Source organism: Streptomyces atratus, assembly GCF_900119365.1.
Classification (GTDB): Bacteria; Actinomycetota; Actinomycetes; order Streptomycetales; family Streptomycetaceae; genus Streptomyces; species Streptomyces atratus_B.
Map to the genome: position 1 here is coordinate 1 of NZ_FPJO01000009.1, position 56,833 is coordinate 56,833.

A 56,833-nucleotide genomic window follows, 5' to 3' on the forward strand; every position below is an offset into this window, starting at 1 on the left:
GTCCTGCTGCTGAACGGCGAACTGGCCACTGCCGAACCGAAAAAGCTCCGCTACCGACTGCTGCACGTCGCCGCCCGCCTCACCCGAGGCGGGCGGCGCCTCCGCCTGCGGATATCGGCGACCTGGCCATGGAGAAACGAACTCGCCGACGCCTTCCATCGCCTTGCCGCGCTGCCCCGACCAGCCGGCTGACCGACAACCCCCTGCCCGCCCACGACCCGAAGGACCCTGGAGAACCCGACCACCGCGCCGGGCCTCCGCCATGCCCAAACAGCCAAATCACCTCGCCCACCCGGCGGCTGACGATCAGCGACGACTCATCACCCCAACCGAAACGGCGAGGCTAGTGCGCGTAGAACACAGCGGCGATGTGGTGGTCGCCGTGAGCCCGGTACCCGAGCGGGACTTCCGAGAAGCCGCGCTGCGAGCGCATCTTGAGGACTTGGACTGGCTGGAGTCGGTCGCCCGCGCCCATCACCGGGTGATCGAGGCATTGGCCGCCCTCACCGCCGTCCTGCCACTGCGTCTGGCGACGGTATACCTCGACGACGAGCGGGTGCGACTCATGCTCCGGGCCCGCCACGAGGCGTTTGCCGGCAGACTGACCGACCTGGCAGCGCAGGTGGAGTGGGGCGTCAAGATCTATGTCGAAGCGCCTGCGGCGATCGAGAGTCCGGAAGGCCCACCTACAAATGCGGGCCTGAGCCCCGGGCGGGCCTACCTCAGTCGGCGCAGAGCACAGCAACACGCCCGCGAAGACGCCTATCGGGACGCCGAACAGGCAGCCGAGCGGGTCGAGGCCGCCGCCCGCGCTTATGCGGTTGATCGCGTCCAGCACCGGCCACAACAAGGCGAACTCGCCCGCGGTCCGGGAGAGAACGTCATCAACGACGCCTACCTGGTGCCGCTGCAACATGCCGAAGACTTCCGCGCCGCTGTCATGCAGGCCGCAGAAGGACGCCCCGGGGTACGCGTCGAAGTCACCGGGCCGTGGGCCCCGTACTCCTTCGCCACCCTCACTGAAGCCGAACCGCTGAAGAGGGCCACGCCGTGAGGCCGGCGGGCAGGCCGGTGGCCACACCGAAGGAGCCCCTGCCGGACCGGCAGATCGCACTGATCGACCTGCTGGACCGGTTGCTCAGCGGAGGCGTGGTCCTCACCGGTGATGTCGTGCTCTCCATCGCCGACATCGACCTCGTACGCATATCGCTGCGCGCGCTGATCGTCTCCATCAGCGAACAGAATCCTTCCCCGTGGCATGCCATCTCAGCACCCATAGGAGACGACCATGGCAGGTGAGGACCGTCCGCCCGGAAGCCGCCGCGACGAAATCGCCGATGCCGCCGCCCGCGCCTTCCGCATGCTGCCCGCAGTGCCGCAGGACATCCTGCCCCGGGGCGGCGCGGAGGTGCGAAGGCCGGCCCACCGGGTCACCACCGCCCCGGACACAGTGGAACGGGACCTGATCAAACTCGTACTCACACTCGTCGAGCTGCTACGACAGCTCATGGAACGCCAGGCCCTTCAGCGGGTCGACGCAGGAGACCTCACTGAGGAACAGGAGGAGCGACTCGGAGCAACTTTGATGATTCTGCACAGTCGTATGATTGAACTCTGCTCTCGATACGACCTTTCCATGCAAGATCTCAACTTGGATCTCGGACCTCTCGGAACTCTGCTACCACCATCCGAATGACCCCAGGGAGAACGACATGGGCATCGGAAAGAAGTCCAAGAACATCGGCGAAATCGCGGAGGGGAAAACCAAGGAAACGGTCGGGAGGGCCGTGGGTAACGAAAGGCTGGAGGGAAAGGGGAGGGCCCAAAAGATGAAGGGCAAAGTGAAGCAGGCAGTGGAGAAGGGCAAGGACACCTTCAGGCACTGAAAGAAAGACATGCAGCACTGGCCCGCTGCCGCACTCCGAACAAGGGCGGTTTGGCGTCCAGCGGAGCAAGTATCGGCCCGCTGCAGTCGACGCAGCTGGCGGCGGGACAGTGCGCGCTCGGTGTACGAGGCGCTGAGCATGGCGTTTGCCTGCGCTCACTTCATGTATGTCCGGGTGGACCGGATACGCAACGGGCCGTTGAAACGAATGTGCCTGGTGAACGTCTCCGTAAGCCCCCCGCCCGTTTCCCTGAATGCCGACGGGTACGGGAAATCACACGACCGTCAGAGTCCTGCAGCCTGCCCGACACACACCTGGTAGCGGGTGCCGACCCGTACGGCGACGACCTCCAACTCGCCGAGTATGACGGGCCTGACGGTCGCACTTCCGATGCGGCTCCAGCGGCATCGAGGCTGCGTAGCCACTCGTCACGGGCGAGCACTAGAGTGCGATGCGAAGTATGTGCGCGTCTGTCCCACGTCTGAGCAACAGGCTCAGGATTCACGCCGCGCACTGGAAGGGAACAGAGCCGTGCATGGCGAGTACAAGGTGCCCGGCGGCAAGCTTGTCGTCGTAGATCTGGACGTCGAGGAAGGCGCACTGCGCAACGTGCGCGTCGCCGGGGACTTCTTCCTGGAGCCCGACGAGGCGATCCTCTCGATCAACAGGGCTCTGGAGGGTGCCCCGTCCTCAACGGACACCGCAGGCCTGGCGGCCCGGATCACGGCGGGTCTGCCGGAGTCGACCGTCATGCTCGGACTGACCGCGGAGGGCGTCGGCATCGCTGTTCGGCGAGCGCTGGCCCATGCGACCGAGTGGAGCGACTACGACTGGCAGTTGGTGCACACGGAAGCACAGGCCCCGGCCCTGCACATGGCGCTGGACGAGGTCCTCACCGCCGAGGTGGCCGCCGGGCGGCGGGCACCCACGTTGCGGGTGTGGGAATGGGCCTCGCCTGCCGTGGTCATCGGCAGCTTTCAGTCGCTGCGCAACGAGGTGGACCCCGGAGGGGCGACAAAGCACGGAATGACCGTGGTACGCCGCATTTCTGGCGGTGGGGCCATGTTCGTAGAGCCCATGAGTACCATCACGTACTCCCTGTCCGTGCCGGAGTCGCTGGTCTCCGGCCTCTCCTTCGCCGACAGCTACGCCTACCTCGACGACTGGGTGCTGGGCGCCCTCGGCGACATGGGCATCAAGGCCTGGTACCAGCCGCTCAACGACATCGCCACGGACGCCGGCAAGATCGCCGGTGCCGCCCAGAAGCGGATGGTCGGCCCTGACGGTGGTCCTGGAGCCGTGCTGCACCACGTGACCATGTCGTACGACATCGACGCCGACAAGATGCTTGAGGTGTTGCGGATCGGCAAGGAGAAGCTCTCCGACAAGGGCACCAAGAGCGCCAAGAAGCGCGTCGACCCGCTGCGCCGTCAGACGGGGCTGACGCGCGAGGCCGTCATCGAGCGGATGATCGACTCCTTCCGCACCCGGCACGGTCTCACCCGGGGCAGGGTGACGGACGAGGAGACGGCGCGGGCCGAGGAGCTCGTACGGACGAAGTTCGGCACCGAGGAGTGGACCGCTCGGGTGCCGTGAGCCGAGCCGTAGGGGCTGGGCCTCCCCCGGAGGCCTCCCCGGAAGTGTCAGGTTTCCTCCGCCGCCGGGAGTTCCTGCTCGGTCCAGATGATCTTGCCTTCGGCCGTGTAGCGGGTGCCCCAGCGGCGGGTGAGCTGGGCGACGAGGAAGAGGCCGCGGCCGCCCTCGTCCGTGGTGCGGGCGTGCCTGAGCCGGGGCGAGGTGCTGCTGGTGTCGGAGACCTCGCAGATCAGGACGGACTGGCGCAGCAGCCGCAGCCGGATCGGCCCGGTGGCGTAACGCACCGCGTTGGTGACCAGCTCGCTGACGATCAGCTCGGTCGTCATCTCCAGTTCCTCCAGGCCCCAGGTCCTCAGCAGGCGGGCGGTCCGGGCCCGGACCCCGGCGACGGCGGCCGGGTCGGCGGGGACCTCCCAGGAGGCGACGTGGTCGGCGCTCAGCTCGTGCGTGCGGGCGAGCAGCAGGGCGACGTCGTCGGGCTGGGGCACCGGGACCAGCTGATCCACGACCGCCGCGCACAGGGCGTCGAGCGGAAGACCGCGCTGGGCCAGGGCGCCTCCGAGGCGGGACATGCCGAGTTCGGCGTCGCGGTCCCGGCCCTCGATGAGTCCGTCGGTGTAGAGACCGATCAGGCTTCCCTCCGGGAGGGTGATCTCCGCCGTCTCGAACGGCATCCCGCCCAGGCCCAGCGGGGGTCCGGCGGGCAGTTCGGGGAAGCTGACGCGCCCGTCCGGGGCGACGACGACGGGCGGCGGATGGCCGGCGCGCGCCATGGTGCACTGCTGGGTGACCGGGTCGTAGACGGCGTACAGGCAGGTGGCGCCGAGCACGGAGGTGCCGTGCTCCTCGCCCTCGGGTTCCTCGTCGCTCAGGCGGATCACGAGGTCGTCGAGGTGGGCGAGGAGCTCGTCGGGCGGCAGGTCCATGTCGGCGAGGGTGTGGACCGCGGTGCGGAGCCGGCCCATGGTGGCGGCGGCGCTGATGCCGTGGCCGACGACGTCGCCGACGACGAGGGCGACCCGGGCGCCGGACAGCGGGATCACGTCGAACCAGTCGCCCCCGACCCCGTCCTTGGCGTCCGCCGGGAGGTAGGAGGAGGCCACGTCCAGGGCCATTCCGCCGGGCAGGGTGTGCGGGAGCAGACTGCGCTGGAGGGTCAGCGCCGCGGTGTGCTCGTGGGTGTAGCGGCGGGCGTTGTCCACGCACACGGCGGCCCGTGCCACCATCTCGCGGGCCGGGAGCACGTCGTCCGGTTCGAAGGGGGCGGGATTCACCGACCGGATGAAGGTGGTCAGCCCGAGCACGGTGTCCCGGGCCCGCATGGGTACGGAGATGAGGGAGTGGAGCCCGTACTCGCGGATGTTCGCGGCCCTGACGGGCTGTTCCACCGCCCACATGTGGTTGTCGGGGTCGAGGACCGGGATGAGGACGGGTTCGCCGTCGATCAGGAACCGGATGTCGTGCGGCGGGGGCACGAAGTCCACCGGATCGCCGACGCGGCGGACCGCCTCCGGGCAGCCCTCGCGCACCGAGCTCATCCCGGCACGGCGCATTCTCGGCCGGGCGGAGCCGGTGACGGCACCGGACCGGGCGAGATCCTGGCCGGACAGCCCCGCGCCCAGGGGCCACGGAGCGGGCTCATCGGGGTTGGCGACCGGCTCCAGCAGGTCGACGACGACGAAGTCGGCGAACCGCGGCACCGCGAAGTCGGCCAGTTCCTGAGCCGTACGCATCACGTCCAGGGTGGAGCCGATGCTGGCTCCGGCGTCGTTGACCAGGGCCAGGCGTTGCTGGGCGTTCCACCGGTCGGTGACGTCCAGCACCATGTAGCACAGGCCGGTGACACTGCCGTCGCTGTCGGTCAGCGGGAGGTACGAGGTGGAGTAGGCGCGCTTGCGGCGCGGATCGGCCCAGGTCCAGCCCAGGTACTCGTAGTCGATGACGGGGACCCCGGTGTCCAGCACACCGCGCATCAGCGTCTCGATGGCCTCGGTCTCCAGCCCCGGGAGCACCTCGCTCAGCCGGCGGCCCACGCGGTGCTCGCGCGGCACGCCGCTGAAGCGTTCCAGGGTGTCGTTCATCCACGTGTAGCGCAGGTTCGGGCTCAGCACCGCCATACCGATCGGCGAACCGGTCAGGAAGGCGTCCAGCACGGACTGCCCGACCGTCCACTCCGGCTTCCGTTCGCGCCCGGAGACCAGGAAGCACTCCCGGCTGTCCATGTGGAACGAGGCCGAGACACGGAGGTCCAGCTCGATCCGGCCGCCGTCGCGCCGCCGCACATCGGCGACGCCCCGCCACCCCACGCCCGCGCGGCACCGCTCGGCGATCCCGGCCACCCGGACCGGGTCCTCGGACATGGCGAGCAGGAACCCGGCGGACCGCCCGACCACGTCAGCGGCGCGGTACCCCAGCAGTTCCTGCGCGCTGTGCGTCCAGCCGACGACCGTTCCGGTGCCGGAGACCACCACGGTCGCATCGTTCACGGTGTCGTAGAAGTGCCGGGGCGTGCTGGGCGGCGAGGGCTCGGCGTCGGGCGCCGGCTGGGGACGTGCACACGCCATTCTGGCCACCACCCATCGACTCGTTGTCCATGATCCCGCCTCCCGCGCCGGGGTGCGAGCGACCGGGGGCGGGCGTGGACGTGCGCGGGCGGTCAGCGCCCGTCGGCCGGAGGGGACGGGACGGGCGGGGCCGGGGGCCGGTGCTCGTACCAGCGCCGGTCGGCCTCCAGCTGGGCGGCGAGGGAGATCAGCAGTTCCTCGCTGCGGGACGGGCCGAGCAGCTGCGCCCCGACGGGCAGCCCGCCGGCGGTGAACCCGGCCGGTACGTTGATGCCGGGCCAGCCCAGTACGTTCCAGGGCCAGGCGTACGGGCAGGCCTCGGTCATCGCCAGATCGGTGCGCCAGGCGCTCAGCCCGTCGAACCGGCCGATCGGGGGCGGTGGCAGGGCGGTCGTCGGGGTGAGCAGTACGTCGTATCCGGCGCCGCCCCGGGACGTGTGGAAGAACGCGCCGATCCTGCGGTGCTGGCGCACCTCGCGCTCCCTGGCCGCCCGTACCACCCGGCCGCCGAGCCGGGTGCCGGTGCGCAGAGCGCTGCGGGTGCGCGGGTCGAGGAGGGCGGGGTCGGGGTGGCGGGCGGCGAGTTCGGCGATCCCGGCGGTGGCGCGGGGCACGAAGCCGAGGCCGATCAGCCCGTACCGGGGTCTGGCCTCCTCGACGTCGTGGCCCAGGCGGGCGAGGGCCTCGGCCAGGGCGAGGACGGCCCGGCGCACGTCGGGGTGGGGTGCGGAGCCGGTGAGGGTGAGCGGGGGACGCCAGGCGAGGGCGATGCGGAGCCGGCCGGGGTCGCGGCGGGCGGCGGCCGCGGCGGCGGCGACGGGGGGCGGCCGGTGCGGGTCTTCGGGGTGGGACCCGGCGACCGCGTCGAGCAGCAGCGCGGCGTCGGCGACGGTCCTGGCGAGGGGCCCATTGACGGTCAGGCCCTGGAAGGCGTCGATGTGCGGGTGGCCGGAGATCCGGCCGCGCTGGGGCTTGATGCCGACGAGATGGGTCCAGGCCGCCGGGATGCGGACGGACCCGGCGCCGTCCGAGCCGAGCGCGGCGGGCACGAGTCCGGCCGCGACGGCCGCCGCGGAGCCGCCGGACGAGCCGCCGGGGGTGTGGCCTGTGTGCCACGGGTTGCGGGTGGCGCCGAAGGCGGGGCCCTCGGTGAACGGCCACTGGCCGAGTTCGCAGGAGTTGGTCTTCCCGACGATCACGGCCCCGGCCGCCCGCAGTCGGCGTACGGCCTCGCTGTCCGCGGTCGCGGCGGGCAGTTCGCCGTCGCAGCCGAAGTAGGTCGGCATCCCGAGGACGTCCGTGTCGTCCTTGACGGCGACCGGCACCCCGAGCAGCGGCAGCCGCTCCCCCGCCGCGAGCCGGCGATCGGCCTCGGCGGCCTCGGCGAGCGCGGCCTCCGCGCGCAGGTGCCGGAAAGCGTTGAGGGTGCCCTGGCTCGCTTCGATGCGGCCCAGCGCGGCGGACACCTGCTCGACCGAGGTGGTGCGGCCCTCGGTCAGCTCCCGTGCGCTGTCGGCCAGTCCCGCGGGCCCGGCCGGTCCGGTGGTTTCCACGGCTTCCGTTGAGGACATGGGCCGACCGCCTTCCTCGTATCGGCACAGGCGCGCAACGCGTCTGTGTGCCCGCAGCATCTGTGTGCCTGAAGCATCTGTCTGCCCGAACGAACTTACCGGAGGGTAACGAGTAGTGAGCGGTCCGCTCAACCGTTCGGTGGAATGTGGCCGGGCATCGCTCCGGGGAGTGTCAGTGCCGCTTGCTACGTTCCCCGGTGGAAACGGGCGGCGAATGCACTGCTGGAGGGGTACGTGGAAGCGGAGTTCGAGGGCGATTTCGAGACGCACCTGACGGTGCGGTTCGATCCCCGCGCCGACGAGGCGGAGGAGGGCGCCCGGCTGGCGCGCTGGGCGGAGCGGCACGGCCTGAAGCTCACCCGTATCGTCCTGGACCGCGGTGCCGTGCCGGACCAGCCCATGCTGACCGAGCAGGGCCGCGGTTCGCTCTCCCGGCAGCGGGCCGCCGCGGAGCTCCGGGCGGACGCGCTGCGCGCGGCGGGCTTCCCCGTCGTACGCGTGAAGATCGAGGCCGCCCCGTGGAACGAGGACATACCCCGGACGGCCGACGAGGCCGCCGCGCTGTCCCCCGACTGCCACTTCGAGCACCACGTGAAACTACTGCTCTCCGGCGAACGGGACCTCGCCGCCGCGCGGGCCGCGGCCGAGCGGCACAGCGCGCACCTGTCGCACAACGCCCGCCGCACCGACGGGCGGGGCCGCCACGAGCGGTTCGTCACCCAGCGCTGCCGTGCGATCGGCCGGTCCGGGGCGCGGACCCGGCTCGACGCGCTGCTGCGCGCGCTGGACGATGCCGGGCTCGAAGTGCTGGAGACCGAGGAGGAGTTCGTGGTGCACGACGACCATCCGGCGGTGGACGCGGGCTGGATCGTCGAGCAGGCCGGGGCGGCGCTGTGAGCACGGGCGACCGCCCCGTTCCCGGGGAACCGACGTTCGACGACCCGGCGCTCGCTCCGCGCTGGCGGGCCGCCCGGCGCAGCGTCCAGGACCATCTGCTGTCCGTGATAGCCGGGTCGCCGTGGGGTGACCAGCTGGTTCTGCGCGGCAGCCTCCCGCTCCAGGCGTGGGTGGGCGCGGCGGCACGGGAGCCGGGCGATCTGGACTGGATCGTGTACGGCCCGACGACGGATGAATTCGTCGACCGCCTCGATCCCTACCCGTATGTCGACGGGATCGAGGCGGTCCCGCACTGGCCGGAGGCCGCGCACGGCGCGGCCGCTCCCGAGCTGTGGACGGACGAGGAGAGCCACGAGACCGCCGGTGCCCGGCCCGTGCTCGCACCCGAGGGGCTGCGCTGGGTCGAGATCGAGGACCCCGACGACATCGATCCGCCCGCCTCCCCCACCGAGGAGGTCGTCGCCGCCCTGACGGCCGGGCCGCGGCCGCCCGAGGGGATACGCATCGATCCGGGCCGGGTGACGTCGGACGGCGTGTGGATGTACCGGGAGTACGAGACGCCCGGCGTGCGGGTCGTCGTGCCCTGGCAGGCCGACGGGCTGCCGCCGGGCGAGCTGCGGATGGACTTCGCCCAGGACGAGCGGCTGCCGCGGGCACCGGTGTGGACGGCCTGCCCCCGCGGGGACGGCGGACCGCCGACGCCGGTCCGCACCGCGGACCCGGGGCTCTCGCTCGCCTGGAAGCTGCTGTGGCTCGCCGAGGACCAGGAGGCGGAGGGCCGGTCGGGGGCGAAGGACCTGTACGACGCGGTGCTGCTCGCGGAGTACGACCGGACGCGGCTCCCGCCGCGTCTGCTGCACACCGTGCTCGGCCCGCACGCGGAGGGCTTCACACCGCGGGCGGTGCTGGACTGGCTGGTGGACTGGTCCGCGTTCCACGCCGCGCACCCGTGGGTGGACGGCGGTCCGGACCGGTTGCGGGAGAGGCTGGCCACCGCGCTGCCACGGCTGCTGGAGCGGAGCGCCCCGTAGCCAGGGCAGCCGGACCGGACGACCGGGCCGGCCACCGGGTCACGGCGGCCGGTCCGGCAGGGCGTGGGCGCGCCCTACGGCTGGACGCTGATCTCGCCGATCCCGGTGCCGAGGGCGGAGCAGTGCGCGGTGGACTGACCGGACTGCCCGGGGGCGAGCGTGACGTGCTCGCCGTCCACGTCCGGGGACCAGCCGCAGACCAGATGCACCCAGAAGGTCTGCGTCGTGCTGCCGTTGTTGCGGCACAGCGCGAAGCCCGTGTAGTCGTCGATCTCGTGCTTTCCGGTGTCGCAGGACAGGCCGGGCGGCGTCGCCACGGCCGTCGCGGCGGTGGCGAGGATCGCGGGAACGGCGAGCGCGGCGGCCGTCCCCGCCACTACGGCGCCCCGGAGCACGGCCCTGGAAACACTCCCCATCGACAGTTTCATGTCTCCCTGTTCCTCCTCGCTGGTGATGAACTCGGTGCGCCGACAACCGTCCCCCACCGCCCGTAACCCAAAACGAGGCAAAACATCACAGTGTGTATGTGCTGTGGTGGTGTTCTCCGCCGCGCGACCGGTGCGCCCCCGGCGTACGCTCGGAGGAATCCGATGGTGTGTGAACGGCAAGAATCGGATGGCACCTGAACAGGCCCGACGGGTTTCGCGCCCGGCGGGTTCTACGAGGGAGGCGACGTGACCGGTCGACACAGCGGCACCCGCCGGGTCGCCTGGACGGCGGTCGTCGTGCTGGGACTCACCGGCGGCAGCGTCCTGGGCGGCGGTGCGGCCCGGGCGGACGACGGCAACGGCATCGAGAAACTCACCGCACAGCAGATCGCGGACCGTTCACGTGACGCCCTTATGAGCGCCCGTTCCCTGCATCTCAGCATGCGCGGAGACCTCGGCGTCGACCGGCCGTCGATGACTCTGGAGCTCACCCTGGACCGGGACGGGAACTGCAACGGATCGGTGGATCTCGGCCACAGCCAGGGCTCGGTCCGGATCGTGAAGCGTGGCGACGAGGTCTGGGTCAAGCCGGACGCGAACTTCTGGAAGAACCAGGTCCCGAGCGGTGGTTCGGCCTTCGCCGCGATCCTCAATGGTCGATACATGAAGGGATCGGCCTCCGACCCGCGACTGCTCGGCATAGCGAACGGCTGCGATCTGGACACCTTCCAGAAGCTCGTCAGCGACAACGCGAACAACGACCGGGGGACGCTGAACAAGGGCAGGAAGACCACCCTCGACGGGGCTCCGGTGGTGCCACTGACCAGGATGCGCGACGGGCAGACGCTGATGATGTATGTCGCCGCCACGGGCAAGCCGTACCCCGTGAGGATCACGGCTCAGGGCGACGGGGCGGACGCGGTCGTGGGCTTCTCGGCCTTCGACAAGCCGGTGCCCACGACCACGCCGCCGCCGGATCAGACGTACGACATCAGTGCTCTGCTGGGCCGTACGTCCGCGCCGGTGTGACACCGGACCGTCCGCTGAGCACCACGTACAGCAGCAGCGACGAGGCCAGCCCGACCGCCCAGCCGTAGTCCGCGAGCGGTTTGAGGAACGGGATCAGACCGCCGGCCGGGAACGGGCCCTCCCCGGGGGCGGAGTGGGAGCCCCCGATCGCGAGGACCCCGCCGGCGGCGAACGCGACGACGGCTCGCCGGTTCCAGCCGTTCGTGTACCAGTAGCGGCCGCCGGGGCGGTAGAGGTCGGCCAGGTCGAGCACGGTGCGGCGGACGATCCAGTAGTCGGCGATCAGGATGCCCGCGACCGTGCCGAGCAGTCCGCCGACCAGCCCGAGCCAGGTGAAGATGTACAGCTCGGGGGTCTCGGTGAGCTTCCACGGCATGATCAGGACGCCGACGACGCCCGTGATCAGGGCGCCCGTACGGAAGTTGATGAACCGGGGCGCGAGGTTCGCCAGGTCGTACGCGGGTGACACGACGTTCGCCGCGATGTTCACGGAGATGGTCGCGACCAGCACCGTCACCAGGGCGAAGAGCAGCCCGAAGACGCTGTCGGTCCTCGCCACGAGCTGGACCGGGTCCCAGATCGCCTCGCCGTACACGGCCTGCGAGCCGGAGGTGACCAGGACCGACAGCAGGGCGAAGAGGGTCATGGTGGTGGGCAGGCCGAGTATCTGACCCCGGATCTGGGCGCGTTGGCCGGCCCCGAAGCGGGTGAAGTCGGGGATGTTCAGCGAGAGCGTGGCCCAGAACGCGATCATGCCCATCAGCGAGGGGAAGAAGACCGGCCAGAACTCCTTGCCCCAGCCGAGCTCAGAGGGCTGGTCGAGCAGCGGGCCGAAGCCGCCCGCCTTGACGGCGATCCAGACCAGCAGCACGACGGCGCCGACGATGACGAACGGCGCCGCCCAGTTCTCGAACCGTCGCAGCGCGTCCATCCCCCGGTAGATGATGGCGAGTTCGAGCGCCCAGAAGAGGATGAAGCAGAGCCAGAGCGTCCACGGCTGCCCGCCGATCTCGGACGCCTTCGCCCAGCCGCCGAAGATCTTCCCCAGCAGGGTGAAGATGCCGACGCCGCCGATCCACGTCTGGATGCCGAACCAGGCGCAGGCCACCGCGGCCCGGATCAGCGCGGGCAGGTTGGCGCCGCGCAGCCCGAAGGAGGCGCGGGCCAGCACCGGGAAGGGAATGCCGTACTTGGGTCCGGCGTGACCGGTGAGCAGCATGGGCCCGAGCACGATGAGGTTGGCCAGCGCGATGGTGAACACGGCCTGTTTCCAGTCCATGCCGAGGGCCACCAGGCCGGAGGCGAGCAGCCAGGACGGGATGTTGTGGGCCATGCCCACCCAGAGCGCGGCGAAGTTGTATGTCGTCCAGCGGCGCCGTTCCAGCGGGACGGGCAACAGGTCCTCGTTGACGAACCGGTTGTCGGTGGGAACGGCGCCGGGGGCGAGTTCGATGCGCCCCGAGGGGTCGGATATCGGGTCCTGCGGTGGGATCGGTGGGACGGTCGAGGTCATGGCGGCTGGACCCTTCGCTCGGGAACGGTGCCGTGCGGGGCGGGGCGCGGGGGTACGGCGGTGCGGGGACGGGGGTGCGGGGACGGGGGTGCGGGGACGGGGGTGCGGACAACCCTGCGGGGAGGGGACGGGTCAGTCCGACAGAGCGGGGATGATCTGCGCGCCGTAGGCGTCGATCGTCGCCTCCCGCGCGTCGTGCATGTTGTATACGGCGAACTGGTCGACGCCCAGGTCGCGCAGGGCCCGCAGCTTCTCGATGTGCGCCTCGGCGGGGCCCAGCAGGCAGAACCGGTCGACGATCTCGTCCGGCACGAAGTTCGTGTCGGGGTTCCCGGCCCGGCCGTGGTGGCTGTAGTCGTAGCCCTGCCGGTCCTTGATGTAGGCGGTCAGGGCCTCGGGGACGAGCCCGGAGTGCGCGCCGTACCGGGAGACGAGGTCCGCGACGTGGTTGCCGACCATGCCGCCGAACCAACGGCACTGCTCGCGGGCGTGGTCGAGGTCGTCGCCCACATAGGCGGGGGCGGCGACGCAGATCGTCACGGAGTCCGGGTCGCGGCCCGCCTCCGTCGCCGCGTCCCGTACCGCCTTGATCATCCACTCGGTGAGGAACGGGTCGGCGAGCTGGAGGATGAAGCCGTCGGCCTTCTGCCCGGCGAGGGCGAGCGCCTTCGGGCCGTACGCGCCCATCCAGACGGGCAGTCTGCCGTCCTTCACCCAGGGGATCTGGACCGGCTGCCCGTCGACGGTCGTCTCGCGTCCCTCGGCGAGGTCGCGGATGACGTCGATGGCCTCGCCGAGCCGGGCCAGGGTGTTGGGTTTGCGTCCTGCGACGCGCATCGCCGAGTCGCCCCGTCCGATGCCGCAGACGGTGCGGTTGCCGTACATGTCGTTGAGGGTGGCGAAGGTGGAGGCGGTCACCTCCCAGGTGCGGGTGCCCGGGTTGGTGACCATGGGGCCGACAATGAGGTGTTCGGTGTGTTCGAGGATCTGGCTGTAGATGACGAACGGTTCCTGCCAGAGCACCGTCGAGTCGAAGGTCCAGCCGTAGCGGAAGCCGTTGCGTTCGGCGCGGCGCATCAGGCCGACGACGGCCGAGGCGGGCGGGTCGGTCTGGAGGACGAGTCCGAAGTCCATGACGGGTGCTCCTAGTCGAGGTACTGACAGGTGGCGCGCGGGGTGTAGCTGCCGTGTCCGGCCCGGCCGGTGAACTTCCTCTCGTCGATGACGACCTCGCCGCGCGAGAGGACCGTTTCGACCTGGCCGGTGATCCGTTTTCCCTCGTACGCCGAGTAGTCGACGTTCATGTGATGGGTCTCGGCGGAGATGGTCTGTTCGGCCGCCGGGTCGTAGATGACGACATCGGCGTCGGCGCCCGGGGCGATGGTGCCCTTCTTCGGGTACAGGCCGAACATCCGGGCCGGGGATGCGCAGGCGATCTCGATCCAGCGGCGGCGCGAGATGTGGCCGTCCACGACCGCTTGGTGGAGGAGGTCCATCCGGTTCTCCACACCCGGCATTCCGTTGGGGATCTTGGAGAAGTCGCCCCGGCCCATCTCCTTCTGGCCGAAGAAGCAGAAGGGGCAGTGGTCGGTGGAGACGACCTGGAGTTCGTTGTTCCTGAGCCCCCGCCAGAGCGCTTCCTGGTGTTCCCTGGGCCGCAGCGGGGTGGAGCAGACGTACTTGGCGCCTTCGAAGTCCGGCTCGGCGAGGTTGTCGGTGGAGAGGAAGAGGTACTGCGGGCAGGTCTCGCCGAAGACCGGAAGTCCCTTGTGGCGGGCGGCGGCGACCTCGGCGACGGCCTCGTCCGCGGAGACGTGCACGACATACAGCGGGGAGCCGGCGACGCGGGCGAGCTGGATGGCACGGTGGGTGGCCTCGGCCTCCAGCGCCACCTTGCGCACGTCTCCGTGGTAGCGGGGGTCGGTGCGGCCCTCGGCGAGGGCCTGTTCGACGAGTACGTCGATGGCGATGCCGTTCTCCGCGTGCATCATGATCAGGCCGCCGTTGTGGGAGGCCCGTTGCATGGCGCGCAGGATCTGGCCGTCGTCGCTGTAGAAGACACCGGGATAGGCCATGAACAATTTGAAGGAGGTCACGCCCTCCGACACCAGCAGGTCCATCTCCTTGAGCGTGGACTCGTTCACATCGGAGAGGATCATGTGGAAGGCGTAGTCGATGGCGCATTTGCCGTCGGCCTTCGCGTACCAGGCGTCGAGCCCCTCGCGGACCGCGTGGCCGACGGACTGGATGGCGAAGTCGACGATCGTGGTCGTGCCGCCCCAGGCGGCCGCCCGGGTGCCGGTCTCGAAGGTGTCGGCGGCGTAGGTGCCGCCGAACGGCATCTCCATGTGGGTATGCGCGTCGACGCCGCCCGGGATGACGTATTTGCCGGTGGCGTCGATCCTCCGGTCTGCGCTCCAGCTCTCGGCCGCGTCGGTGCCGTGCGCCGCGAGGGCCACGATGCGGCCGCCCTCGATGAGTACGTCGGCATGGATTTCGTCGGACGCGGTGATGACGAGACCACCGTGGATGACGGTGCGGCTCATGTACCCCTCCTCACTGTGGCGGAATGGGTCTACGCACGTAGACAAGGTGCGTGATGAAGAACGTAGAAGTGGGTTACCCACTGTGGCAATACCGCTGCCGCTAACCGCTGAAGACGTTTCTGTTTCATCCGCCCGGCACTCCACCGGCCCACAGCCGCGACGACGACCGGCGCGGCGACCGCCATTCAGTAACGAAACGATTACGGGTCTGGTCCAAATGTTCGCTGCGCCCCGCGCTGCACACCCCCGTCGACGAGACCGGGCTCCCGGCCGACGCCGAGGGGTGGACGAGCACCGCACCCGAGGGCTGGTCCATCGACAACTCGAAGATGCCGGCCGGCGGCGTCACCGAGTGGCGCGGCTGGTCCTTCGCCACCGGCGAGTTCTGGACCGACGCCGAGCGCGGCCAGGGCCGCGAGACCGACGTCCGCGCCCGCAATGTGTTCGCGGTCGCCGACTCCGACGAGTGGGACGACAAGGCGCACGGCGCCGGGCAGCTCGACTCCACCCTGGTCAGCCCCGCCTACCGGCTGAACGGCGCGGCCGGGGCGACCGTCTCGTACGCGACGAACTACCGGGTGGACGGCCCGCAGACCGGCGATGTGTACGTCTCGTACGACGGCTGCACCCCGCAGGTCGCTACGGCGAGCTCGACCCGGTTCACGGCCTGGAGCTGACCCGCCCCACCGGCCACCGGGGCTGACCGGTGGGCCGGGCCCCGTACCCACCGGCCGGAGCCCGGCCCACCGCTCGACCCACCGGCCTCGGCCGGCCTGCCTCAGCCGACCGACCGGAGAGCCTCGGCCAGGATCTCCGCGCCCTCCTCCGCCTCCGGGATGGTCAGCGAGAGCGGTGGTGCGATCCGCAGCACGCTGGTGTTGTGGCCGCCGCCCTTGCCGATGAGCAGACCGCCCTCGCGGGCCGCTTCGAGCACGGTCGCGGCCGCCTCCGGGTTCGCCTCGTCGGTGCCGGGCTTCACCAGCTCGATGCCGATCATCAGGCCCCGGCCGCGCACTTCGCGTACGCACTCGGAACCCGCGCCGATCGCCCGCAGCCGCTCGATCAGCAGACCGCCGACGCGCCGGGCGTTGCCCTGCAGATCGTGTTCGAGGAGGTAGGAGAGGTTGGCGAGACCGGCCGCCATGGTGACCGGGGAACCGCCGAAGGTCGAAATGGAGTTGGCGTCCAGGCAGTTCATGACCTCGGCACGGGCCACGACACCGCCGATCGACATGCCGTTGCCGATGCCCTTGGCGAAGGTGAGGATGTCCGGCGGGCCGTTCCGCCCGTGCGCCTGCCAGCCCCAGAAGTGTTCGCCGGTGCGGCCCCAGCCGGTCTGCACCTCGTCGGAGATCCACAGGACGCCGTGCCGGTCCAGGACCCGGCGGAACGCCGCGTAGAGGCCGTCGGGCGGTGAGGTGAACCCCCCGACGCCCTGGATGGGTTCGGCGATCAGGGCGGCCGGTGTCCGGGTGTGCCCGAGCAGGTCCTCCAGGTCGGCGACACACGCCTCGATGAACTCCGCGTCGCCGAGGTGCGCGTAGGGCCCCCGGGTGCGCACCCCGCCGTGCACGTACAGCGTCTGCAGCGGCGACAGATTGGTCGGCGACCAGGCGTTGTTGCCGGTGATGGAGACCGCGGAGAACGATCTTCCGTGGTAGCTGTTGCGCATCGCGAGGATCTGGTTCGACCCGCGGTACGCGGTGGCGAGCAGCAGCGCCGTGTCGTTGGCCTCGGTGCCGGAGGTGGTGAAGAAGACCCGGGCGTCCGGGATGCCGGAGAGCGTGGCGACGCGTTCGGCCAGCTCGACCATCGGCCGGTTGAGATAGAGCGTGGAGCTGTGGATGATCCGGCCGGCCTGCTCGCTGACCGCCTTGGTCACCTCGGGCAGGGCGTGGGCGGTCATGGTGGTGAGGATGCCGCCGAAGAAGTCGAGGTAGCGCCTGCCGTCGGCGTCCCAGACGTGCCGGCCCTCGCCGTGGGTGAGCTCCAGCGGGCGCTTGTAGTAGAGCGCCAGCCAGTCGGGGCTGACGGCGAGGTGGCGATCGTGCAGGCTGCTCACGGCTCCACCAGTCCTTCGTACGCGTCGGGGCGGCGGTCCCGGTAGAACGCCCATTGCTGCCTGACCTCGTCGATGAGCCCGAAGTCGAGGTCGCGGACGAGGAGTTCCTCCTCCTTGTCGCTGGCGACCTCACCGACGAACTGACCGCGCGGGTCGACGAAGTAGCTGGTTCCGTAGAAGTCGTTGTCGCCGTACTCCTCCTGGCCGACGCGGTTGATCGCGGCGACGAAGTACTCGTTGGCGACGGCGGACGCGGGCTGCTCCAGCTGCCAGAGGTAGCCGGAGAGGCCGCGCGAGGTGGCGGACGGGTTGTACACCAACTGGGCGCCATTGAGGCCGAGTTGACGCCACCCCTCGGGGAAGTGCCGGTCGTAGCAGATATAGACACCGACCTTGCCGACGGCGGTGTCGAAGACCGGCCAGCCGACGTTTCCGGGCTTGAAGTAGTACTTCTCCCAGAACCCCTTGACCTGCGGGATGTGGTGCTTGCGGTACTTGCCGAGATAGGAGCCGTCGGCGTCGATCACGGCGGCGGTGTTGTAGTAGAAGCCGGACTGCTCGACCTCGAAGACCGGCACGACGATCACCATGCCGGTCTCGCGGGCGAGTTCCTGCATCCGGCGGACGGTCGGCCCGTCCGGGACGGCCTCGGCCCAGCGGTAGTGCTCGGGTTCCTGCACCTGGCAGAAGTAGGGGGCGTTGAACACCTCCTGGAAACCGATGATCTTCGCGCCCTGACGGGCGGCCTCGCGCGCATGCTCCTCATGCTTGGCGATCATGGATTCGGTGTCGCCGGTCCAGGTCGCCTGGACGAGTGCGGCGCGAACGACTGGGGACATGAGCTGCTCCTTCGACGCGGCGTCAGAGAGCCTCAACGCGTTTCTACGCCCGTAGACACGTGCGTAGAGGAGAACGTAAGCCCCGTCACACAGCGGGGCAAGACCATCGCCGTGAACCGGCGGAGTCGATCATGTTTCACACCCGTGCGGTCCACACGCCCGGCCGGCGGGCAGGCGGTGGCCGAGGTGGGCCCCCTCGCTTCCCGCCCTGGGGGATCCACCGGCGGTGCCACCGGGGCTCCCCCTCCTCGCCGGGACCGCCGTCCGCCGCCAGGTCCTCGTCGATGCCCATGCACCGGCTCCCGGCTCCCGGGCCGTCGCTCGCCCGCACCGGTTTGTATTCTCGGCAGGAGCCCCCTTCCGAGCGGCATCTGCGAGAGGAAACACCACCATGACCACCGAGCTGAGCCCCGACGCACTGTCCGGGCTCCTCGACCGGGCCCGTCGGGACTACCAGGACCTGGCGGGACTGGGCCTCTCGCTCGACCTCACCCGGGGCAAGCCCGCCCCCGAGCAGCTCGACCTCTCCGAGGACCTGCTGAGCCTGCCCGGCGGGCGGCACACCTCCGCCGACGGCACCGACGTACGCAACTACGGCGGGCTGCAGGGGTTGCCCGAGCTCCGGGAGATCTTCGCCGGGGTGCTCCAGGTGCCGGCCGGCCAGCTGATCGCGGCCGGGAACTCCAGCCTCGAGCTGATGCACGACTGCCTGGTGCACGCCCTGCTGAGCGTGGTGCCGGGCGCCGAGTCGCGCTGGGTGGACCAGGAGCGGATCGCGTTCCTGTGTCCGGTGCCCGGCTACGACCGGCACTTCGCGCTCTGCGAGCGCTTCGGGATCGACATGATCCCGGTGCCGATGACTGCGGACGGCCCGGACATGGAGGCCGTGGAGCGGCTCGTCGCCGAGGACCCGACGGTCAAGGGCATCTGGTGCGTGCCGAAGTACAGCAACCCGGACGGCGCCTGCTACAGCGACGCGACCGTGGCCCGGCTCGCTTCGATGAGCACCGCCGCTCCCGACTTCCGGATCTTCTGGGACAACGCCTACGCCGCCCACCACCTCACCGACGATCCCGTCGAGATCGCCGATCTGCTCGCCGCCTGCGCCGGGGCCGGCAACCCGGACCGGGCATTCGTGTTCGGCTCCACCTCGAAGATCACCGCGGCGGGCGCGGGCGTCGCGTTCTTCGGCTCGTCGCCCGCAAACCTCCAGTGGCTGCTCGGCAACAACGCCAAGCGTTCGATCGGCCCGGACAAGGTCAACCAGCTGCGGCACGTCCTGTTCCTGCGCGACGCCGACGGGGTGCGGGGCCACATGGAGCGCCAGCGCGCCCTGCTGCAGCCCAAGTTCGAGGCAGTGGCCCGGATCCTGGACGCCGAGCTCGGCAGCACCGGGCTCGCGGCCTGGACCTCGCCCAAGGGCGGGTACTTCGTCACCCTGGAGGTGCCGGACGGCTGCGCCAAGGAGGTGGTACGCCGTGCCGCCGAGGCGGGCATCGTACTGACCCCGGCCGGCGCCACGCACCCGTACGGCGAAGACCCGCGCGACGCGGTCATCCGGATCGCGCCCAGTTACCCCGGGCTCGCGGAGCTGGAGCAGGCGATCGCGGGGCTCGCCGTCTGCGTCAGGCTCGTGGGGTACGAGCAGCGGGCACGCTGAACATCCCGTCAACTCCCGCCGCCTTTCTCCCCGTCCGGGTGATCTGCGGTGTTTCGGGAGGATTCCGGATCGGTCTGGGCAGGCTCCAGGCGACCGAATCCGGAAGGGGATGTGGTGGGACAGTCACGCGAGTACGGGCGCGCCATCAGCGAGGGGCCGACACCGGCCGATGCTGCGGGCGCGCCCGCCTTGCCCTATCCGAGCGGCTGGGCCGCGCTGGCGTTCTCCGAGGAGCTGCGGCCGGGCACCGTGCTCACCCGCCCACTGGCGGGTCAGGACGTGGTGCTGTACCGGCTGGGCACGGGGGCGGTCCGCGCCATCCGCCCGTACTGCCCGCATCTGGGCGCCCACCTCGGTCTGGCGAGGGTCGACGGGGACGATCTCGTATGCCCCTTCCACTTCTTCGCGTTCGGCCCGGACGGCACCTGTGTGCGTACGGGATATGACACGACGCCGCCCAGGTCACCGTTGTCGCAGCTGCCGGTGCACGAGGTCAACGGCGCCGTGTTCGTCTGGCGGCACCACGACGGCCGGGCTCCGGACTGGTTCATCCCCGACTGGCACAGGATCGGTCACCGGCCCGCGCGGTGCGCGGCCTGGGAACTGGCCGGCAATGTCCAGGAAGTCATCGAGAACTCGGTGGACCTCGGGCATTTCGCCACCCTGCACGGCTGGGACAGGGCCGAGATCGGCGGGCCCGTGGTCTACGACGACGCCGCGTTCCATGTGTCCATGCGGGCCCACGAGTCGGCGCCGCTGCTGGGCAGTTTCGTCGTCGATGTGGACGTGGACGGCTACGGGCTCGGCTGTCTGCACGCCGATGTGCACACGCCCCGGCTGGGACTGCGGATGTGCACGATGGTGATGCCGACGGCGATCGCGCCCAACCGGATGCAGTTCCGCCAGCTCAACCGCATCTCCTTCGCCGAGCCGGCCCGGCTGCCGGCCCCGCTGGCCCGCATGGTGAGCCGTACCGCGGCCAGGCTGCTGGACCGCGCCGTCTTCAAGTCCAGTTGCGAGTTCACCGCCGCGGACTTCCCGATCTGGAACCACAAGCAGTACCAGCAACCGCCCCGGCTCGCTCCCGGCGACGGCCCGATCGGCCCGTTCCGGCGCTGGGCCCGGCGGTTCTACCCACCGCAGCCCGGGAAGGACCGCGTGACGCGGCTCGATCACATCGTGCAGGCCGACGGGGCCGAGGTGCCCTGAGACCGACAGGGCCGGGGCGCCGGCGCTCCGGGGAGGGAATTCCGGGCCGGATCGGCGTGCGCGCCCCGGCCCGGACCTGTGCCGAGCAGGGCGGGGTGCCTGAGTCATACCGAGGCGCCGGAGCACAGGGGGAGGCATACGGAGCATGAGGTACGGGGCGGACTGCGCGGGCCTGCCGGAGCGTATCGGCGGGTACGCCGTGGAGCGCGAGCTGGGGGCCGGCGGGATGGGCACCGTCTACTTGGCGCGTTCGCGCGGCGGACGCGCGGTGGCCGTGAAGGTGGCTCGCCCCGAGATCGCGGCCGACCCGCATTTCCGGGAGCGGTTCCGCGCGGAGGTCGCGGCAGCGCGGAGCGTGGGCGGCTTCCACACGGCTCCGGTGGTGGACGCCGACCCGGCCGCCGAGGCGCCCTGGCTGGCCACGGCGTACGTGCCAGGACGGGGGCGGTCACGCCCGGGCAGTCGTCGGCGTCATCCATATCGAGCCCCGCGAACCGGGCACCGCGCGGCTTCCCGCGCCCGGGGGCGGCCTCACCGGCCCCGTCCGGCTCCTCCGTACGGAACCAGCCCTTCGGCACCGACACCGCGGCCAGCCGTGCGCGCAGTTCCGAGCAGCGGGCCGTGGCGCGTTCGTGGTCGTCCCTGGCCCAGGCGACCGCCTGCATGTCCGAGGTGGTCGTGCCGCCCGCACCGGCGGCCCGGAGGTGTTGGGCCGCGTACGTCTGCTCCCGCAGCATCAGCTCCAGCCGCTCGACGAGCATCTGCCGCCCGCCCGGGCGCCGGTCGTGGGCGGCCACCGAAGCGGAGTACAGCTCGGCGCCGCGCACTGACTCGTGTTGCGCGAACGCCGTGCCACGCACGGCCGCCAGGTCCTGGAGGAGCGACTCCATCACATCCCAGGGCGGAATCTCGGCGCCGTCGAGGCAGGCCCGCATCCCGGCAGGATCACGCCGACAGAAGAGGCCGTACCAGCCGCTCCCGGGGTCCAGCAGCGCCACGACATCCCGCAGGTATCGGGTGAACTCCCGTACTTCTTCCGCATATTGATGCTCTGTCATCTTCGCCCTCGCCGACGTCGGCCGGAGCCTTCCAGTCCGCGAGCATTCGACATCAGCCGTGTTACGTCACGACTACGCGGGGTTTTCGAGCGCGATGCGGCCCCGATCGGGCCGCCGGGACCTCACCCCGCCAGTGGCACCGCTTCCGGCTCCGGGGCGCAGCGGGTGAGGATCTCGTCCATCGAGAGCCCGAGCGCCCCGGCCAGCGCCGCGACCGTGAAGAAGGCGGGGGTGGGGGCGCGGCCCGTCTCGATCTTGCGCAGCGTCTCGGCGGAGATGCCGGCGCTCGCCGCGATCTCGATCATGCTGCGGCCGCCGCGCGCCTCACGCAGCAGCGCTCCGAGCCGCTCGCCGCGGCGGCGCTCTTCCGGGGTCAGGGGCGTTCGTACCATGCCGTCATTCTAATACCGCTGCGACCGGTATAGTAATTGGCATGGTGCAGCTCAAGACAGACACATCCATCGAAGCCATGCGTGAGACCGGCCGGGTCGTCGCACAGGTCCTGACCGCAGCACGGCAAGCCGCGACGGTCGGCGTCTCCCTGCGCGAACTGGACGAGGTGGCCCGCGAGGTCCTGCGCGAGGCCGGCGCCGGATCGCCGTTCCTGAACTACCGGCCGCATTTCGCGCCCACTCCCTTCCCCGCCGTGATCTGCGCGTCGGTCAACGACGCGATCGTGCACGGCATCCCGACCGACCAGCGGCTGCGCGACGGCGATCTGGTGAGCGTCGACGCGGGCGCGACACTGGGCGGCTGGGCCGGCGACTCGGCGATCAGTTTCACCGTCGGGCGCGCCCGGCCCGCCGACACCCGGCTCATCGAGACGGCCTACGAGGCGCTGGACGCGGGCATCGCGGCGGCGGTCGTCGGCAATCGGATCGGTGACATCGCGCATGCGATCGGCACGGTCTGCCGCAGTGCGGGATACGGCATCCCGGAGGGCTTCGGCGGCCACGGCGTGGGCCGGTCGATGCACGAGGACCCGGCCGTCCCCAACGAGGGACGACCGGGTCGCGGCATGCCGTTGCGGCACGGGATGGTGCTGGCGATCGAGCCGATGCTGATCAGCGGCGGAACGGACGCCTTCCACCCGGACCGGGACGGCTGGACACTGCGCACGACCGACGGCAGCCGCGCCGCGCACGCCGAGCACACGGTGGCGATCACCGACGACGGCCCGCGCATCCTGACCGCGCTGTGACGCCCCGGGACCTGCCCCGCTCTAGTTGTTCTGGATGAACTGCTTGGCGAGGGCGTCACCGGCGGTGACGGCGGCACTGTGGCTCTCGATCGGCGACACCTTGGAGTTCTTGAACAGGATGTAGGTGACGCCGGACTCCGCTCCGCCGGTCTCCGGGTCCGGGTCGATGCCGAGGGCCTTGGCGGTGGCGTACGAGGCCTCACCGATGATCTTGTTGGGGCCGGTGTCGCCGACGACCGCGTACTCGACCTTGTTGTTGTAGATGACGGCGGCGACGCCACCGCCCTTGATCCCGGCATCGCTGTAGTTCCAGATGCTGCTGGTGCTCGGGACGACGACGTACGGCAGTTTCTCGGCGTTCAGGGGCTTTCCGTCGGAGGTCTCGAACGCCGTCCCGTTCTGGAACCACGGGTCGGTGTCCTCGTTGCAGGCGGCGGTGATCTCGCCGTCGCAGTCGATGTCCATGTCTGCCTTCCAGAACACGGCGCCGTTCTTGCCGCAGACCGGAATGGTCGCCGAAGTCTCCTCGTCCGTACGGTACTTGCCGTTGGAGATCTGCGAACACGAGGTGACCTCGGCCAGCAGATCGGCCGCGCTGACGGAACCCTCCTTGAGCTCCGCCCCGGCGGGGTCCGCGCCCCGGACCGGACCGGCGTGGGCGGCAGGGGCCAGAGTGACGGCCGCGAGCAGGGCGGCGCCGGAGGCAGCGAGGGCGAGCGTTCGGGTACGCACAGTGGGGGTGCCCTTCCATCAGGAAACTTTCCTTACCGACGCGCACAACATGGCCCCGGCCGGATGCCACCGTCAAGACCACGGGGCTGGTTCCCCGTGAACGATCACAAGGAACCGGCCCCGTACAAAGCATCATTGACGGACCATCACCTCCGGTAGCCGCACACCGTCACGGGCGCCCGCTCGGGTTGACGACCATCGCCGAGCCCCCGCCCCGCCGTACCTTCTCCGCAGCCGCCAGCCACCGTCCGTCCGGCAGTCGCTGCACACCTGTCGCCGCCCCGATCTCCGGGTTGAGCTTGAAGGCATGCCCCAGCGACTCCAGTTGCGCCCGGAGCGGACTGTTCCACAGCCCCGGTTCGAGCTCCGTGGTCGCCGAGTTGCGCTGGCTGGCGCGCGGCGCCGCGATGGCGTCGACCAGCGGGAGCCCCCGGTCGACCGTGCCGATGAGCGACTGGAGCACCGTCGTGATGATCGTGGCGCCTCCCGGCGACCCCAGCGCCAGCACCGGCTCGCCGTGCTTCAGCACGATCGTCGGCGAGATGGACGAGCGCGGGCGCTTGCCCGGACCGGGCAGGTTCGGGTCGTGGACGGCGGGGTTGGCGGGCGCGAACGAGAAGTCCGTCAGCTCGTTGTTGAGCAGGAAGCCACGCCCCGGCACGGTGATGCCGCTGCCGCCGGTCTGCTCGATCGTCAGGGTGTACGCGACGACGTTGCCCCACTTGTCGGCAGCGGTCAGATGGGTGGTGTTCTCCCCCTCGTACGTCGTCGGAGCGGCCGTTCCGCCGGTCTCGCAGTCGGCCGGATGCCTCGGGTCGCCCGGCGCGAGCGGGCTGCTCAGCACCGCGTCGTCCTTGATCAGGCACTCCCGCGCGTCGGCGAACCGCTGGCTGAGCAGCTCCCGTGTCGGCACGTCCTCGAACGCCGGGTCACCCACCCAGCGCCCGCGGTCCGCGAAGGCGATCCGGCTCGCCTCGATGTAGCGGTGCAGATACCGTGCCTCGCTCGCCTTCGAAAGGTCCGTGGACTCAAGGATGTTGAGCGCCTCACCGACGCTCGTACCACCGGACGAGGAGGGTGCCATGCCGTACACGTCGAGGCCGCGGTAGCCGGTCTTCGTCGGAGCCTGCCGCAGCGCCCGGTAGGACCGCAGGTCCTTCGTGGTGAGGTCCCCGGGCCGCACCACCCGGGTGGCGTTCGGGTCGACGGGCGGATTGCGGACGGTCCGTACGACGTCGTCGGCCAGCTTGCCCCGGTACAGCTCGTCGACCCCCTTGCGGCCCACCTCTTCGTAGGTGCGCGCCAGGTCGGGGTTCTTGAACACAGAGCCGACCACGGGCAGTCGGCCGCCGGGCAGGAAGAGCTTTTGGGTCGCCGGGAAGTCGGCGAACCTGGCCTGGTTGCCCTCGGTCTGCGAGCGGAACGTGCTGTCGACGACGAAGCCGTCCCTGGCCAGCCGCTCGGCCGGCTTCAGCACCTGTCGCAGCGACTTGCTTCCCCAGGCGTCGAGCGCGGTGTCCCAGGTGGCCGGGGTGCCCGGGGTGCCCACGGCCAGCCCGCTGGTCACCGCCTCGTCGAAGGCGAGCGGTTTGCCGTTCTCCAGGAACAGCGAGGAGTCCGCGCTGCGGGGCGCGGTCTCCCGGCCGTCGATCGTCTCCACGGTGTGTTTCTCGGCGTTGTAGTAGACGAAGTAGCCGCCTCCGCCGAGGCCCGCCGAATAGGGCTCGGTCACGCCGAGCGCCGCCGCGGTCGCCACGGCCGCATCCACCGCGTTGCCGCCCTTGCGGAGCACCTCGATACCGGCGGCCGAGGCGTCCGCGTCGACACTGGCCACCGCCCCTCCGTAGCCCACCGCCACAGGTGACTTGGGCGGCGGAGCCGATGGTGGCGCGGACGAGGACGGGGCAGCCGCCCCGACCGTGACGACAGCGGCGAGAACAGCCGACAACGACACATTCCGCGCAACGGAACGTCGCATGCGCACCTCCAGTGCAGGATCGTCCGCGCAGGGTAGCGCCGTGCCGCCCGCTCCGTCAGGACCGCCGTGAAGCCGAGCCCGCGAGCGCTCGGAACGGTCCTGTCCGCGAAGCGATCCGCGAGCCAGAAGAGGCCCTCGGCGCGGCGCTGGTGCCCTCGGTTGCCATGGCCTGCGGGCATGCGAGCCGCATGTCACTTGCGGGCGACGAACCCCCACTGATCGACGGGCTCGGCACCGTCTTCGCTCGAGCTCGCACGCCACAGGGAGATGGACCCGAATCCCGGGTCGACCAGCTCCATCCCGTCGGCGCTCGCGAGGATCTCCTCGGGCCGGCGCACCAGGTAGGGCGGAGTGTCTCCGGCCGCGTAGGCCTCCTGGGCCGCCAGTGTCTGGGGGGTGGCGACCGTGTCGCAGAGGACCAGGTAGCTGCCTGTCACTGTGCCTGCCATGTAGCGGCGCATGAGGTCGATACCGGCCCGGGGTTCGACGTGTCCCAGCGTGGACAGCACCATGACGGCCACGGGCTGTGTCATATCCAGGGTTCGGGACGCTTCCTGGAGTACCTGCTCGGCTTCCAGCATGTCCGCGTGCACGTATTCCGTGACCCCGTCCGGCGCGCTTGTCAGCAGGGCGCGGGCATGCGCCAGGACCAGCGGGTCGTTGTCGACGTAGACGATGCGTGCCTTCGGCTGGACGCTCTGGGCGACCTCGTGGGTGCTGTTCTGGACGGGGAGCCCGGTTCCGATGTCGAGGAACTGGGTGATTCCCGCTTCGTCGGCCAGATACCGCACCGCACGCGCTTGGAAGGCCCGTGACGCACGGGCGAGATCCCGGGTCTGGGGGTAGCTCGCTATGACCTGGTCTCCCAGTTCCTGGTCGACCGGGTAGTGGTCCTTGCCTCCGATCCAGTAGTTCCACACGCGGGCCGAGTGCGGTACGCCGCTGCGGATCCGGGCCTCGAGTTCTGTCTGCTCAGTCATTTCGGTTCTCGTCTCGTAGTGTCTGAAGGCCAGCCGCGGCGGCCGGCGCCCCGCATACTCGCCCCCGTGCATCCCAGGCCGACGGAGCGCCGGGTGCAGCTGATCGACAAGGTACCCGAACCCTTGCCTGCACGTTCCGGCACGTCTCTTTCCGGTTGTGGAAGCCCGAGTTGACCTCGCACGTGGCACCGGCAGCAGCGGTCACGGCATGACGGTGGTCGGGGTGGCCGGTAGGCTCCCTGGGCGGACGGAGGAGGCAGGCATGTCGGACCGTCCGCCACGGCCCGCAGTGGCCCGGCCCGCACCGGCGTCTGTCCGAAGGGCACGCTGCCGTCCGGCTTCGAGGCGTGGAGCGTGCGGCTGCCGGACGCGGTCGTCGCCGCACCGGTCGTCTGCGCGGCACGCACACCGGTACCGTGTTCGCGGTGGGCGCCGAGACCGGTCGCAAGCCTCCCCGGGCGCGGCGCAAGATGCGGGTCTGAACCCACTCCTGCTGTTCCGCGGACAGCAGGCGATCCCCGATTCGCACCGGGCGACGGGCCGAGTCCGCCGCCGGGGCAGACACAACACGGCGCAGGCGCGGGTCACACCGAGCAGCGGGCCGGTCCGATGACGCCGTCGGTGCCGACCACCTTCACCGCCTCGCCCCGGTCCGCGGTGCGGGCCTGTGCGGCGGTGCAGATCAGCTGCTGGCGGGCGACCTCGGAGAGTGTGGTGACAGCCGTGTTCAACCGGACCAGGACCCCGTCCGGGCCCAGATCGATGTTCAGATCGACGCGGGCGTAGGGGAGTTCGGTGCGCAGACCGGACGCGACCTCGCTCTTGTTCGGCCCCTCGAAGAGCTGGGAGACAGCCCGGCCGGGCCCGCGAAACCACTCCACACCCGAACCGCCCGCCGAGGCTCCTTCCGACGGCATCTCGATGGGCCGTACGACGGGCATCAGCCGGTTCGCGGACGAGGAGGACACGAAGTAGAGCAGTGTGCTCTGCTCGCGTCCCGGCGCCACCTCGACGATCGCCGGGCCGCCGACCTCGACGACATCCGTGGCCCGTATCCCGCATCCGGTCGCCAGCAGGGCGAGGGGCAGCAGGGCGCCGAGGGCGCGTACGCCTCTCACGGCCCCTCCAGCGGCAGCTCCACGGTGAGGACCGCGCCGCCCCCGGGCCCGCCCGCGGCGCGCACGGTGCCGCCGTGCAGCCGTACGTTCTCCTGGGTGATCGCCAGCCCGAGTCCGCTGCCGGCCGACCGGGTACGGGCCGCGTCTGCCTTGTAGAACCGGTCGAAGATGTGGGGCAGCACGGCGGGGTCGATGCCGGGGCCGCTGTCCGCGACCTCGACCACCAGCCGGTCCGCCGCGCCCCTTTGTTCGGTGCGCAGCCATACGGTGACGGGCTCCGCACCGTGCCGCAGGGCGTTTCCGACGAGGTTGGCGACGACGACGTCGAAGCGACGTGGATCGATCATCGCCCTTATTCCGTCGGGGAGTTCGGTGCCGACCCGGTCCTCCCAGTGCCTGTTCTGCAAGGTCTTGCGGATCGCTTCGGCGACATCGACCTCGTCCAGGTGGAGATCCGCGGCCCTGGCGTCGAAGCGGGAGATCTCCATCAGGTCCTCGACGAGGGTGGCGAGCTTGCCCGTCTCGGCGCTGATCAGCCGGACGGCCGCCGCGGTGTCGGGGTTCAGCTGGGCCGCGTCCTCGTCGAGCACCTCGGTGACGGCGAGCATCCCGGCGAGCGGGGTGCGCAGCTCGTGCGAGACGTCGGAGGCGAAGCGCCGGGCCCGCGCCTCCGCCTGCCGGAGCTCCGCCACCGACTCCTGGAGCTTCGTCGAGGAGTCGTTGAACGTCCGGGCGAGTCCGGCGAGTTCGTCGGAGCCCCGGACCTCGATCCGGGTGTCGAGCTCGCCCCGGCCGATGCCCGCGGCGGCCCGCCGCAGATCGCGTACCGGGCGCAGCACGCTGCGGGCCGCGAGCAGTGCCGGCACCAGTGCGATCAGGAGGGCGGGCAAGGCGCCGTCGCGGGCCGCGGCCACCATGGCTTCGACATTGGCCTCCTCGGTGGAGAGCCGCATCACGGCGTAGAGGACGAGCCCGGTGGGCTGGCCCCCGTCGCCGCGGTCGATGAGGGCGGGCATCCCGACGGTCAGCCAGGGCACACCGTCCTTGACGACCCGCTGGAAGGAGCCGTGCGCGTTGCCGCGGGCGGCGGCCTGCAGTTCGGGGGTGATCACGTCGGAGGTGGGCCGGTCCGCGGAGGAGGCCCGGATCGTCCCGTACTCGGCGAAGACGATCCAGGGGTGCGGCTTGCCCTCCCTGGCGAGGCTCCGGCAGGCCCGCCGCAGCTGTTCCTCGTCCACCGGCAGGGTCACGGCCTGGGAGCCGATCCGGTCGCGGAACTGGTCGACGGCCGTGTCCTGGGCCTGTTGGAGGATGGCGGAGCGGGCCTCGCGGTAGGTGAGGGTGGCGGTGGTGGCGGCGCTGATCGCCGCGACCAGGAGGAAGGCTCCGACGAGACGGGTACGCAGTCCGAACCGAGCGGCGAAGAGCTTCACCCGAGCGGTCCGAAGCGGTATCCGAAGCCGCGTACGGTCTGGATGTACCGCGGGCTGCCCGCCACGTCCTCGATCTTCTGCCGCAGCCGCCGTACACAGGCGTCGACCAGACGGGCGTCCCCGTGGTAGCTGTGCTCCCAGACGTATTCGAGGAGCTGCTGCCTGCTGAAGACCTGCTCGGGCGAGGCAGACAGGTGGAGCAGCAGTTTCAGTTCGGAGGGAGCGAGCAGGACGGGCTGCCCGGCCTTGGTCACCGAGAGTCCGGCCCGGTCGACGGCCAGTTCGCCGTGGATCTCGGTGCCGCCGCGCCCGGCCGGTTCGGCGAGCCTGCGCAGTACGGCACGGATCCTGGCCTCGATCACCTCGGTACGGGCCGGCTTGACGATGTAGTCGTCGGCGCCGGCCTCCAGCCCGACGACCACGTCGAAGTCGTCGCCCCGGGCCGTGAGCATGATGATCGGCAGCTGGCTGGTCTCACGTATCCGGCGGCAGACCTGGACGCCGTTCATGGCGGGGAGCATCAGGTCCAGGAGGACCAGATCGGGCCGGAACTCCCCCAGCGCGGCCAGCCCCGCCTCACCGCTCTCCACGGCGCGCAGTTCGTGGCCGCGCCGGCGCAGCCCCAGCTCGACCCCTTCCCGTACGGAGGGGTCGTCTTCGATCAGCAGCACGCGAGGCATGGCAGCAGTATCCCAGCGATCAAGAAACGGATTCGAATGGGTGAGCAGACAGGTCTGCCCGGCGGGTTCATGCCCGCCGCAGCCGTCCCCGGCCCGCCGCGATCACGGCGCTGACCTCCCGCAGCCGCAGCGGCCGAGCCAGCAGCGCCACCGTGAGCAGGAGCACGAAGGAGCCCGCGCCCACCGCCGCGAAGTCCCCGAGCCCCGCGCAGCTCCGGGCGGCCAGGTACCCCAGCAGCCCGGCGGGCACGGACGCCGCCACCAGCCGGAGCTGCGCCCACAGCGCGGACGAACGCAGCGGCGAGGTCCCGGCGGCGTCGCCCCGGCCGAGCCTTCGGTGCAGCACGTACGCGGTAGCCGCGAAGCCGGCGAACAGCGCGACGGAGTAGGCACCGGCCATCCCCGTCACGGCCCAGCGGACCGGCAGCAGGAAATACGCGGCGGCCGAGAGCCCGGCGTTGAGCGCCGCGATCACCAGATTGAGGAAGAACGGCGTGCGGGTGTCGCTCATGGCGTAGAAGGCCCGGGAGAGCACGTACTGCCCCGAGTAGGCGATGAGTCCGGGCGCGAACGCCATCGTCATGCCCGCCATCACGGCGATGTCCGCGTCGCCCGTGGCCCCGTACCCGTACACCGCTCCCATCACCCACGGTGCCAGCGCGAACAGCAGCGCCACCGCGGGCACCACGACGGCGGCCGAGGTGCGCAGTGCGTACGAGACGTCGCGCCGCAGGCCCGGCAGGTCGTTGTCGGCCGCGGCCCGGCTCATCCGGGGCATCAGCGCGGTGACGAGCGAGACGGTCACGATGCCGTGCGGCACCACCCACAGTTGATAGGCGTAGCTGTACGCGGTGTAGCCGGCGCCGCCCGCCAGTTCCATGTCGGCGGCGCGCTGGCCGATGGTGGTGGAGAGCCGGGTCACCACCCAGTAGGCGATCTGGTTGGTCAGCACGAGTGTGACCAGCCAGCCGGCCGCGCGCAGTGGCCGGGTGAGGCCGCTGCCCCGCCAGTCGAACCGGGGCCGCCAGCGGAACTCGGCGGCGCGCAGCGCGGGCACCAGGGCGAGCGTCTGGACGACGATCCCTGCCGTCGTGCCCCAGCCGAGCCACCGGGTCTGTGCCGGGGTGAGCGTGCCGTGGGAGCCCGCCGCGACGACGAGGTAGATCCCGAACACGGCGATGATGACGATGTTGTTGAGGACCGGGGTCCACATCATCGCGCCGAACCGGCCCCGGGCGTTGAGTACTTGCCCGAGGAGGGTGAACAGCCCGTAGAAGAGGATCTGCGGCAGGCAGTAGCGGGCCAGGGCGACGGTCGTGTCCGCCTGTGCGCCGTGGTAGCCGGGGGCGTAGACCGCGACGATCCACGGGGCGGCGAGGACGGTGATGCCGGTGAGGGCGAGAAGGCCGACGGTGCAGAGGGTCAGCAGCCGGTCGGTGTACGCGGCTCCGCCGTCGGCGTGGTTCTTGGCCGCCCGCACCAGCTCCGGGACGAACACCGCGTTGAGCGCGCCGCCGATGAGCAGGACGTAGAGGATGTTGGGCACGGTGTTGGCGACGTTGTACCCGTCGGCCTTGAGTCCGGTGCCGAGCGCGGCGACGACGACCGCCGAGCGTATGAAGCCGGTCGCCCGGGAGACGACGGAGCCGGCCGCCATGACGGCGCCGTTGCGCAGCACCGAGCGGGGCTTGTCTTCCGCGACCGCCGTGGCGGTCGCTCCGGTGGCCGTCATCGGCGGGCCAGGTACGCCTGGAACGCCCGGTACAGGGTGTTGTTCGTGGCTCCGCCCACCGATGTCTCCCACTCTCCGAGCGTCTCGACGACCTGACCGCCGGTGCCGAGCTTCCAGCGGAGCAGCCCGAAGGGGCGGTCGTCGGGGTCAAGGGTGGAGGGTACCCCGCGCATGTCGTGCACATCGGCACCGAGCCCGTGGGCATCGAGCATCATCCGCCACTGCAACGCGTTGCTGGGGCGGACCTCGCGACGATGGTCGGCGGACGCCCCGGTCTGGTACCAGACCCGCCGGCCGGTGCTGATCATGGTGTGGGCGGCCAGGATCTCGCCCTGGTGGACGGCGAGGTAGAGCCGCATCCGGCCGGGCTGTTCGGCGTTGAGCACGGCGTACTGCCGCTGGTAGTAAGCGAGGGACCGGCCGAGCCGGAAGCCGTCGCGTTCCTCGGTGATCCGCAGCAGCCGGTGGAACTCGGGGAGTTCGGACTCGCCGCCGATGACGATCCGCACCCCGGACTTCTCGGCCCTGCGGACGTTGCGGCGCCATTCCTGATTGAGCCCGGACCAGAGCTGGCCGGGGGTCCGTCCGGCGAGCGGCACATGGAAGACATGGCGCGGCTGTGCGTCGGCGTCCTCGCCGCCGTCGCCGCCGCAGCGGTGCCAGCCGCGCGCCCTCAGTCGTTCGGCGACGGCCGCGCCGAGCGGGTCCACCTCGCTCGCCAGCACGTCGGAGACCTTCCGGCCCGGCCCGGTGGCCGCCTTGAGACGGCCGGTGTCCCAGCGGCGGTACGCCGGTGAGGGACCGATCCGTACGGCGAAGGCGCCGGCCCTGCGCAGATGCGCCATGAGCGGACCGAGCCAGCCGTCGAGGTCCGGGTCGGCCCAGTCGGCGACCGGGCCCTCGGGCAGATACGCGAAGTACTTGCGGGTTCCCGGGAATTGCCGGTAGAGCACCAGGGCGGCGCCGGTCAGTTCACCGGCTCCGGTGTGCCAGCCGACCATTTCGGAGGTCCAGCGGTCCTTCACCCCGGCCCAGGACGGGTACTGCAGAAAGCTCGCCCCGGGACGGGTGGCCAGGAACGCCCGGTGCTCGGCGGCGGTCAGTCCGCGTATCCGCAGCTCCTGGTCATGGCGGCGGTCTCCGGTCGCGAGCAGCGCTGACATGTTCGTAGCCCTCCCTGGTCCGCCCCGCTGTCGGCTCTGCGGGGCCGCACAGGATGCTCACAGCGGTCCATGACGGAGCCGAGCGGCGTATGTGACCGGACGATGACCGTTGTGCTGCGGTACATGTCACACAGGGCATTTCCCGGCTTTCGGCCGATTTGCGGAACCTATCGTCGGATGAACACCTCTCCATCGACGAGAAGCAATGCCTTGGAGGTTTTTCCGTTGATCGCTGCACCCCGGTCCGTACGCCGTACCGCTCCGCTCGGCCGCCCGGTCCGGCTCGCCCTGATCGCCGGTACCGCGGTGCTCGGTACCGCGCTCACCGCCTGTTCCGGTGCCGCCGCGCCGGACTCGGGCAAGGGGAGCGCGGCCGCACAGGCATCCGAGGCCAGGATCTCGGTGAACCTCCGGGGCAGCCAGGCCGCCCCCGGGACGCCGGTGAGGGTGACGCTCGACAGCGGGAAGCTGAAGACCGTCACGGTGAGCGCGAAGGGGGGCGAGGCCCTGACCGGCCGGATATCCGCCGACGGCAGGACGTGGACCTCCGACCGGCCGGCCGCGCCCGGCACCGCGTACGGCGTCGAGGCGAAGAACACCGCGGGTGGCAGCGCCGAGGCCGGCTTCACCACCGCCGCCGCGGACAAGGTCAACAAGCTGACGCTGGCCCCCGGTAAGAACACCACGGTCGGCATCGCCCAGCCGCTCTCGATCGTCTTCGACAACCCGGTCAAGGACAAGGCCGCGGTCGAGAAGGCCCTGAAGGTCTCCACCTCGAACAACACCGAGGGCTCCTGGGGCTGGCTGCAGGACTACTCCGGCAAGGACCGCGTCGACTGGCGGCCCAAGGAATACTGGAAGTCCGGTACGAAGGTCACGCTCGACGCCGACCTCAACGGCATCGACTCGGGCCCGTCCGGCGGCTGGTTCGTGCGCGACTACCGGACCACCTTCACGATCGGCGCCGACCAGGTGGTCAAGGTCGACCTCGACCGCCACCGGCTGGCGCTGAAGCGGGACGGGAAGACCGTCATGGACGTGCCCATGTCGGCCGGCACCCCCGGCGGCGAGAAGGCGTCCTGGCGCGGCACCGCCGTGCTGATGGCCAAGGAGGGCACGATCAACATGCGCTCCGAGACGGTCGGCCTCGGCGACGCCTACGACAAGATGGTCGACTCGTCGATGCGGCTGACCTGGTCGGGGATGTACGCTCACGCGGCGCCGTGGAACGCGGCCTACTTCGGGGTGGCCAACCACAGTTCGGGCTGTGTCGGGATGAGCGACGCCAACGCCGCCGCGCTCTACCAGCAGGTGCGGGTCGGCGACCCGTTCGAGATCACCGGCGCGGACGCCAAGGGCACGGTCGCGGAGGGCAACGGATACGGAGCGTGGAACGTGTCGTGGTCCGACTGGCAGGCAAAGAGCGCGCTGTAACGGCCGGAACCGCGACGGGCCCCCGACGGCGGGACCAACGATTGTTACCCTCACGTAGCTCAGCGGTTCCAAGCGCCTGGAGTGCTCCACACCACGGTGACCGCGAACGAGGAAAGCGGCACCTTCGTCGCGTATCTCCACGACGAAGGGCCGCTCGGCCTCGGCAAGCTGGTCAGCAACGCCCCCTATACCTTCCACGGGCAGACGCCGGGCCGGCCGTTCCCCATAGACCTGGAGCTGTTCTCCACCGCCTACGACGTTCCGGCCGGTCACCGTCTCACCCTGGTGATCGACACCGTCGACCCGCTGTCCATCGAGCACAACCCGACCGGATCACAGCTGACCTTCTCCTCGTCCCCGGCGGACCCGTCGTACGTGTCCGTACCGTTGCGCGAGAAGTGATCACCGGCTGCTGCCGGGCGGGCAACGCCCTGCTGGGACCACCTCGCGGCGGACCCCGGCTACTGCACTCCCGGCAGCAGCGTTCCTGGTTCAGCCGGTGCGATCTCCACGGCCTTCATCTTCGGATTGCGCCGTTCCCGCTCGGCCACCCAGGTCGCGAACCAGGAGAGCAGCATGCACATCCCGATGTAGATCGGCGAGATCACCATCACCACGGGGATGAAGGGAAGATCGTAGTCGAGGTTGGACGCGATGAGCTTGCCCGCGTGCAGGAATTCCTCGTAGGTGATCAGATAGCCGAGCGAGGTGTCCTTCAGCGCCACGACCAGCTGGCTGATGATCGTGGGCAGCATGGCCCGCACCGCCTGCGGGGCCAGTACGAACGTGGTGACCTGTGTCTTGCGCAGGCCCAGGGCGTACGCAGCCTCGGACTGGCCGCGCTCCACCGAGACGATCCCGGTGCGGAACACCTCGGCGAGCACCGAGCCGTTGTACAGGGTCAGACCGGTGACCAGGGCGGGCAGCGGCTGCACCTTCAGCGCCACGAAGATGAAGAAGATCATCACCAGTACGGGCATGGCCCGGAAGAACTCCACGAGCAGCGTCGCGATCCAGCGCACCGGCCGGTGATCGGAGAGCCGGCCCACGGCGAGGATCGCGCCGAGCAGGAGGGAGAGCACCGCGGCGTACGCGAACGCCTTGAGGGTGTTGCCCAGTCCGCGCAGCAGCAGTTCCTGGATTCCCTTGTACGTGAAGGGGGTCCACTTGGCGCTGGTGAACTGTTCGGTGTCGAAGAGCAGATAGACGACCCAGCCGAGCAGGGCGAGGATCAGGGCCGTCGAGACGATCCCGTACAGGAGATGGCGCTTGCGGGTCGCCGGGCCCGGGATGTCGTAGAGCGCCGTGGCGGACGGCGCGGTGCGGGTGGTCATCGGGCGACTCCCCAGCGCTTCTCCATCACGTTGAAGAGCGCACTGATGGACAGGGTGATGATCAGGTAGCCGACGGCGATCCAGACGAAGGTCCAGATGATGCTGTAGCCCAGCTCGTTGAGGGTCTTGTAGGTGCCGAGCAGTTCGGTGACGCTGAACGCCCCGGCGATCGCCGAGTTCTTGGCGAGGGCGATGAGGGTGGAGCCGACCGGCGGGATCACCGACCGGAACGCCTGGGGCAGCACCACGGTGCTCAGTGTCTGGCCGAACGTCATGCCGAGGCTGCGGGCCGCCTCGCCCTGTCCCGTCGGCACGGTGTTGATGCCCGAGCGCAGCACCTCGCAGATGAACGCGGAGGTGTAGCAGCCGAGCGCCAGGACCGCGAAGACCTTGAAAGGGAGGACCAGGCCGAAGCGGGGCAGTCCGAGCAGGACCGCGAAGAAGAGCAGCGTCAGCGGGGTGTTGCGAAGCACCATCACCCAGACCGTGCCGAGTACCCGCAGCGAGCCGACGGGGGCCACCCGGAAGGAGGCCATGATGAAGCCGAGGAGCAGGGCGAGGATCGAGGAGTAGACGGTCAGTTCGACCGTGCCCAGGAAACCCTTGCCGTAGAGCGAGAAATTCTCGGTGAGTACGTCCATGGTCGATGCCCGCCCTCTCAGGTGGCCGGGTAGCGGTCGATGGGCGGCGGCTTCGGCGCGGGCACCCCGGAAAGACCGAGCGTCGCCTCGAACGCCTTCTTCCAGTTGCCGTTCTTCTCGTTCGCCTCCAGGGCGTCGTTGAGGGCGAACCGCAGCGCGTTGTCGCTGCGCGGGACTCCGATGCCGTACGGCTCCTGGGAGAACGGCTTGCCCACGACCTTCATCTCCTTGGGCGCCTTGGCCGCGAAGCCCAGCAGGATGGCGTCGTCGGTGGTGACGGCGTCGACCTGGTAGGTCAGCAGGTTGTCGACGCAGATCGAGTACGTGTCGTAGGCGACCAGGATCGCCTTCGGATAGTCGGCGGCGATGCGCTGGTACGGGGTCGACCCGGCGGCCGAGCAGACCGTCTTGCCGGCCAGGTCCTGCGGGCCGTTGATGTCGTGCTCGTCGGTGCGGACGAGGAGGCCCTGTCCGGCCATGTAGTAGGGACCGGCGAAGCCGACGAGCTTCTTGCGCATCTCGTTGATGGTGTAGGTGCCGACGTAGTAGTCGATCTGGCCGTTCTGCAGCGCCGTCTCGCGGTTGGCGGAGGCGATCGTCTTGAAGCGGATCGTCTTCGGGTCGAAGCCGAGCGAGGCCGACATCATCTTGGCGATCTCGATGTCGAAGCCGGAGTAGATGCCGGTGGCCGGGTCCTTCTCGCCCAGGTAGGGCTGGTCCTCCTTGGCCCCGACCCGGAGGTAGCCGCGCTTCTTCGCCTTCGTCCAGGTCGGCGAGGCGGGCAGCCGGAAGGCGGTGTCGACCTTGTACACCGGCAGTTGTTCGGGCTTGGGGCCCTTCACCGGCGGGCTGCCCTCCTTGCCGCACGCGGCGGCGAGCACGGCCAGCAGCAGTCCGGCGCAGGCGGCCAGAACTCTTCTCGTACGCAACACGGAGCCCCCGTCAGTGCTTGAGGATCTTGGACAGGAAGTCCTTGGCGCGGTCGCTCTCCGGCGCGGTGAAGAACGCCTCGGGAGTGCGGTCCTCGACGATGCGTCCGTCGGCCATGAAGACCACGCGGTTGGCGGCGGAGCGGGCGAAGCCCATCTCGTGCGTGACGACGACCATGGTCATGCCGTCCCGGGCGAGTTGCTGCATGACCTCCAGCACCTCGTTGATCATCTCCGGGTCGAGCGCCGAGGTGGGCTCGTCGAAGAGCAGCGCCTTGGGGTCCATGGCGAGGGCGCGGGCGATGGCGACGCGTTGCTGCTGGCCGCCGGAGAGCTGCGCGGGGAGCTTGTCGGCCTGCGAGGCGAGTCCGACCCGCTCCAGCAGTTCGCGGGAGCGCCGGTCCGCCTCGTCCTTCTTGCGCTTGCGGACCTTGAGCTGAGCGAGCGAGACATTGGCCAGCACGGTCCGGTGCGCGAACAGGTTGAACGACTGGAAGACCATGCCCACTTCGGCCCGGAGCTGGGCGAGGCCCTTCCCCTCCTCGGGGAGAGGTCTGCCGTCGATCGCGATACGGCCGGACTCGATCGTCTCCAGCCGGTTGATGGTCCGGCAGAGCGTCGATTTGCCGGAGCCGGAGGGGCCGATGACCACCACCACCTCCCCGCGTCCGACGGTGAGATTGATGTCCCGCAGTACGTGCAACTGTCCGTAGTACTTGTTGACGTCCCGCAGCTCGATCAACGGATCGACGGCCATACGCTGCCCTACCCACTTTTCGCTGTGTCGAGGTCAGCGCAAACTATCCAGCCCGAAAAGGGACTTCGTCACCGACACGCATAAATGGGGCATAAGGCTTCTTATTCAATTGTAGTGAAACTCCTACCTCTCGGCCGACTCCGAGTACACCTGCGAGAGCTCGGGGCTGCCCGCCATCGCCCAGTCCAGTCCGGCCTCGACCACATCGATCTCCCGCCCGGAGGCGAGCCGCACCACGGGCTGCCCGCCGGGCCGGATGCTCCAGACCGCGCCGGGTACATTGCGCACCAGGACCGTCCCGAGGTACAGCCCTGCGTCGTTGCCCAGCCAAGGCAGCTCCTCCGGGTCGTCGCGCCAGCGCGGCGGCAACTGATCGAGAGCCACCAACGAGGCCGGACTGTCGTCGAGTTCGAGCCCGCGCTGCCCCGCCCGGACGCGCAGCAGCTCGCACTCGGCGAGAAGCTCGGCCACGCCATCGGGATCGGCTGCGACTGCGGCGGCGAGCCCGGCCCCCCGCACACCGTCGTGACGCTTACGCCAGTTGCCCAGGAAAGGGATGTTCATGATCAGATCCCCACGGGGCCGCTGCCGCCCAATTCAGCCCACACCCGGGGAGCGCTCAGCACGATCGACCACCGACAGTCAGTTCCAGTCAGCGTCAGTTGGCTCACGTTCACCATGATCATCTCCCACTCGACTCCCACCGGACCCCACCAGGCCGGCACAGCGAAGTGCGACCATCAGCTCACCATGACACAAAACCGGCCCCAGGTCGCTGCACCTCGGGGGCGTGGACCGCGACCCGGGACCGGCAATGCGGCCAACGACGGAGACGACTCACTCCGCGGCGATCACCCGTTTTCGATGATCGTGTCCCGAAAAGGGCACCGGGGAGATGGTCGCCGCGACCATCCGCACCATCTTCGCCCAGCCCACCGCTGAGGCAGTCCGGGCCCAGGTGGATACCGTCGCCGACATGCTCGGCAGACAGTTCCCCAAGGTCAAACCCATGCTGCTGGAGGCGAAGGAGGACCTCACCGGCTTCGCCGACTTCCCCCAGCCGCACTGGGAAAAATTCCGTTCCACCAACCCGCTGGAACGGATCAACCGCGAGATCAAACGCCGCACCGACGTCGTCCAGGTCTTCCCCAGCCCCGAGGCCGTCCTACGACTGGCCACCGCAGTGCTGGCCGAAATGCACGACGAATGGATCGCCTTCCCCCGCCGCTACCTCTCGGAAGAGAGCATGGCCACCCTCTACGCCACCGCCGACACCGAGGCCCTCCCCGGCACTACCGAGGGCTGATCCCCTCCATCACGGCAGGACACGATCGACGAGAACCGCGCTTTTGCGATGCCGGACCTTGTGCAGGTCACCCGGCCGCGCGACAGCCGGGTCAGCTCGCCGGGCTGGTCAGGACGCAGTTCGGATAATCGTTGTCCGGATCGCCGACGGCGACCCAGAGCTTCAGGACCTTGCCTTGCCTCAAGGCGGCGTAGGAGGCCGGCTCCCGCTCAAACGTTTTGGGGTGAGCGGCGTCGAAGCCCACGGGGTGAGCGGCATCGAAGGAAACAGCGACGAAGCTTTGCTTCTTGTTGGAGCCTTGCTCCCAGGAGCCTGTTCCGGACCAGGCCAAACCGTCGTACCAGCTGACGGCGACGCAGACTTTATCGGCGATGAACGTCCCGTCCTGCTTCAGCGTGAGGGTGCCGCCGTCGGCATCGGTCCACGTGGTCGCAAGTTCGGCCGGCTTCAGAACGACCGGTTCGCCGTCGGGCGGCGGCATGACGGTGAACCTTCCGCAGGCCGTCAGGGCGAGGGCCATGGCGAGCAAGATCAGCGCAGTACGACAGGAACGCAACACACTCCACCCCTAGCGGGTTCCGCAGGCCGCGTGCGCGACCGATGGGCTCAAGAACTCATGCCGTACCCTGGCACGGAGTTTGAACGCGTTCAAGTCGTAGTTGTCGACGGCCACTCTTCGCGAGGCGTGAGGCGGTACGGCAGCGAAGTACCGCAACCACAGCGGCCGATCGCGGTCGGGCCGCAAACAGCCCATGGATCGCCTTCTTCGCGAACCGCTTCCCGGCCCGGCGCACACGACGGCCATGCCATCACCACTTGACGCGACGGGCACCGCGACAGGTTGCTGACCACCCAGGGCAGAGAACAGCTGCCCGCCGCTACACCACACCAGGGGACATGACCCGTTCGATTGAGCGCATGCTCGAGCAGCGGCTGTGCGTCCAGCCCTGCGGCATGCGCCATGACGGTGCAGGGCTGCCACGCCACCCTCTCGTCCTCGACGCGGTTGGCACCATTGTCAGTCCCTCGCCGTAGCCTGTTCCTATGTCGATCAAGTTTTCGCCTGCCACCCCTGTGCGCTCCCCCGCCGCGGTGAACTCGGACATCCGAGCGTTGTGGGCGGCCGGCCCGTTGTCGCCGGAGGGTGAGGCGGAGTATCAGCGGCTGCTGGTGGAGTGGGAAGGTGCGGTCCGGGCGGATGTCGTCACAGCAGCCTGACCTGCACGGCGCAACAGCTGATTCACGTCCACCCCGTCCGGGCGGGGCGGTCTCGTAGCCGCACCCAGCCATGGGCGCGAATGCGATGAGCCCACGGCGCGGCCGCGCGGAGTGCCTCCAGGAGTTTTCCGGACTCTCGCCGGCGCCGCCGCGGTGGGCGGAGTACAAGACGGGGGGAAGATCGTCGAAGGTGGTCACGTCTGCCTTCCGTGGATCATGCGGACTTGTACGGCGATACTTCCGGTGCCCGTACGCCGCCGAGCCCGGCCATCAAGGGTGAACTGCTCGCCGGTGGACGGGATCGGTCAGGTCCGGGTATCCGCGGGTCACCGGCCGAAAAAGGGGTGGAGGCGAGGCGTCCCGGGCTGGTAGCTTCACGATCATGTCCAGCCCCGAGTCCGACAGAGGCTAGCCACCGGTCCGCCGGTGGCTGATCCGCCGCAGAATCGCTCCCCTCGCGCCGAGTATCGGCCCGGAGCCGATTCCCGTCGGCTGCCGCCACAGGACCACCGCTGTGTGGGCTGCGCTCTTCCCGTCCGCGCTCATGAACCGCTCTCGATGCGGCCATGCACGGACTCTCCGGCTCCGGCGTCTGCCGCCGTCGCCGGGTCACGTCCATGAACTCCCAGGACGTTCTTCCGCGTTGCCGCCCGTCGCGACGGGCGGGCGTGGGCCCACACCCCCTGCCTGGTCCATCCAACTGCCGTCCATGGGGTTCCTTCATGCCATTCGCCGTCTACGCGCTCGGGCTCGCCGTCTTCGCCCAGGGCACCTCCGAATTCATGCTCTCCGGTCTGCTCTCGGACATCGCCGCCGACCTGAGCGTGTCCATCCCCGCCGCGGGGCTGCTGACCTCGGCCTTCGCGATCGGAATGATCGTCGGGGCGCCGTTGACGGCGCTCTTCAGCCGGAACTGGCCGCGCCGCCGCGCCCTCCTGTTCTTCCTCTGTGTCTTCGCCGCCGTCCATGTCGTCGGCGCGCTCACTCCCGGCTACGGACTGCTCCTCGCGACACGGGTCGTCGGGGCGCTGGCCAATGCGGGCTTCTGGGCGGTGGCCCTGGTGACCGCGGTCTCCATGGTCGGGCCCGAGGCACGGGCACGCGCCACCTCGGTGGTGGTCGGGGGCGTCACCGTCGCCTGTGTGGCCGGGGTGCCCGCCGGTGCGGCGCTGGGCGGGCACTGGGGGTGGCGGTCGGCGTTCTGGGCCGTGGCCCTGGTCTCCGTACCGGCTGTCTTCGTGATCGCCAGGACCGTTCCGGCGGGGCGGCCGAAGTCCACCCCCGCCCCCGCGAGCGTGGAGCTGCGGACCCTGGCCGGCCCGCGGCTGCTGCTGACCCTGCTGACGAGCGCCCTCGTGCAGGGGGCGACGTTCTGCGCGTTCTCCTACGTGGAACCGCTCGCCACCCATGTCACCGGGCTCGCCTCGGGCTGGGTCCCCGGGCTGCTGGCGCTCTTCGGACTGGGATCGTTCATCGGCGTCACGGTCGCCGGCCGGCTCGTCGACACCAGGCCGGTCGCCTTCACCGCGACCGGTCTGGTGGCGCTGGTGACCGGCTGGACCGGGCTGGCACTGACCGCGGGCAGCCCGTCGGCGACGGTGGCGCTCGTACTCGTCCAGGGAATGCTCGCGTTCGGCACCGGCACGGCACTGATCTCCTGGGTGTTCCGGCTGGCGGCCGACGCACCGACCCTGTCCGGCTCGTTCGCCACGGCCGCGTTCAATGTGGGTGCCGCGCTCGGACCCTGGCTGGGCGGCCTGGCGATCGGCGCGGGCTTCGGCTTCCGGTCGCCACTGTGGGTGAGCGCCCTGCTGATGGTCCTGGCCCTGGGCACCGCCGGGGCGGCACTGGGGATGGGCCGTGCCGCCGATCGCGGCCGGGACGGCATCGCCGCGGTCTGACCGGCAGCCGTGAATGGAGCCCCGCCCGGCGCTGAACGGGCGGGGCCGTCCTGGTCACAGCAAGCAGCCAGCAAGCGGAACAGGGACGGGAACCACGCTATCGGCCGCCACTGACAACGGGCCTCAGATGCCGAGGTCCACGACCACCGGGGCGTGGTCGGACGCGCCCTTGCCCTTGCGCTCCTCGCGGTCCACATAGCTGTCCTCGACCGCCGCGACGAAGGGCGCGTTGCCGTAGACCAGATCGATCCGCATGCCCTTGTTCTTCGGGAAGCGCAGCTCCCGGTAGTCCCAGAAGGTGTACGGGCGGTCGTACTTGAGCGGGCGCGGCATCACGTCCGACAGCCCTTCCTCGCGCAGTGCGGCGAGGGCGGCGCGTTCGGCGGGGGTGACATGCGTGGCGCCCTCGAACAGCGCCGGGTCCCAGACGTCCTCGTCGGTCGGGGCCACGTTGAAGTCGCCCAGGACCGCGAACGGCTGCGAGCCGGCTGCGTCCGCGGCGACGGCCTTCTGCAGGGCCTCGAACCAGCGCAGCTTGTACGCGTAGTGCGGGTGCTCGACCTCGCGGCCGTTGGGCACGTAGACCGACCAGACCCGGACCGGGCCGCAGGTCGCGGAGATCGCCCGCGGCTCCTGCACCCCGTCGTAGTCCGGGCCGCCCGGCAGTCCCTCGACCACGTCGGACAGGCCGGTCCGGGAGACCAGTGCCACGCCGTTCCACCGGCCGGTGGCGTTGACCGCGGACTCGTAGCCGAGCTCGCGGAGCGCGTCCGCCGGGAACTGTTCGGCGGTGCACTTGGTCTCCTGGATGCACAGCACATCCGTGCCGCTGCTCTCCAGCCAGGCCAGCAGTCTCGGGAGCCGGGCGGTGATCGAATTGACGTTCCAGGTGGCGATGCGCATGTACGTAAACCTAGCGGCTGGCACTGACAGCCGCCGGACGGGCACCGGTCACAGGCCGGTCGACTCCCCCGGGACCAGCCGGCCGTGGTCGGCGCCGCCGAGGCTGCCGATCTGGTTGTCGTAGATCGGGCGGGCGAGATCGGTGAGCAGCGCGTCGTGGATGTCGATGGCGCGCCGCGGCTTGACCTCGCGTACGTAGTCGATGACCTCGGAGATCTTGTTCCAGGGGGCCATCACCGGGAGCAGCAGGGTGTCGACCGGCCGGTCGGGGACGGTGAGCGCGTCGCCCGGGTGGAAGAGCGAGCCGTCCACCAGGAAGCCGATGTTGGTGATCCTCGGGATGTCCGGGTGGATGACGGCGTGCAGCTCGCCGTGCACCTGTACGTCGAAGCCCGCCGCGGTGAAGGTGTCGCCGTGGCCGACGGTGTGGACCCGGCCGGGGAAGGCCGCCGTGAGCCGGTCGGCGACGCTGCGCAGGGTCCAGATCTCGGCGGCCAGGTTGGCCTCCATGCCCGCGCGCAGCCGTCCCTCGTCGAAGTGGTCGGGGTGCTCGTGCGTCACCAGCATCGCGTCGGCGCCGACGGCGGCGTCCTGCTCGGAGAAGCCGCCCGGGTCGATGACGAGCGTCCGCCCGCCCTTCTCCAGACGGACGCAGGAGTGCGTCTTCTTGGTCAGTGTCAGGTGCATGGGGTTCACGGCGTCCATGGCTCCCATCCTGCTACGGGCGGGGCCGCGTTTCTTCCTGAATCACGGTCTGGGCGACGGAGAAGGCGGCACCGGCGGCGGGCACGCCGCAGTACACGGCGGTCTGCATCAGCACCTCCTTGATCTCGGTCGGGGTGAGGCCGTTGCGCAGGGCGGCCCTGACATGCGCGGCCAGGCTCTCCAGACGGCCGGAGGCGACCAGCGCGGTGAGCGTGACGCAGCTGCGGGTGCGGCGGTCCAGGCCCTCCCGGGTCCACACCTCGCCCCATGCGTAGCGGGTGACCAGCTCCTGGAAGTCTTCGGTGAAGTCGTCGGCGGCGTCCAGGGCCCCGTCCACATGGGCGTCGCCCAGCACCTCGCGGCGCACCTTCAGGCCGGGCTCGTACGGGTCGGGGCGCCCATCGGTCCCGGGCTGGGGCTGCGGGGCGGCGGCGGTGATCTCCGCGACGGGCAGCACGGGCGCGGAGAGCTGCGGGGTGGACGGCGGGACGGGGATGGCGGCGAGGGTGTCCTGCCAGGCCGCCGAGAAGTGGGTGAGCAGCAGATCGGTGACGGCTCCGGGCTGCTCGACCGGGGCGAGGTGGGAGGCGCCGGGGACGAGGGCGAGCCGGGCGTCCGGTATGCCCGCGACCAGGACGCGGGCGTCGCCCGGTCCGGTGACCCGGTCCTCGGCACCGACCAGGACGAGGGTCGGGGCGGTGATGCGGCCGAGTTCGCCACGGATGTCGAAGGCGGCGAGGGCCTCGCAGGCGGCGATGTAGCAGCCGGGGTCGGTGGTGCGGACCATCTGGACGGCCCAGTCGACGATGGCCGACTGCGCGGCGGCGAACCCGGGGGTGAACCAGCGCTCGGGTGCGGTACGTGCCATCGGCTCCAGCCCGTTGGTGCGCACCACCACCCCGCGCTGACGGAATTCGTCGGCGCTGCCGAACCGGGGCGAGGCGGCGACCAGGGCCAGCGAGGCGACCCGGTGCGGGTGGCGCAGCGCCAGGTCGGCGCCGATCGCACCGCCGATGGAGCAGCCCGCGTATCCGAAGCGCTGGACGCCGAGTCCGTCGAGGGTGGCGAGCAGCCGGTCGGAGAGGTCACCGATGGCGGTGGCGGGGTGGGCGGGGGCGCCGCCGTGACCCGGGAGGTCGTAGCGGAAGACCCTCCAGTGCGGGGTGAGCTCCGGTATCTGCCGGTCCCACATGTGCCATGAGGTGCCGAGGGAGGGGCCCAGGACCAGGATCGGTGCGTCTTCTGGCCCGTCAAAGCGGTATTGCAGGGTTTCATTCGTCGTCTCACTCACCCGCTCACGCTCCCATATCCCACGAGATCTCACGTCGCTGGGGGAACCCAGCGGTTTCTGACCTTCTCTTGGCGACAGGCCCGGGCACTGCCGGAATCCCGGGCACCAGGTAGTTGGTTGCCCGGCGTGTACTCGTGCCCCTGTCGACGGTGGATCTTCCAGGCGCGCGCCCGCTCCCAGTCCCTGCACCCGGAGCCGCCTCGGTCACAGCTTCCGGGCAACCCGGTGGCAGCAGCGCTTGTGGTGGCTTCCCCAAAGCTCAGCATGACTCACCTCAAAGCCTTCCGAGATCCGGGTTGCGAGCAGCTTTCACACCAGGCGGTGGACCAGTTCCGTCTTCGGTCTTCCCGGGCCTGACCGCCCACTGGACCGGCAAGGCCACGCCGGCCGCCTGGCCGCTCAACCCGAACGCGTACGGCTCGTACTCCGCCTGGCCCACCGGGTAAGCCCACCGGTACGTGGGCTACGAGGGCGTCCGCCAGGGCAACACCCACTTCGCGGGCGAGCACGAGATCCTCACGGGCCTCGGCCTCCCGCAGCGGAGGCCGATGGGCCGACGGGCCCTGCCGGAACCCCTCCGGCAGGGCCCGTGCCACGGATCGGCCCGGGCTCGGCCTCCCCGGAGAGCGGCATCAGTGGATGGCTCCGCCCACGCTCCACGGACCGACGGACGGCCGAGCCGGACCGCCTGGCGTTGGGCCGACCCGGGTCACGCGCCCCGAGGAGTCGCGGCGCGCTTCTCGACAGTCGAGATCAGGGCCTCGACCGTGGCGTCGAAGATCTGCTCGTCCGTCACCTCGGCGAGTTCGCCACTGAGGCCGGTGATGTGGGGGAAGCGCTGCGGGTCGACCAGCCGGTACTCGCGGTTCCACGCGGAGTCGTCGGCCGCGCGGGCGTCCGCGTCGAACAGCAGGAAGGCGGCCTGCTGACCCACGTACGCGAGGAGGGTGTCCCCGATCATGCGGTAGTGGACGGCGGCCTCGGATCCCTCCAGGCCGGCCTCCCGGACGGCGCCGAGGATGAGCTCGACGACCCGGAACTCGTTGGAGCGGCGCGTGGTCCGGCTCGCCATGGCGGAGCCCACCACCGGGTACTTGAGGGCGACCGCGAGGGAGGCGTCGGCGAGTGCCCGGATGCGGGCCTTCCAGTCGAGGCCGTCGGGGATGGCGTCGAGCGCCTCGCCGAGCATGTGGTCGGCGACCGACAGCAACAGCTCGTCCTTGTCGCGGAAGTGCCGGTAGATCGCGGTCGGATCCGCCCCGAGTTCCTCGCCCAGGCGCCGGACGGTGAAGGCGTGCTCGCTTCCGCGGGCGGCAATGCGCAGGCTCGCGTCGATGATCGCACCGGGCGTGAGCTGACTGCCGGCGCGCTTGCTCCGGGCCTTGGTGGCGGGTGACTTCGGCATGGTGCGGCCAGTGTATCGGTTCGGGATCCAGTGGGCGCAACACTGTTGACAGTGCTGTTGCGCTGTCGTTCACTCCTCCTCAACGAAAACGTCGGGCGGGTCATTCCGCCCTGCTGGAGGTTGAATCGATGGCGCACAGCAGCGAACGGGCCGACACCGTCTTCGTCGGGGGCCGGGTCTTCACCGGAGCGGGCCCCGTCCCGGTGGACGCCGCCGTCGCCGTCGCGGGCGGCCGGATCATCGCCGTCGCCGACGTGGGTACGGTGCGCGCGCTGACCGGTGCCGGTACGGAGGTCGTCGACCTGGAGGGCGGCCTGCTCGTCCCCGGATTCCAGGACGCGCACATCCACCCCGTGATGGGTGGCACCCAGATGCTCGGCTGCGACCAGAGCGAGCAGACCACCGCCGAGGGCTGTCTCGACGTGGTGGCCCAGTACGCCAAGGACCACCCGGACGTGGCCTGGATCCGTGGCGGCGGCTGGTCGATGGACTGCTTCCCGGGCGGCACGCCGACGCGCTCCATGCTCGACGCGGTGGTGCCCGACCGGCCCGTGCTGCTCGTGAACTGCGACGGCCACGGCGCCTGGGTCAACACCCGCGCGCTGGAGATCGCCGGTGTCGACCGGCACACCTTGGACCCGGCCGACGGCCGTATCGAGCGGGAGGCGGACGGCACCCCGGCCGGCACCCTGCACGAGGGCGCGGTGGAGCTGGTGGCCCGTCATGTTCCGGTCGCGACCGAGGACGAGACGTACGCCGGGCTGCTCGCCGCGCAGGAGTACCTGTTCTCACTCGGGGTGACCGGGTGGCAGGACGCCATGATCGGCTCGTTCCACGGCTACCCGGACAACCTGCCCGTCTACCTGCGTGCGGCCCGCGAAGGTTCGCTGCTCGCCCGGGTCGTCGGCGCCCTGTGGTGGGACCGGAACCGCGGAATGGAGCAGCTTCCGGAGCTGGAGGAGCGCCGCCGCATCGGGCAGGCGGGCCGTTTCGCGGCCACCAGCATCAAGATCATGCAGGACGGCGTCGCGGAGAACTTCACCGCCGGGATGCTGGAGCCCTATCTGGACAGCTGCGGCTGCTCAACCGGCAACTCCGGCCTGAGCTTCGTCGAGCCCGGACTGCTGAAGGAAGCGGTGTGCGCGCTCGACCGCTCCGGCTTCCAGGTCCACTTCCACGCACTCGGCGACCGTGCCGTGCGCGAGGCACTCGACGCGCTCGGCGAGGCCCGTGCAGCCAATGGTGCCAACGACCACCGGCACCACCTGGCCCACCTCCAGGTCGTCCACCCCGATGACATCGCGCGTTTCGCGGAACTGGGCGTCGCCGCGAACATCCAGCCGCTGTGGGCCGCCCACGAACCCCAGATGGACGAGCTGACCATCCCGTTCCTCGGGGCCGAACGCGCCGCCCAGCAGTACCCCTTCGGGGATCTGCGTCGTGCCGGCGCCCACCTCGCCGCCGGCAGCGACTGGTCGGTGAGCAGCCCCAACCCGCTGTGGGGCATCCACGTCGCGGTCAACCGTGCCGCCCCCGCCCAGGAACTCCCCGAGGGCGAGACGTATCCGCCGTTCTACCCGGAACAGGCACTGACCCTGGCCGAGGCGCTCACCGCGTACACCGCGGGCACCGCCTGGGTGAACCACCTCGACGACGTGACCGGCACGGTCGAGGTGGGCAAGTACGCGGACCTCGTCGTCCTCGACCGTGACCCGTTCACGCGCCCCGCCGACGAGATAGGCGACGTCCGGGTACGCCGGACGTACGTCGAAGGCCGCCTCGTGTTCGACGCGAACACGACCGCGCCCACCGCGTCGACCGACTGACGCAACCCCCCACGCACTTCATCGAGCCCACCCCGGACGGAGACAGACAGTGCCAACGCAGAGTGCAGGATCCAGAGGGCCGACACGGATGCGGGCGGTGCGCCGCGTGGCGGGGACCCTCCTCGCGGCGAGCGCCGTTCTCATCACCAGTGCGTGCAGCGGCACGGCGAACCCGGACAAGGACGCCGACGCCGGCACGTCGTACAAGCTGACCAAGCAGACGCCCGCCGCCGCGGGCGACATCGACTCCTTCACCTGGTCGATCTACGGCGAGCCCTCCTCGCTCGACTACGTCTACGCCTACGACTACCCGCCGAACCAGATCCTCGCCAACGTCTGCGAGAGCCTGCTGCGCTGGAACCCGGACCTGACGACGTCGCCGAACCTGGCATCCTCGTTCACCAATCCGACTCCCACCACCTGGGTCTACAAGATCCGTCCCGGCGTGCGCTTCCACGACGGGACGGTCCTCACCGCCAAGGACGTCGTCGCCTCGCTGCGCCGCCACATGGACCCCGCCGTGGGCAGCGCGTGGGAGAACACGTTCCGCAACGTGAAGTCGATCGACATGACCGGGCCGCTGGAAGTCACCGTCAAGCTGACGAAGCCGGACGCGGTCTTCAACCAGGAGATGGCCACCAGCTCGGGAACCATCGAGTCGGCCGCGACGCTCGCCAAGGCGGGCAAGGACTACGGCAGTCCCAAGGGCGGGGTGAACTGCACGGGTCCGTTCTCGTTCGGGTCCTGGGCGTCGGGCCAGTCGCTCACCCTGAAGAAGTTCGACGGCTACTGGAACACCGAGCTGAAGCCCAAGGCGGGCCAGGTCAAGTTCGTGTTCCTGAGCGACGCGACGACCCGCGTCAACGCCTTCCAGAGCGGTGAGGTGGACGGTGGCTGGATGGTCCCGGCCGACGCCTACGACCAGCTCGGCTCGTCCACGGCCGGCAAGCTCTACTACGGCGTCAACAGCACCGTCGCCGAGGAGATCGTCAGCAACCTCAAGGGCCCGCTCGGTGACACCGAGGTGCGCAAGGCCCTGCTCATGGCCATCGACCGCAAGGGCATCGTCAAGGCCGGCGCCGGCGGGGTGGGCGAGGTCGCCGACTCCCTCGTCACCGACAACATGTGGGACCAGGCGCCCCCTGCGGACCGCAAGGCCATCATCGAGGACGTGCCGCACTACCCGTACGACCCGGCGAAGGCCAAGGAGATCGCGGAGAAGGCCGGGGTGAAGGGGGAGCGGATCGTCATCGCGACCAGCCCCCTCGACTCGCAGACCACGATCGTCGCGCAGGCCGTCGAGCAGGCCGCCAAGGCCATCGGCCTCGACCCCAAGATCGAGACGCTGTCGCCGGAGAAGTACTCGACGCTCTTCACCGACGCCGCCGCCCGCAAGGGAGTCGACCTCTTCCTGACCTTCTGGTACACGTCGATCACCGACCCGCTGGATGTGTACGGCTCTCTGGAGACCGGCATGTTCACCAACTACGGCGGCTGGTCGAACAAGGAGTTCGACCAGGCGGTCGAGGACGCCGCAGGCACCTACGATCCGGCCGCGCGGGCCGGGGCGAGCGCGAAGGCGCAGAAGATCGCCCTGCGGGAACTGCCCTGGCTGCCCCTGTACACGCAGCCCACGAGCGTCTTCCTCGGCAACCGGATCACCGGCGTCCAGCCGTCGGTCGCCCACCTCTACTACCCGTGGGCTGCCGAGATCGGGGCCAAGAAGTGAGCCGTACGACCACCCGGGCCCTTGGGGTCGTGAGCCGCCTGGCCGGGATGGCGGCGACCTTGCTGGTCACCTCCTTCCTGGTGTTCTCCTCGCTGTACCTGGCGCCCGGCGACCCGGCGAGCTTCCTGGTGCGCGGGCGCAGCGCCAGCCCCGACGAACTCGCCCAGATCCGCCACAGGTACGGCTTCGACGAGCCGTTCTTCGTCCGGTACTGGGACTGGCTGGGCGGCGTACTGCACGGCGACTTCGGCCGCTCCTACGTCTTCCACCAGGACGTCAGCTCGGTCATCTGGTCGCGGCTGCCGGCCACCCTGCTGCTGATCGCCGCCGCCGCCCTGTTGATCGCGGTGGTCGGTGTCGCGGCCGGCATCGTCGGCGCGCTGCGCCGCGGCACACGCACCGACTCGATGCTGATGCTGCTGGTGACGGTGGGGGCCGCGGCCCCCGCCTTCGTCGCCGCACTGCTGCTGCGGTCGCTGTTCGGCGTGAAGCTGGGCTGGTTCCCGACCATCGGCAACGGCACCGGCGTTCTCGACCGGCTGCACCACGTCGTACTGCCGGCGATCGCCCTGTCCGTCACGTTCATGGCGATGGTCACCCGGGTGACCCGCTCGTCGATGCTGGAGGAACTGGGCCGTGAGCACGTCGAGGTCGCGGTCAGCCGCGGCACCCCGCGGTGGACCGTGATCCGGCGGCACGTACTGCGCAACGCCCTCGGCCCGATCGTCACCGTCTCCGCGCTCCTCATCTCCGGAATGCTGGTGAGCACCTCGATCGTGGAGACCGCGTTCGGCATGTCGGGCGTGGGATCCCTGCTGGTGACCTCGGTCAACCAGATGGACTTCCAGGTGGTGCAGGCGATCGTGCTGCTCGTGGTTGCCGCGTTCGTCGTGGTCAACTTCCTGGTGGACCTGGTGCATCCGCTGATCGATCCGCGGGTGGCGGCAGCGGGGAGTGCACGATGAGCGCCCCGATGGCGGGACTGACCCGCAGACCGGTCGCCAAGCTGCGTTCCATGGGGGGCAGCCGGCTGGAGAACCTGTGCCTGGGCCTTCTCGTCCTGTTCGTGCTGGTCGCAGTGTTCGCACCGTGGCTGTCACCGCAGGACCCGACGTACGGAGAGCTGGGCACGGGGCTCGTCGGCCCGAGCGCCGACCACTGGCTGGGCACCGACCAGGGCGGGCACGACACCTTCTCGGCCCTCGTCGAAGGAAGCCGTACGAGTCTGGTCGGACCGCTGCTGGTGGTACTGGTCTCGACCGTCGCCGGCATCGCCATCGGCCTGTTCTCCGCGTGGCGGGGCGGCTGGGTCGACACCGTGATCGGGCGGCTGCTCGATGTCGTCTTCGCCTTCCCGGCGCTGCTCGTCGCGATTCTCGCGGTGGCGGTCTTCGGCAAGGGGATGACGGCGCCGGTGATCGCCATGTCCGTGGCCTACATGCCGTACACCGCACGCCTGGTGCGCGGCCTCGCGATGCAGGAGCAGGCCAGGCCGTACATCGCGGCCTACCGTGTGCAGGGGCACTCCGCCCTGTACGTCGCCGTCCGCAGGCTGCTGCCGAACATCGGCCCGACCGTGCTCGCCCAGTCCACCGTCAACTTCGGCTACGCGCTGCTCGACCTCGCCGCCCTGTCCTTCCTGGGCCTGGGCGTGCAGGCGCCGACACCGGACTGGGGCGCCATGATCAACCAGTCCCAGGCCGCCGTCCTGCGCGGCCAGCCGCTGTCCGCGGTCGTGCCCGCCGTCGCCGTCGTGGTGGTCGTCGTCGCCTTCAACATCGTCGGGGAGAACGTCGGCGACCGGCTCGCAGGGAGGAAGACCTGATGGCGCTGCTGGAGTACGAGAACCTGAGCATCGCCCTGCCCGGCATGGCCCGGCCGGTACTCGACGGCATCGACCTGACCGTGTCGGCGGGTGAAATCGTCGCGCTGGTGGGCGAATCCGGTTCCGGGAAGTCGGTCACCGCACGGTCGGCCCTCGGGCTGTTCCCCACCGGGGCCGACATCGACGGCCACGTGCGCGTCGACGGTACGGAGGTGGTGGGCGCCGGCCCGGCAGCCCTACGGTCGATCCGTACCGGCACGGCGTCGATGATCTTCCAGGACCCCCGGGCAGGCATCAACCCGGTCCGCCGCATCGGCGACTTCCTCACCGAGTCGCTGCGCGTCAACAACGGCTGGGACAAGGGCCGCGCCAACGCCCGCGCCGCCGAACTGCTCGCCGCGGTCGGACTCCCGGCCCCGGAGCGGCACTTGCGCCAGTACCCGTACGAGCTCTCCGGCGGCATGCTGCAACGCGTCATGATCGCCGGAGCGCTCACCACCGGGCCCAGGCTGCTGCTCTGCGACGAACCCACCACCGCGCTCGACGTCTCCACCCAGGCCGAGATCATGGCGATCCTCGGGCGGCTGCAGCGCGAACGCGACCTGGGCATGCTCCTCATCACGCACGACATCGAACTCGCGGCCGCGGTCTGCGACCGCATCTACGTGATGTACGCCGGCCGGATCGTCGAGACCGCTCCCACCGCACAGCTCTTCGAGACACCTCGCCACCCCTACACCGCGGGCCTGCTCGGCTCGTCGCCGCCCCTCCAGGCCCCGGACGGACCGCCCGCCCGGCTCACCCCGATCCCGGGTTCCCCCATGGGACTGCTCGACTCGGCGCCCGGCTGCTCCTTCGCGGCGCGCTGCCGCTTGGCCCGGCCCGGAGTCTGCGACCGGACAGCGCCGCGCCTGGAGCGGCACGACGAGGCGCTGGTCGCCTGCCACCTCGCGGAGGAGTCACTCACCTCCATCGACAACATCGCCACAAGGGAGGGCAGTTGACCGTCGAGAACAGCGCCCGCACACTGCTCCGGGTCAGCGGGCTGCGCAAGACCTACCGGACGGGAAAGGCGGAGGTCGTCGCCGTCGACGGCCTGTCGTTCTCACTGCGGGCCGGCGGCGCCCTCGGCATCGTGGGGGAGTCGGGCTCCGGCAAGACGACCACGGCCCGGATGCTGATCGGCCTCGAACGCCCCGACGCCGGCCAGATCCTCGTCCAGGGTGAACCACTGGCCCCGACCGTACGCGGCAGGGCGGCCCGACTCGCCCGTGCCAAGGCGGTGCAGATCGTCTTCCAGGACCCGTACCTCTCGCTGGACGCACGGATCACCATCGGCGCCACCATCGACGGAGCGCTGCGCCTGCACGGTCTCGCCGACCCCGCCGCCCGGGCCGCCAGGATGCGGGAACTCCTCGCCCAGGTGGGCCTCGGGGAGCGGGAGGCGGCGGCCCTGCCGCGCAAACTCTCCGGCGGCCAGCGTCAACGCGCCGCCATCGCACGTGCGCTGGCGGTCGAACCTGCGGTGCTCGTACTGGACGAGGCGGTGTCCGCGCTCGATGTCTCGGTCCAGGCCCAGGTGCTCAACCTCCTGTCGGACATCCGCCGCGACACCGGCATCGGCCTGGTCTTCGTCAGCCACGACCTGGCCGTCGTGCGGTACGTGTGCGACGAGGCGCTCGTCCTGTTCCGGGGCCGCACCATGGAACACCGCCCCGTCGCGGAGCTGCTCTCCGACCCCGGACACCCGTACACGCAGCTGCTGCTGGCATCCGTTCCCCGGCCGGACTGGGACCCCGACTCCATCAGCGGGCGGCGCAGGGAACTCGATCCACTGGCGGCGGGAGGCGCCGGCTGACGGGCCCGCCCGGCGGCACCCGTCCGGCACCGGCCCGGGCGGCCCACGCTCAGGCCGCCCGGGCGGGCCCGACGCCGTCGACGTCGAACGTCACCTGGTCCACGGGCCGCCGTGGCAGCGGGAGGGCGGCAGGTCCTCGGGGGGTTCGGTCCAGTCGTCGTACCGCACGAGCCGGGGGTCGTCCCCGTGGCCGGGCAGTACATCGAAGAGACAGCCGGCGCCGGAGACGAACCAGTGGCTCCACTCTCCAACCCAGTCCGGGTGGGGGCGGTCCTCACGGTCGTACCAGAAGGGGGCCATCGCCTGTCCTATCGCCTGCTTCAGCCCGTCGGGGCTGACGGGCGGCAGACAGACGGTGATGCGCTGTCTGCCCATGGTGTCCCCTTGTGCGGTGCGGTCCGTGCTCGGTACCCGGTCGTGTGGTGCGCGGCCCACTTCGGCAGGGGCGGTCGACGGGGGTCCGCAGGAGACGACGACGTCGTCGCAGTCGGCAACAGTGATCCGGAGCACAACCAAGCCCTGTTGAACACCGTAAGGCGCGACGCGCCGCCACATGCAGAACCCCCGTTTGACGCACCTCCTTGCAGCCGGGGTCGGCGGCACGGTTGTGCTGTTCGTGCGGTCGCTTCACGCGGGCTGAGACGCGGGAGGGCCTGAGAGGCCGCGTCGTCACAAGCCTGCTCCCCCACCCGTCGAAGCGGCGAGCCGCCCGGTTCGGCCAGTCGCACCAATGCCCGGGCCGCATGTGGTGGAAGTGGACGAAGAGGGCGGTTTCCGCAGGTCCTAAGCTCCTGCGCAGTCGAGCAGGGAGGGATGCCGTGCAGAAGCTGGACGGGTCGGATCAGCTGAACAAGCTGGAGGAGGTCGGTACCTGGTTGCGCCGCCGGTTGCCAGATCTGCTCGTCGAGAGCCAGGTGCCCGGGGCCGCCGTGGCGGTCCAGGCCGGTGATGAATGGGTCGAATCCGCGGCCGGTGTGCTGAGCACGGCCACAGGGGTCGACGCCACGGTGGACTCTCTCTTCCAGATCGGGTCGATCACCAAGGTGATGACCGCGACGCTGGTCATGCAGTTGGCCGACGAGGGACGACTGGATCTGGACGCTCCCGTACGGGCCGTCCTGCCGGAGTTCCGGATCGCCGACGAGGAAGCGGCGCGAGGGATCACCACGCGGCATTTGCTGAGTCACGTCGCGGGTTTCGAGGGAGACATCTTCACCGACACCGGCAAGGGTGACGACTGCCTGGAAAAGTACCTGGGCGTCCTGCGGGACGTGCCGCAGCTCTTCGAGCCGGGCGCGATGTTCTCGTACAACAACGCCGGGTACTGCGTGCTCGGGCGGATCGTCGAGGTGCTGCGCGAGGAGCCGTTCGACGTCTGCGCCCGGCGGCACCTGTTCACTCCGCTGGGTATGAGTCACACCGCGAGTGACCCCTACGAGGCGATCGTCCACCGCACGGCAGTGGGTCACATCGAGACGGTGCCGGGGGCGCCGCTCGAGCCGACGCCGGTGTGGGCCCTGGCACGCTCGAACGCACCGGCCGGATCGATGCTGGCGATGCGTGCGCGCGATCTGCTGGCCTTCGCCCAGATGCACCTCGCCGGAGGCCGGGGCCCCGACGGGGTGACCGTGCTCGGCCCGGAGACCGTCCAGGCCATGCAGCGGCCGCAGGTCACGCTGCCCGACATCGACCAGGGCGCCGCCTGGGGGCTCGGCTGGGAGCTCTTCGACCTGTCGGGCGGCACGGTCATCGGACACGACGGGAACACCATCGGTCAGTCGGCGTTCCTGCGCCTGGTGCCGGAGCGGGATGTCGCGGTGGCGATCTTCACCAACGGCGGCCTGTCACGGCGCGTGTACACGGAGATCGCGGGCCGGGTCCTCGGTGAACTCGCCGGGGTCGGTCTGCCCGCCTCGCCGGTGCCGGACGTGGGCGCTCCCGTTGCGGAGACGTCCCGGTACGTCGGTACGTACACGTCCAGCACCGCCGAGACCACGGTGAGCCGGGACACCGCCGGGCGGCTGTGGCTGGAGCGCACTCCCCGGGGAGCCATCGCCGAACTGGACGAGGCGCCGTACCGCACGGAGCTGGTCGGCAGGCGCGGTGACACCTTGATCCCCATCGAGCCGGAGCGCGGGGTCCACGCGCCGCTCGCCTTCCTCGGTGACGACGGGCAGGGACACGCGCTGTATCTGCACACCGGCCGGGCCGAGCGGCGGGCACAGCGATGAACGAGATGCACCGACGCGCGATCGTGGCAGACCTCCACAACGACCTGCTGTGTGCGGTGGTCGCCCGGCCGGTGGACCACTGGGCGGAGTTCTTCCGGGAGCGCTGGCTGCCGCAACTGCGGGCCGGCGGGGTGAACCTTCAGGCGCTGCCGGTGTTCGTCGAAGATCCGTACCGGCCGGAGGGGGCGCTTCGCCGCACGCTGCGCATGATCGAGGCGGCGCACCGGCTCGCGGCCGGCAACTCCGATGCCGTCACGCTGTGCACGGACGGCGCCCAGGTCGACCGGACGCTGGCTGAGGGCCGGATCGCCCTGGTGCTGGCACTGGAGAGCGCACCAGGCGTGGGCGAGGACGTGGAGCTGCTGGAGACCCTGTTCCGGCTGGGGGTCAGGATCGCGTCCCTGGCCCACTTCGGTCGCACCTCCCTGGCCGACGGCAGCGGCGAGGACGCGACGGGCGGCCGGCTGACCCGCTCCGGGGTCGCGGCGCTGGCCGAGATGGAGCGCCTCGGCATGCTCTACGACATCAGTCATCTAGGCGCGTGTGGGGTCGAGCACGTCCTGGAGCTGTCCTCACGGCCGTTGATCGCCACGCACTCCAGCGCACGGGCGCTCTTCGACCACCACCGCAACCT

Annotated in this window: 53 protein-coding genes and 3 pseudogenes (1 of these 56 cut by a window edge); 28 read left to right on the forward strand and 28 right to left on the reverse strand. The window is 70.4% G+C overall.

The window, feature by feature from the left end:
• The 6 genes from BT364_RS17170 to BT364_RS17195 all read left to right on the forward strand — a co-directional run.
• The coding region (locus BT364_RS17170) for a transposase (protein WP_177328152.1) at positions 1-192 on the forward strand (192 nt) is incomplete at its 5' end.
• A gap of 70 nt (positions 193-262) precedes the next feature.
• Positions 263-1,054: a GvpL/GvpF family gas vesicle protein gene (locus BT364_RS17175; RefSeq protein WP_079179502.1), complete on the forward strand. Its 792-nt coding sequence runs from the start codon at positions 263-265 to the stop codon at positions 1,052-1,054.
• Between the two features lie 17 nt (positions 1,055-1,071).
• Positions 1,072-1,299: a gas vesicle protein gene (locus BT364_RS17180; protein WP_371268600.1), complete on the forward strand. Its 228-nt coding sequence runs from the start codon at positions 1,072-1,074 to the stop codon at positions 1,297-1,299.
• Positions 1,289-1,696 (forward strand): gas vesicle protein K, encoded by a 408-nt coding sequence (locus BT364_RS17185; protein WP_072486059.1) that lies wholly within the window; start codon positions 1,289-1,291, stop codon positions 1,694-1,696. The genes BT364_RS17180 and BT364_RS17185 overlap by 11 nt, the downstream gene beginning before the upstream one ends.
• A gap of 16 nt (positions 1,697-1,712) precedes the next feature.
• Positions 1,713-1,886 (forward strand): CsbD family protein, encoded by a 174-nt coding sequence (locus tag BT364_RS17190; RefSeq protein ID WP_072486060.1) that lies wholly within the window; start codon positions 1,713-1,715, stop codon positions 1,884-1,886.
• 531 nt (positions 1,887-2,417) lie between these two features.
• Entirely contained in the window at positions 2,418-3,482 is a 1,065-nt protein-coding gene (locus BT364_RS17195; RefSeq protein WP_072486061.1) for a lipoate-protein ligase LplAB, read from the forward strand.
• A gap of 47 nt (positions 3,483-3,529) precedes the next feature.
• On the opposite strand, the gene BT364_RS17200 is transcribed toward BT364_RS17195, so the two are convergent.
• Together BT364_RS17200 and BT364_RS17205 are read right to left on the reverse strand one after the other, a co-directional pair.
• Positions 3,530-6,046 (reverse strand): SpoIIE family protein phosphatase, encoded by a 2,517-nt coding sequence (locus tag BT364_RS17200; RefSeq protein WP_072486062.1) that lies wholly within the window; start codon positions 6,044-6,046, stop codon positions 3,530-3,532.
• A 92-nt stretch (positions 6,047-6,138) separates the two neighbouring features.
• Entirely contained in the window at positions 6,139-7,617 is a 1,479-nt protein-coding gene (locus BT364_RS17205) for an amidase (protein ID WP_072486063.1), read from the reverse strand.
• Positions 7,618-7,851: 234 nt separating this feature from the next.
• On the opposite strand from BT364_RS17205, the gene BT364_RS17210 reads away from it, so the two are divergent.
• Positions 7,852-8,514: a hypothetical protein gene (locus tag BT364_RS17210; protein ID WP_079179503.1), complete on the forward strand. Its 663-nt coding sequence runs from the start codon at positions 7,852-7,854 to the stop codon at positions 8,512-8,514.
• Positions 8,511-9,545, forward strand: a complete 1,035-nt coding sequence (locus BT364_RS17215; RefSeq protein ID WP_072486064.1) for a nucleotidyl transferase AbiEii/AbiGii toxin family protein — start codon at positions 8,511-8,513, stop codon at positions 9,543-9,545. The genes BT364_RS17210 and BT364_RS17215 overlap by 4 nt, the downstream gene beginning before the upstream one ends.
• 74 nt (positions 9,546-9,619) lie before the next feature.
• Here BT364_RS17215 and BT364_RS17220 read toward each other — a convergent pair whose 3' ends face one another.
• Entirely contained in the window at positions 9,620-9,973 is a 354-nt protein-coding gene (locus BT364_RS17220) for a hypothetical protein (RefSeq protein WP_072486065.1), read from the reverse strand.
• A gap of 246 nt (positions 9,974-10,219) precedes the next feature.
• Here BT364_RS17220 and BT364_RS17225 point away from each other — a divergent pair, with 246 nt between their 5' ends.
• Positions 10,220-11,002 carry a hypothetical protein gene (locus tag BT364_RS17225; RefSeq protein WP_072486066.1) on the forward strand — a complete coding sequence of 261 codons (783 nt, stop codon included), beginning with the start codon at positions 10,220-10,222 and terminating at the stop codon, positions 11,000-11,002.
• Here the strand turns inward: BT364_RS17225 and BT364_RS17230 are convergent.
• The 3 genes from BT364_RS17230 to hydA all read right to left on the reverse strand — a co-directional run bounded on the left by BT364_RS17230 (position 10,965) and on the right by hydA (position 15,061).
• Complete coding sequence (locus tag BT364_RS17230) at positions 10,965-12,515, reverse strand: NCS1 family nucleobase:cation symporter-1 (protein ID WP_072486067.1); 1,551 nt, start codon at positions 12,513-12,515, stop codon at positions 10,965-10,967. The genes BT364_RS17225 and BT364_RS17230 overlap by 38 nt on opposite strands.
• A gap of 132 nt (positions 12,516-12,647) precedes the next feature.
• The gene (locus tag BT364_RS17235; RefSeq protein WP_072486068.1) at positions 12,648-13,649 is read right to left on the reverse strand and encodes a TIGR03842 family LLM class F420-dependent oxidoreductase; all 1,002 of its coding nucleotides are present in this window, start codon (positions 13,647-13,649) and stop codon (positions 12,648-12,650) included.
• An 11-nt stretch (positions 13,650-13,660) separates the two neighbouring features.
• Complete coding sequence (gene hydA / locus BT364_RS17240) at positions 13,661-15,061, reverse strand: dihydropyrimidinase (RefSeq protein WP_072486069.1); 1,401 nt, start codon at positions 15,059-15,061, stop codon at positions 13,661-13,663.
• 329 nt (positions 15,062-15,390) lie between these two features.
• On the opposite strand from hydA, the gene BT364_RS17245 reads away from it, so the two are divergent.
• Positions 15,391-15,738 carry a hypothetical protein gene (locus BT364_RS17245; protein WP_177328153.1) on the forward strand — a complete coding sequence of 116 codons (348 nt, stop codon included), beginning with the start codon at positions 15,391-15,393 and terminating at the stop codon, positions 15,736-15,738.
• A 101-nt stretch (positions 15,739-15,839) separates the two neighbouring features.
• On the opposite strand, the gene BT364_RS17250 is transcribed toward BT364_RS17245, so the two are convergent.
• Together BT364_RS17250 and BT364_RS17255 are read right to left on the reverse strand one after the other, a co-directional pair.
• Entirely contained in the window at positions 15,840-17,123 is a 1,284-nt protein-coding gene (locus BT364_RS17250) for an aspartate aminotransferase family protein (protein ID WP_072486070.1), read from the reverse strand.
• Positions 17,120-17,962: a nitrilase-related carbon-nitrogen hydrolase gene (locus tag BT364_RS17255; protein WP_072486071.1), complete on the reverse strand. Its 843-nt coding sequence runs from the start codon at positions 17,960-17,962 to the stop codon at positions 17,120-17,122. The genes BT364_RS17250 and BT364_RS17255 overlap by 4 nt, the downstream gene beginning before the upstream one ends.
• A gap of 391 nt (positions 17,963-18,353) precedes the next feature.
• Here BT364_RS17255 and BT364_RS17260 point away from each other — a divergent pair, with 391 nt between their 5' ends.
• The 4 genes and pseudogenes from BT364_RS17260 (at position 18,354) to BT364_RS44205 (ending at position 21,661) form a co-directional block, all read left to right on the forward strand.
• Positions 18,354-19,622: an aspartate aminotransferase type Ic gene (locus BT364_RS17260; RefSeq protein ID WP_072486072.1), complete on the forward strand. Its 1,269-nt coding sequence runs from the start codon at positions 18,354-18,356 to the stop codon at positions 19,620-19,622.
• 114 nt (positions 19,623-19,736) lie between these two features.
• Complete coding sequence (locus BT364_RS17265; protein ID WP_072486253.1) at positions 19,737-20,831, forward strand: Rieske 2Fe-2S domain-containing protein; 1,095 nt, start codon at positions 19,737-19,739, stop codon at positions 20,829-20,831.
• Positions 20,832-20,976: 145 nt separating this feature from the next.
• A pseudogene (locus tag BT364_RS43010) lies at positions 20,977-21,270 on the forward strand (serine/threonine-protein kinase); the annotation flags it as partial.
• 268 nt (positions 21,271-21,538) lie between these two features.
• Positions 21,539-21,661, forward strand: a complete 123-nt coding sequence (locus BT364_RS44205) for a hypothetical protein (RefSeq protein WP_371268611.1) — start codon at positions 21,539-21,541, stop codon at positions 21,659-21,661.
• Positions 21,662-22,011: 350 nt separating this feature from the next.
• Here the strand turns inward: BT364_RS44205 and BT364_RS17275 are convergent, their stop codons facing one another.
• Positions 22,012-22,281, reverse strand: coding sequence for a helix-turn-helix domain-containing protein (locus tag BT364_RS17275; RefSeq protein ID WP_072486073.1), 270 nt, complete (start codon positions 22,279-22,281; stop codon positions 22,012-22,014).
• Positions 22,282-22,322: 41 nt separating this feature from the next.
• Between BT364_RS17275 and map the strand changes: the two genes are divergently transcribed.
• The gene (gene map, locus BT364_RS17280) at positions 22,323-23,090 is read left to right on the forward strand and encodes a type I methionyl aminopeptidase (RefSeq protein WP_072486074.1); all 768 of its coding nucleotides are present in this window, start codon (positions 22,323-22,325) and stop codon (positions 23,088-23,090) included.
• Between the two features lie 21 nt (positions 23,091-23,111).
• Here map and BT364_RS17285 read toward each other — a convergent pair whose 3' ends face one another.
• The 8 genes from BT364_RS17285 to BT364_RS17320 all read right to left on the reverse strand — a co-directional run bounded on the left by BT364_RS17285 (position 23,112) and on the right by BT364_RS17320 (position 32,906).
• Complete coding sequence (locus BT364_RS17285) at positions 23,112-23,822, reverse strand: glycoside hydrolase family 75 protein (RefSeq protein WP_072486075.1); 711 nt, start codon at positions 23,820-23,822, stop codon at positions 23,112-23,114.
• Between the two features lie 169 nt (positions 23,823-23,991).
• A complete protein-coding gene (gene ggt / locus BT364_RS17290) occupies positions 23,992-25,800 on the reverse strand; it encodes a gamma-glutamyltransferase (RefSeq protein WP_072486076.1) in 1,809 nt (602 codons plus the stop codon).
• A gap of 191 nt (positions 25,801-25,991) precedes the next feature.
• Positions 25,992-26,780, reverse strand: a complete 789-nt coding sequence (locus BT364_RS17295; protein ID WP_072486077.1) for an SAM-dependent methyltransferase — start codon at positions 26,778-26,780, stop codon at positions 25,992-25,994.
• Between the two features lie 584 nt (positions 26,781-27,364).
• Complete coding sequence (locus tag BT364_RS17300) at positions 27,365-27,898, reverse strand: hypothetical protein (RefSeq protein WP_072486078.1); 534 nt, start codon at positions 27,896-27,898, stop codon at positions 27,365-27,367.
• Positions 27,895-29,331 (reverse strand): sensor histidine kinase, encoded by a 1,437-nt coding sequence (locus BT364_RS17305; RefSeq protein ID WP_072486079.1) that lies wholly within the window; start codon positions 29,329-29,331, stop codon positions 27,895-27,897. The genes BT364_RS17300 and BT364_RS17305 overlap by 4 nt, the downstream gene beginning before the upstream one ends.
• On the reverse strand, positions 29,328-30,011 hold the full coding sequence (locus BT364_RS17310; protein WP_072486080.1) for a response regulator transcription factor: 684 nt from the start codon (positions 30,009-30,011) through the stop codon (positions 29,328-29,330). The genes BT364_RS17305 and BT364_RS17310 overlap by 4 nt, the downstream gene beginning before the upstream one ends.
• Positions 30,012-30,078: 67 nt before the next feature.
• A complete protein-coding gene (gene murJ / locus BT364_RS17315; RefSeq protein WP_072486081.1) occupies positions 30,079-31,743 on the reverse strand; it encodes a murein biosynthesis integral membrane protein MurJ in 1,665 nt (554 codons plus the stop codon).
• Positions 31,740-32,906, reverse strand: a complete 1,167-nt coding sequence (locus BT364_RS17320) for a lipid II:glycine glycyltransferase FemX (protein WP_072486082.1) — start codon at positions 32,904-32,906, stop codon at positions 31,740-31,742. The genes murJ and BT364_RS17320 overlap by 4 nt, the downstream gene beginning before the upstream one ends.
• Positions 32,907-33,131: 225 nt before the next feature.
• Here BT364_RS17320 and BT364_RS17325 point away from each other — a divergent pair, with 225 nt between their 5' ends.
• Positions 33,132-34,340 (forward strand): L,D-transpeptidase, encoded by a 1,209-nt coding sequence (locus BT364_RS17325; protein ID WP_072486083.1) that lies wholly within the window; start codon positions 33,132-33,134, stop codon positions 34,338-34,340.
• 81 nt (positions 34,341-34,421) lie between these two features.
• A pseudogene (locus tag BT364_RS17330) lies at positions 34,422-34,742 on the forward strand (CocE/NonD family hydrolase C-terminal non-catalytic domain-containing protein); the annotation flags it as partial.
• A 59-nt stretch (positions 34,743-34,801) separates the two neighbouring features.
• On the opposite strand, the gene BT364_RS17335 reads toward BT364_RS17330, so the two are convergent.
• The 5 genes from BT364_RS17335 to BT364_RS17355 form a co-directional block, all read right to left on the reverse strand.
• A complete protein-coding gene (locus BT364_RS17335) occupies positions 34,802-35,674 on the reverse strand; it encodes an amino acid ABC transporter permease (protein WP_072486084.1) in 873 nt (290 codons plus the stop codon).
• Positions 35,671-36,315, reverse strand: a complete 645-nt coding sequence (locus BT364_RS17340) for an amino acid ABC transporter permease (protein ID WP_072486085.1) — start codon at positions 36,313-36,315, stop codon at positions 35,671-35,673. Before BT364_RS17340 ends, BT364_RS17335 begins: the two co-directional genes overlap by 4 nt.
• A 17-nt stretch (positions 36,316-36,332) precedes the next feature.
• Entirely contained in the window at positions 36,333-37,244 is a 912-nt protein-coding gene (locus BT364_RS17345; RefSeq protein WP_072486254.1) for a glutamate ABC transporter substrate-binding protein, read from the reverse strand.
• A gap of 13 nt (positions 37,245-37,257) precedes the next feature.
• Positions 37,258-38,001 carry an amino acid ABC transporter ATP-binding protein gene (locus BT364_RS17350; protein WP_072486086.1) on the reverse strand — a complete coding sequence of 248 codons (744 nt, stop codon included), beginning with the start codon at positions 37,999-38,001 and terminating at the stop codon, positions 37,258-37,260.
• A 123-nt stretch (positions 38,002-38,124) separates the two neighbouring features.
• Positions 38,125-38,565: a DUF6278 family protein gene (locus BT364_RS17355; RefSeq protein WP_072486087.1), complete on the reverse strand. Its 441-nt coding sequence runs from the start codon at positions 38,563-38,565 to the stop codon at positions 38,125-38,127.
• A gap of 316 nt (positions 38,566-38,881) precedes the next feature.
• Here BT364_RS17355 and BT364_RS17360 point away from each other — a divergent pair.
• Positions 38,882-39,307, forward strand: a pseudogene (locus BT364_RS17360) (transposase); the annotation flags it as partial.
• A gap of 91 nt (positions 39,308-39,398) precedes the next feature.
• Here BT364_RS17360 and BT364_RS17365 read toward each other — a convergent pair.
• Positions 39,399-39,827, reverse strand: a complete 429-nt coding sequence (locus tag BT364_RS17365) for a hypothetical protein (RefSeq protein ID WP_143166502.1) — start codon at positions 39,825-39,827, stop codon at positions 39,399-39,401.
• Positions 39,828-40,351: 524 nt separating this feature from the next.
• On the opposite strand from BT364_RS17365, the gene BT364_RS41560 reads away from it, so the two are divergent.
• Together BT364_RS41560 and BT364_RS17370 are read left to right on the forward strand one after the other, a co-directional pair.
• Positions 40,352-40,525: a hypothetical protein gene (locus BT364_RS41560; RefSeq protein WP_177328154.1), complete on the forward strand. Its 174-nt coding sequence runs from the start codon at positions 40,352-40,354 to the stop codon at positions 40,523-40,525.
• 722 nt (positions 40,526-41,247) lie between these two features.
• Complete coding sequence (locus BT364_RS17370; protein WP_072486089.1) at positions 41,248-42,426, forward strand: Cmx/CmrA family chloramphenicol efflux MFS transporter; 1,179 nt, start codon at positions 41,248-41,250, stop codon at positions 42,424-42,426.
• A 123-nt stretch (positions 42,427-42,549) separates the two neighbouring features.
• Here the strand turns inward: BT364_RS17370 and BT364_RS17375 are convergent, their stop codons facing one another.
• From BT364_RS17375 to BT364_RS17390, 4 genes are all read right to left on the reverse strand, one after another.
• Complete coding sequence (locus BT364_RS17375) at positions 42,550-43,329, reverse strand: exodeoxyribonuclease III (protein ID WP_072486090.1); 780 nt, start codon at positions 43,327-43,329, stop codon at positions 42,550-42,552.
• A gap of 48 nt (positions 43,330-43,377) precedes the next feature.
• Positions 43,378-44,034, reverse strand: coding sequence for an MBL fold metallo-hydrolase (locus tag BT364_RS17380; RefSeq protein WP_072486091.1), 657 nt, complete (start codon positions 44,032-44,034; stop codon positions 43,378-43,380).
• A 13-nt stretch (positions 44,035-44,047) separates the two neighbouring features.
• Complete coding sequence (gene pcaDC / locus BT364_RS17385) at positions 44,048-45,325, reverse strand: bifunctional 3-oxoadipate enol-lactonase/4-carboxymuconolactone decarboxylase PcaDC (RefSeq protein WP_072486092.1); 1,278 nt, start codon at positions 45,323-45,325, stop codon at positions 44,048-44,050.
• 709 nt (positions 45,326-46,034) lie between these two features.
• Complete coding sequence (locus BT364_RS17390) at positions 46,035-46,730, reverse strand: TetR/AcrR family transcriptional regulator (RefSeq protein ID WP_072486093.1); 696 nt, start codon at positions 46,728-46,730, stop codon at positions 46,035-46,037.
• 128 nt (positions 46,731-46,858) lie between these two features.
• Between BT364_RS17390 and BT364_RS17395 the strand changes: the two genes are divergently transcribed.
• From BT364_RS17395 to BT364_RS17420, 6 genes are all read left to right on the forward strand, one after another.
• Positions 46,859-48,556, forward strand: a complete 1,698-nt coding sequence (locus tag BT364_RS17395; protein ID WP_072486094.1) for an amidohydrolase — start codon at positions 46,859-46,861, stop codon at positions 48,554-48,556.
• Between the two features lie 106 nt (positions 48,557-48,662).
• Positions 48,663-50,285: an ABC transporter substrate-binding protein gene (locus tag BT364_RS17400; RefSeq protein WP_256259945.1), complete on the forward strand. Its 1,623-nt coding sequence runs from the start codon at positions 48,663-48,665 to the stop codon at positions 50,283-50,285.
• Positions 50,286-50,314: 29 nt separating this feature from the next.
• Complete coding sequence (locus BT364_RS17405; protein ID WP_371268601.1) at positions 50,315-51,250, forward strand: ABC transporter permease; 936 nt, start codon at positions 50,315-50,317, stop codon at positions 51,248-51,250.
• The gene (locus BT364_RS17410) at positions 51,247-52,110 is read left to right on the forward strand and encodes an ABC transporter permease (protein ID WP_079179505.1); all 864 of its coding nucleotides are present in this window, start codon (positions 51,247-51,249) and stop codon (positions 52,108-52,110) included. Before BT364_RS17405 ends, BT364_RS17410 begins: the two co-directional genes overlap by 4 nt.
• On the forward strand, positions 52,110-53,114 hold the full coding sequence (locus tag BT364_RS17415) for an ABC transporter ATP-binding protein (protein WP_072486097.1): 1,005 nt from the start codon (positions 52,110-52,112) through the stop codon (positions 53,112-53,114). Before BT364_RS17410 ends, BT364_RS17415 begins: the two co-directional genes overlap by 1 nt.
• Positions 53,111-53,968, forward strand: coding sequence for an ABC transporter ATP-binding protein (locus BT364_RS17420; RefSeq protein WP_072486098.1), 858 nt, complete (start codon positions 53,111-53,113; stop codon positions 53,966-53,968). The genes BT364_RS17415 and BT364_RS17420 overlap by 4 nt, the downstream gene beginning before the upstream one ends.
• 90 nt (positions 53,969-54,058) lie before the next feature.
• Here the strand turns inward: BT364_RS17420 and BT364_RS17425 are convergent, their stop codons facing one another.
• The gene (locus tag BT364_RS17425) at positions 54,059-54,343 is read right to left on the reverse strand and encodes a hypothetical protein (RefSeq protein WP_143166503.1); all 285 of its coding nucleotides are present in this window, start codon (positions 54,341-54,343) and stop codon (positions 54,059-54,061) included.
• 443 nt (positions 54,344-54,786) lie between these two features.
• Here BT364_RS17425 and BT364_RS17430 point away from each other — a divergent pair, with 443 nt between their 5' ends.
• Complete coding sequence (locus tag BT364_RS17430) at positions 54,787-56,199, forward strand: serine hydrolase domain-containing protein (protein WP_256259947.1); 1,413 nt, start codon at positions 54,787-54,789, stop codon at positions 56,197-56,199.
• Positions 56,196-56,833: the 5' portion of a dipeptidase gene (locus BT364_RS17435; protein WP_072486100.1), read on the forward strand. 400 nt of this gene lie beyond the right edge of the window; only the first 638 of its 1,038 coding nucleotides appear in the window; the start codon lies at positions 56,196-56,198; its stop codon lies beyond the right edge, outside the window. Before BT364_RS17430 ends, BT364_RS17435 begins: the two co-directional genes overlap by 4 nt.

Bases quoted from the DNA above. Each gene is read 5' to 3' on its own strand.
- BT364_RS17380 (WP_072486091.1), bottom strand. From the start codon at position 44,034: ATGGACGCCGTGAACCCCATGCACCTGACACTGACCAAGAAGACGCAC.
- BT364_RS17350 (WP_072486086.1), bottom strand. From the start codon at position 38,001: ATGGCCGTCGATCCGTTGATCGAGCTGCGGGACGTCAACAAGTACTAC.
- BT364_RS17395 (WP_072486094.1), top strand. From the start codon at position 46,859: ATGGCGCACAGCAGCGAACGGGCCGACACCGTCTTCGTCGGGGGCCGG.
- BT364_RS17410 (WP_079179505.1), top strand. From the start codon at position 51,247: ATGAGCGCCCCGATGGCGGGACTGACCCGCAGACCGGTCGCCAAGCTG.
- BT364_RS17340 (WP_072486085.1), bottom strand. From the start codon at position 36,315: ATGGACGTACTCACCGAGAATTTCTCGCTCTACGGCAAGGGTTTCCTG.
- BT364_RS17255 (WP_072486071.1), bottom strand. From the start codon at position 17,962: ATGTCCCCAGTCGTTCGCGCCGCACTCGTCCAGGCGACCTGGACCGGC.
- BT364_RS17295 (WP_072486077.1), bottom strand. From the start codon at position 26,780: ATGACTGAGCAGACAGAACTCGAGGCCCGGATCCGCAGCGGCGTACCG.
- BT364_RS17415 (WP_072486097.1), top strand. From the start codon at position 52,110: ATGGCGCTGCTGGAGTACGAGAACCTGAGCATCGCCCTGCCCGGCATG.
- BT364_RS17275 (WP_072486073.1), bottom strand. From the start codon at position 22,281: ATGGTACGAACGCCCCTGACCCCGGAAGAGCGCCGCCGCGGCGAGCGG.
- BT364_RS17370 (WP_072486089.1), top strand. From the start codon at position 41,248: ATGCCATTCGCCGTCTACGCGCTCGGGCTCGCCGTCTTCGCCCAGGGC.
- ggt (WP_072486076.1), bottom strand. From the start codon at position 25,800: ATGCGACGTTCCGTTGCGCGGAATGTGTCGTTGTCGGCTGTTCTCGCC.
- BT364_RS17335 (WP_072486084.1), bottom strand. From the start codon at position 35,674: ATGACCACCCGCACCGCGCCGTCCGCCACGGCGCTCTACGACATCCCG.
- BT364_RS17190 (WP_072486060.1), top strand. From the start codon at position 1,713: ATGGGCATCGGAAAGAAGTCCAAGAACATCGGCGAAATCGCGGAGGGG.
- BT364_RS41560 (WP_177328154.1), top strand. From the start codon at position 40,352: ATGTCGATCAAGTTTTCGCCTGCCACCCCTGTGCGCTCCCCCGCCGCG.
- BT364_RS17365 (WP_143166502.1), bottom strand. From the start codon at position 39,827: ATGGCCCTCGCCCTGACGGCCTGCGGAAGGTTCACCGTCATGCCGCCG.
- BT364_RS17185 (WP_072486059.1), top strand. From the start codon at position 1,289: ATGGCAGGTGAGGACCGTCCGCCCGGAAGCCGCCGCGACGAAATCGCC.
- BT364_RS17200 (WP_072486062.1), bottom strand. From the start codon at position 6,046: ATGGCGTGTGCACGTCCCCAGCCGGCGCCCGACGCCGAGCCCTCGCCG.
- BT364_RS17355 (WP_072486087.1), bottom strand. From the start codon at position 38,565: ATGAACATCCCTTTCCTGGGCAACTGGCGTAAGCGTCACGACGGTGTG.
- BT364_RS17320 (WP_072486082.1), bottom strand. From the start codon at position 32,906: ATGTCAGCGCTGCTCGCGACCGGAGACCGCCGCCATGACCAGGAGCTG.
- BT364_RS17310 (WP_072486080.1), bottom strand. From the start codon at position 30,011: ATGCCTCGCGTGCTGCTGATCGAAGACGACCCCTCCGTACGGGAAGGG.
- BT364_RS17230 (WP_072486067.1), bottom strand. From the start codon at position 12,515: ATGACCTCGACCGTCCCACCGATCCCACCGCAGGACCCGATATCCGAC.
- murJ (WP_072486081.1), bottom strand. From the start codon at position 31,743: ATGACGGCCACCGGAGCGACCGCCACGGCGGTCGCGGAAGACAAGCCC.
- BT364_RS17425 (WP_143166503.1), bottom strand. From the start codon at position 54,343: ATGGGCAGACAGCGCATCACCGTCTGTCTGCCGCCCGTCAGCCCCGAC.
- BT364_RS17175 (WP_079179502.1), top strand. From the start codon at position 263: ATGCCCAAACAGCCAAATCACCTCGCCCACCCGGCGGCTGACGATCAG.
- BT364_RS17245 (WP_177328153.1), top strand. From the start codon at position 15,391: ATGCCGGCCGGCGGCGTCACCGAGTGGCGCGGCTGGTCCTTCGCCACC.
- map (WP_072486074.1), top strand. From the start codon at position 22,323: ATGGTGCAGCTCAAGACAGACACATCCATCGAAGCCATGCGTGAGACC.
- hydA (WP_072486069.1), bottom strand. From the start codon at position 15,061: ATGAGCCGCACCGTCATCCACGGTGGTCTCGTCATCACCGCGTCCGAC.
- BT364_RS17260 (WP_072486072.1), top strand. From the start codon at position 18,354: ATGACCACCGAGCTGAGCCCCGACGCACTGTCCGGGCTCCTCGACCGG.
- BT364_RS17220 (WP_072486065.1), bottom strand. From the start codon at position 9,973: ATGAAACTGTCGATGGGGAGTGTTTCCAGGGCCGTGCTCCGGGGCGCC.
- BT364_RS17375 (WP_072486090.1), bottom strand. From the start codon at position 43,329: ATGCGCATCGCCACCTGGAACGTCAATTCGATCACCGCCCGGCTCCCG.
- BT364_RS17235 (WP_072486068.1), bottom strand. From the start codon at position 13,649: ATGGACTTCGGACTCGTCCTCCAGACCGACCCGCCCGCCTCGGCCGTC.
- BT364_RS17390 (WP_072486093.1), bottom strand. From the start codon at position 46,730: ATGCCGAAGTCACCCGCCACCAAGGCCCGGAGCAAGCGCGCCGGCAGT.
- BT364_RS17205 (WP_072486063.1), bottom strand. From the start codon at position 7,617: ATGTCCTCAACGGAAGCCGTGGAAACCACCGGACCGGCCGGGCCCGCG.